Origin of the sequence: Kribbella pratensis (assembly GCF_004365355.1) — a bacterium.
Lineage (GTDB): Bacteria > Actinomycetota > Actinomycetes > Propionibacteriales > Kribbellaceae > Kribbella.
The window spans coordinates 2,999,511-3,055,602 of sequence record NZ_SODP01000001.1 but is presented as its reverse complement, the minus strand read 5'-3'; the positions used below and the strand labels follow the sequence as shown (position 1 = coordinate 3,055,602).

At 68.2% G+C, this 56,092-nt stretch carries 58 protein-coding genes (2 of these 58 only partly in view); 43 read left to right on the top strand and 15 right to left on the bottom strand.

Translation table 11 applies throughout. The features are described 5' to 3' along the window. Positions 1–788, bottom strand: partial view of an NAD-dependent epimerase/dehydratase family protein gene (locus EV653_RS14440; protein WP_134102839.1) — the 5' portion only. Its footprint begins 250 nt before the window's first position; only the first 788 of its 1,038 coding nucleotides appear in the window; the start codon lies at positions 786–788; its stop codon lies beyond the left edge, outside the window. Beyond that, the gene (locus tag EV653_RS14435; protein WP_134102836.1) at positions 785–1,561 is read right to left on the bottom strand and encodes an S-methyl-5'-thioadenosine phosphorylase; all 777 of its coding nucleotides are present in this window, start codon (positions 1,559–1,561) and stop codon (positions 785–787) included. Before EV653_RS14435 ends, EV653_RS14440 begins: the two co-directional genes overlap by 4 nt. Before the next feature lie 86 nt (positions 1,562–1,647). Between EV653_RS14435 and EV653_RS42085 the strand changes: the two genes are divergently transcribed. Together EV653_RS42085 and EV653_RS14430 are read left to right on the top strand one after the other, a co-directional pair. Further along, on the top strand, positions 1,648–2,142 hold the full coding sequence (locus EV653_RS42085; RefSeq protein WP_238159733.1) for a hypothetical protein: 495 nt from the start codon (positions 1,648–1,650) through the stop codon (positions 2,140–2,142). Continuing rightward, positions 2,139–3,089: an RNA polymerase subunit sigma-70 gene (locus EV653_RS14430; RefSeq protein ID WP_238159732.1), complete on the top strand. Its 951-nt coding sequence runs from the start codon at positions 2,139–2,141 to the stop codon at positions 3,087–3,089. The genes EV653_RS42085 and EV653_RS14430 overlap by 4 nt, the downstream gene beginning before the upstream one ends. On the opposite strand, the gene EV653_RS14425 is transcribed toward EV653_RS14430, so the two are convergent. Then, entirely contained in the window at positions 3,090–3,302 is a 213-nt protein-coding gene (locus tag EV653_RS14425; RefSeq protein ID WP_134102829.1) for a hypothetical protein, read from the bottom strand. It abuts the gene before it with no gap. Positions 3,303–3,368: 66 nt separating this feature from the next. Beyond that, positions 3,369–5,024 (bottom strand): bifunctional 3'-5' exonuclease/DNA polymerase, encoded by a 1,656-nt coding sequence (locus EV653_RS14420; RefSeq protein ID WP_134102826.1) that lies wholly within the window; start codon positions 5,022–5,024, stop codon positions 3,369–3,371. Between the two features lie 123 nt (positions 5,025–5,147). On the opposite strand from EV653_RS14420, the gene EV653_RS14415 reads away from it, so the two are divergent. The 9 genes from EV653_RS14415 (at position 5,148) to EV653_RS14375 (ending at position 15,738) form a co-directional block, all read left to right on the top strand. Beyond that, a complete protein-coding gene (locus EV653_RS14415; protein ID WP_134102823.1) occupies positions 5,148–6,503 on the top strand; it encodes an aminotransferase-like domain-containing protein in 1,356 nt (451 codons plus the stop codon). A 72-nt stretch (positions 6,504–6,575) separates the two neighbouring features. Continuing rightward, a complete protein-coding gene (gene pdxS, locus EV653_RS14410) occupies positions 6,576–7,475 on the top strand; it encodes a pyridoxal 5'-phosphate synthase lyase subunit PdxS (protein ID WP_134102820.1) in 900 nt (299 codons plus the stop codon). A 44-nt stretch (positions 7,476–7,519) separates the two neighbouring features. Then, a complete protein-coding gene (gene hrpB, locus EV653_RS14405; RefSeq protein ID WP_134102818.1) occupies positions 7,520–10,069 on the top strand; it encodes an ATP-dependent helicase HrpB in 2,550 nt (849 codons plus the stop codon). Positions 10,070–10,470: 401 nt separating this feature from the next. Beyond that, positions 10,471–11,883, top strand: coding sequence for an N-acetylglucosamine/diacetylchitobiose ABC transporter substrate-binding protein (gene ngcE / locus EV653_RS14400; RefSeq protein ID WP_134102814.1), 1,413 nt, complete (start codon positions 10,471–10,473; stop codon positions 11,881–11,883). Continuing rightward, positions 11,880–12,875: a carbohydrate ABC transporter permease gene (locus tag EV653_RS14395; protein WP_238159731.1), complete on the top strand. Its 996-nt coding sequence runs from the start codon at positions 11,880–11,882 to the stop codon at positions 12,873–12,875. The genes ngcE and EV653_RS14395 overlap by 4 nt, the downstream gene beginning before the upstream one ends. Further along, on the top strand, positions 12,872–13,765 hold the full coding sequence (locus EV653_RS14390) for a carbohydrate ABC transporter permease (RefSeq protein ID WP_134102811.1): 894 nt from the start codon (positions 12,872–12,874) through the stop codon (positions 13,763–13,765). Before EV653_RS14395 ends, EV653_RS14390 begins: the two co-directional genes overlap by 4 nt. A gap of 21 nt (positions 13,766–13,786) precedes the next feature. After that, a complete protein-coding gene (locus tag EV653_RS14385) occupies positions 13,787–14,353 on the top strand; it encodes a DUF6891 domain-containing protein (protein ID WP_238159730.1) in 567 nt (188 codons plus the stop codon). After that, positions 14,350–14,943, top strand: coding sequence for a pyridoxal 5'-phosphate synthase glutaminase subunit PdxT (pdxT, locus tag EV653_RS14380; protein ID WP_134102808.1), 594 nt, complete (start codon positions 14,350–14,352; stop codon positions 14,941–14,943). Before EV653_RS14385 ends, pdxT begins: the two co-directional genes overlap by 4 nt. A 33-nt stretch (positions 14,944–14,976) precedes the next feature. Then, complete coding sequence (locus EV653_RS14375) at positions 14,977–15,738, top strand: YebC/PmpR family DNA-binding transcriptional regulator (RefSeq protein ID WP_134102805.1); 762 nt, start codon at positions 14,977–14,979, stop codon at positions 15,736–15,738. 27 nt (positions 15,739–15,765) lie between these two features. Here EV653_RS14375 and EV653_RS14370 read toward each other — a convergent pair whose 3' ends face one another. Continuing rightward, the gene (locus EV653_RS14370; protein WP_134102802.1) at positions 15,766–16,569 is read right to left on the bottom strand and encodes a hypothetical protein; all 804 of its coding nucleotides are present in this window, start codon (positions 16,567–16,569) and stop codon (positions 15,766–15,768) included. 133 nt (positions 16,570–16,702) lie between these two features. Here EV653_RS14370 and EV653_RS14365 point away from each other — a divergent pair, with 133 nt between their 5' ends. From EV653_RS14365 to EV653_RS14310, 12 genes are all read left to right on the top strand, one after another. Then, positions 16,703–17,305: a mycothiol transferase gene (locus EV653_RS14365; protein WP_134102799.1), complete on the top strand. Its 603-nt coding sequence runs from the start codon at positions 16,703–16,705 to the stop codon at positions 17,303–17,305. A 48-nt stretch (positions 17,306–17,353) separates the two neighbouring features. Beyond that, positions 17,354–17,845, top strand: a complete 492-nt coding sequence (locus EV653_RS14360; protein WP_134102795.1) for a hotdog fold domain-containing protein — start codon at positions 17,354–17,356, stop codon at positions 17,843–17,845. Positions 17,846–17,915: 70 nt separating this feature from the next. Next, positions 17,916–19,073, top strand: a complete 1,158-nt coding sequence (locus tag EV653_RS14355; RefSeq protein WP_134102792.1) for a GNAT family N-acetyltransferase — start codon at positions 17,916–17,918, stop codon at positions 19,071–19,073. A 72-nt stretch (positions 19,074–19,145) separates the two neighbouring features. Continuing rightward, positions 19,146–19,742, top strand: a complete 597-nt coding sequence (ruvC, locus tag EV653_RS14350; RefSeq protein WP_134102788.1) for a crossover junction endodeoxyribonuclease RuvC — start codon at positions 19,146–19,148, stop codon at positions 19,740–19,742. A gap of 22 nt (positions 19,743–19,764) precedes the next feature. Beyond that, the gene (gene ruvA / locus EV653_RS14345) at positions 19,765–20,367 is read left to right on the top strand and encodes a Holliday junction branch migration protein RuvA (protein WP_134102785.1); all 603 of its coding nucleotides are present in this window, start codon (positions 19,765–19,767) and stop codon (positions 20,365–20,367) included. Between the two features lie 13 nt (positions 20,368–20,380). Then, on the top strand, positions 20,381–21,433 hold the full coding sequence (gene ruvB, locus EV653_RS14340; RefSeq protein WP_134102782.1) for a Holliday junction branch migration DNA helicase RuvB: 1,053 nt from the start codon (positions 20,381–20,383) through the stop codon (positions 21,431–21,433). A gap of 234 nt (positions 21,434–21,667) precedes the next feature. After that, on the top strand, positions 21,668–22,153 hold the full coding sequence (gene yajC, locus EV653_RS14335) for a preprotein translocase subunit YajC (protein ID WP_134102779.1): 486 nt from the start codon (positions 21,668–21,670) through the stop codon (positions 22,151–22,153). Between the two features lie 84 nt (positions 22,154–22,237). Continuing rightward, positions 22,238–23,992 (top strand): protein translocase subunit SecD, encoded by a 1,755-nt coding sequence (secD, locus tag EV653_RS14330; protein WP_370357800.1) that lies wholly within the window; start codon positions 22,238–22,240, stop codon positions 23,990–23,992. After that, positions 23,992–25,215: a protein translocase subunit SecF gene (secF, locus tag EV653_RS14325; RefSeq protein ID WP_134102776.1), complete on the top strand. Its 1,224-nt coding sequence runs from the start codon at positions 23,992–23,994 to the stop codon at positions 25,213–25,215. Before secD ends, secF begins: the two co-directional genes overlap by 1 nt. Continuing rightward, positions 25,215–25,754 carry an adenine phosphoribosyltransferase gene (locus EV653_RS14320; RefSeq protein WP_134102773.1) on the top strand — a complete coding sequence of 180 codons (540 nt, stop codon included), beginning with the start codon at positions 25,215–25,217 and terminating at the stop codon, positions 25,752–25,754. Before secF ends, EV653_RS14320 begins: the two co-directional genes overlap by 1 nt. A 459-nt stretch (positions 25,755–26,213) precedes the next feature. Continuing rightward, the gene (locus EV653_RS14315; protein WP_134104255.1) at positions 26,214–28,403 is read left to right on the top strand and encodes a RelA/SpoT family protein; all 2,190 of its coding nucleotides are present in this window, start codon (positions 26,214–26,216) and stop codon (positions 28,401–28,403) included. A 280-nt stretch (positions 28,404–28,683) separates the two neighbouring features. Beyond that, positions 28,684–29,400 (top strand): hypothetical protein, encoded by a 717-nt coding sequence (locus EV653_RS14310; RefSeq protein ID WP_238159729.1) that lies wholly within the window; start codon positions 28,684–28,686, stop codon positions 29,398–29,400. On the opposite strand, the gene EV653_RS14305 is transcribed toward EV653_RS14310, so the two are convergent. Then, on the bottom strand, positions 29,397–30,302 hold the full coding sequence (locus EV653_RS14305; RefSeq protein ID WP_134102770.1) for a hypothetical protein: 906 nt from the start codon (positions 30,300–30,302) through the stop codon (positions 29,397–29,399). The genes EV653_RS14310 and EV653_RS14305 overlap by 4 nt on opposite strands. A gap of 180 nt (positions 30,303–30,482) precedes the next feature. On the opposite strand from EV653_RS14305, the gene EV653_RS14300 reads away from it, so the two are divergent. From EV653_RS14300 to EV653_RS14290, 3 genes are all read left to right on the top strand, one after another. Beyond that, the gene (locus tag EV653_RS14300; protein WP_134102767.1) at positions 30,483–31,064 is read left to right on the top strand and encodes a papain-like cysteine protease family protein; all 582 of its coding nucleotides are present in this window, start codon (positions 30,483–30,485) and stop codon (positions 31,062–31,064) included. A 1-nt stretch (position 31,065) separates the two neighbouring features. Continuing rightward, positions 31,066–31,812, top strand: a complete 747-nt coding sequence (locus EV653_RS14295) for a hypothetical protein (protein WP_134102764.1) — start codon at positions 31,066–31,068, stop codon at positions 31,810–31,812. A gap of 73 nt (positions 31,813–31,885) precedes the next feature. Beyond that, positions 31,886–32,455, top strand: a complete 570-nt coding sequence (locus tag EV653_RS14290) for a GrpB family protein (RefSeq protein ID WP_134102761.1) — start codon at positions 31,886–31,888, stop codon at positions 32,453–32,455. A gap of 1 nt (position 32,456) precedes the next feature. Here EV653_RS14290 and EV653_RS14285 read toward each other — a convergent pair whose 3' ends face one another. Both EV653_RS14285 and EV653_RS14280 read right to left on the bottom strand, forming a co-directional pair. Further along, a complete protein-coding gene (locus EV653_RS14285; RefSeq protein ID WP_134102758.1) occupies positions 32,457–33,326 on the bottom strand; it encodes a hypothetical protein in 870 nt (289 codons plus the stop codon). A 213-nt stretch (positions 33,327–33,539) separates the two neighbouring features. Next, the gene (locus EV653_RS14280; protein ID WP_134102755.1) at positions 33,540–34,766 is read right to left on the bottom strand and encodes a DUF349 domain-containing protein; all 1,227 of its coding nucleotides are present in this window, start codon (positions 34,764–34,766) and stop codon (positions 33,540–33,542) included. A 237-nt stretch (positions 34,767–35,003) separates the two neighbouring features. On the opposite strand from EV653_RS14280, the gene EV653_RS14275 reads away from it, so the two are divergent. From EV653_RS14275 to EV653_RS14260, 4 genes are all read left to right on the top strand, one after another. Next, on the top strand, positions 35,004–35,693 hold the full coding sequence (locus tag EV653_RS14275; protein ID WP_134102752.1) for an MBL fold metallo-hydrolase: 690 nt from the start codon (positions 35,004–35,006) through the stop codon (positions 35,691–35,693). A 10-nt stretch (positions 35,694–35,703) separates the two neighbouring features. After that, positions 35,704–37,050: a histidine--tRNA ligase gene (gene hisS, locus EV653_RS14270; RefSeq protein ID WP_134102749.1), complete on the top strand. Its 1,347-nt coding sequence runs from the start codon at positions 35,704–35,706 to the stop codon at positions 37,048–37,050. Then, complete coding sequence (aspS, locus tag EV653_RS14265; RefSeq protein WP_134102746.1) at positions 37,047–38,840, top strand: aspartate--tRNA ligase; 1,794 nt, start codon at positions 37,047–37,049, stop codon at positions 38,838–38,840. Before hisS ends, aspS begins: the two co-directional genes overlap by 4 nt. 137 nt (positions 38,841–38,977) lie before the next feature. Beyond that, complete coding sequence (locus EV653_RS14260) at positions 38,978–39,712, top strand: ion channel (protein WP_166679390.1); 735 nt, start codon at positions 38,978–38,980, stop codon at positions 39,710–39,712. A gap of 5 nt (positions 39,713–39,717) precedes the next feature. On the opposite strand, the gene EV653_RS14255 is transcribed toward EV653_RS14260, so the two are convergent. Continuing rightward, positions 39,718–40,389, bottom strand: coding sequence for a class I SAM-dependent methyltransferase (locus EV653_RS14255; protein WP_166679389.1), 672 nt, complete (start codon positions 40,387–40,389; stop codon positions 39,718–39,720). 84 nt (positions 40,390–40,473) lie between these two features. Between EV653_RS14255 and EV653_RS14250 the strand changes: the two genes are divergently transcribed. From EV653_RS14250 to EV653_RS14195, 12 genes are all read left to right on the top strand, one after another. Then, on the top strand, positions 40,474–41,166 hold the full coding sequence (locus EV653_RS14250; RefSeq protein ID WP_166679388.1) for a GntR family transcriptional regulator: 693 nt from the start codon (positions 40,474–40,476) through the stop codon (positions 41,164–41,166). 270 nt (positions 41,167–41,436) lie between these two features. After that, a complete protein-coding gene (locus EV653_RS14245) occupies positions 41,437–43,083 on the top strand; it encodes an ABC transporter substrate-binding protein (protein ID WP_134102734.1) in 1,647 nt (548 codons plus the stop codon). Continuing rightward, on the top strand, positions 43,083–44,015 hold the full coding sequence (locus EV653_RS14240) for an ABC transporter permease (RefSeq protein ID WP_134102731.1): 933 nt from the start codon (positions 43,083–43,085) through the stop codon (positions 44,013–44,015). Before EV653_RS14245 ends, EV653_RS14240 begins: the two co-directional genes overlap by 1 nt. Beyond that, entirely contained in the window at positions 44,012–44,890 is an 879-nt protein-coding gene (locus tag EV653_RS14235; RefSeq protein WP_134102728.1) for an ABC transporter permease, read from the top strand. Before EV653_RS14240 ends, EV653_RS14235 begins: the two co-directional genes overlap by 4 nt. Beyond that, positions 44,877–46,898, top strand: coding sequence for a dipeptide ABC transporter ATP-binding protein (locus EV653_RS14230; RefSeq protein ID WP_134102726.1), 2,022 nt, complete (start codon positions 44,877–44,879; stop codon positions 46,896–46,898). The genes EV653_RS14235 and EV653_RS14230 overlap by 14 nt, the downstream gene beginning before the upstream one ends. A 3-nt stretch (positions 46,899–46,901) precedes the next feature. Beyond that, positions 46,902–47,822 carry an acetamidase/formamidase family protein gene (locus tag EV653_RS14225; protein ID WP_134102723.1) on the top strand — a complete coding sequence of 307 codons (921 nt, stop codon included), beginning with the start codon at positions 46,902–46,904 and terminating at the stop codon, positions 47,820–47,822. After that, the gene (locus tag EV653_RS14220; RefSeq protein ID WP_134102720.1) at positions 47,819–48,832 is read left to right on the top strand and encodes an alpha/beta fold hydrolase; all 1,014 of its coding nucleotides are present in this window, start codon (positions 47,819–47,821) and stop codon (positions 48,830–48,832) included. The genes EV653_RS14225 and EV653_RS14220 overlap by 4 nt, the downstream gene beginning before the upstream one ends. A gap of 12 nt (positions 48,833–48,844) precedes the next feature. Continuing rightward, positions 48,845–49,759, top strand: coding sequence for a proline iminopeptidase-family hydrolase (locus EV653_RS14215; protein ID WP_134102716.1), 915 nt, complete (start codon positions 48,845–48,847; stop codon positions 49,757–49,759). A gap of 9 nt (positions 49,760–49,768) precedes the next feature. Next, a complete protein-coding gene (locus EV653_RS14210) occupies positions 49,769–50,197 on the top strand; it encodes a helix-turn-helix domain-containing protein (RefSeq protein WP_134102713.1) in 429 nt (142 codons plus the stop codon). Between the two features lie 30 nt (positions 50,198–50,227). Then, positions 50,228–50,656 (top strand): VOC family protein, encoded by a 429-nt coding sequence (locus EV653_RS14205; RefSeq protein ID WP_134102710.1) that lies wholly within the window; start codon positions 50,228–50,230, stop codon positions 50,654–50,656. Positions 50,657–50,724: 68 nt separating this feature from the next. After that, on the top strand, positions 50,725–51,603 hold the full coding sequence (locus EV653_RS14200; protein ID WP_134102707.1) for a hypothetical protein: 879 nt from the start codon (positions 50,725–50,727) through the stop codon (positions 51,601–51,603). Next, positions 51,600–51,953, top strand: a complete 354-nt coding sequence (locus tag EV653_RS14195) for a GntR family transcriptional regulator (RefSeq protein WP_130449679.1) — start codon at positions 51,600–51,602, stop codon at positions 51,951–51,953. The genes EV653_RS14200 and EV653_RS14195 overlap by 4 nt, the downstream gene beginning before the upstream one ends. A 5-nt stretch (positions 51,954–51,958) precedes the next feature. On the opposite strand, the gene EV653_RS14190 is transcribed toward EV653_RS14195, so the two are convergent. Genes EV653_RS14190 through EV653_RS14180 form a run of 3 tightly spaced genes read right to left on the bottom strand, consistent with a single transcriptional unit; the run spans position 51,959 to position 54,216 of the window. After that, a complete protein-coding gene (locus EV653_RS14190; RefSeq protein WP_134102704.1) occupies positions 51,959–53,113 on the bottom strand; it encodes a PrsW family intramembrane metalloprotease in 1,155 nt (384 codons plus the stop codon). Then, positions 53,110–53,727: a hypothetical protein gene (locus EV653_RS14185; RefSeq protein ID WP_202871595.1), complete on the bottom strand. Its 618-nt coding sequence runs from the start codon at positions 53,725–53,727 to the stop codon at positions 53,110–53,112. The genes EV653_RS14190 and EV653_RS14185 overlap by 4 nt, the downstream gene beginning before the upstream one ends. Positions 53,728–53,769: 42 nt before the next feature. Beyond that, on the bottom strand, positions 53,770–54,216 hold the full coding sequence (locus EV653_RS14180) for a class I SAM-dependent methyltransferase (protein ID WP_134102698.1): 447 nt from the start codon (positions 54,214–54,216) through the stop codon (positions 53,770–53,772). Between the two features lie 216 nt (positions 54,217–54,432). Here EV653_RS14180 and EV653_RS14175 point away from each other — a divergent pair, with 216 nt between their 5' ends. Continuing rightward, positions 54,433–54,933 carry a hypothetical protein gene (locus tag EV653_RS14175; RefSeq protein WP_134102695.1) on the top strand — a complete coding sequence of 167 codons (501 nt, stop codon included), beginning with the start codon at positions 54,433–54,435 and terminating at the stop codon, positions 54,931–54,933. 5 nt (positions 54,934–54,938) lie between these two features. On the opposite strand, the gene EV653_RS14170 is transcribed toward EV653_RS14175, so the two are convergent. The 3 genes in view from EV653_RS14170 to EV653_RS14160 are tightly spaced (at most 38 nt apart) and all read right to left on the bottom strand, a layout consistent with a single transcriptional unit that may run on beyond the window. Beyond that, positions 54,939–55,517, bottom strand: coding sequence for a dihydrofolate reductase family protein (locus EV653_RS14170; RefSeq protein ID WP_134102694.1), 579 nt, complete (start codon positions 55,515–55,517; stop codon positions 54,939–54,941). Positions 55,518–55,555: 38 nt separating this feature from the next. Continuing rightward, positions 55,556–55,948 (bottom strand): prolyl oligopeptidase family serine peptidase, encoded by a 393-nt coding sequence (locus tag EV653_RS14165; protein ID WP_370357960.1) that lies wholly within the window; start codon positions 55,946–55,948, stop codon positions 55,556–55,558. A 21-nt stretch (positions 55,949–55,969) separates the two neighbouring features. Continuing rightward, positions 55,970–56,092 carry the 3' end of an alpha/beta hydrolase gene (locus EV653_RS14160; RefSeq protein ID WP_166679387.1) on the bottom strand. Its footprint extends 159 nt past the window's final position, so 123 of the gene's 282 nt are visible here — the last part of the coding sequence; its start codon lies off the right edge, out of view; it ends in the stop codon at positions 55,970–55,972.

Genomic DNA, 56,092 nt, shown 5'->3' with positions numbered 1-56,092 from the left:
AGCGCGGAGGCTGACATGGTGACGGCCGTCGCGATGTCGCGGACCTGCACGAAGTCGCGGCGCTGCCGGCCGTCCTCGAAGACCCGCGGTGCTTCACCTCGCTCGAGCGCCGAGCGGAAGATCGCGGCGACTCCGGCGTACGGCGTGTTGCGAGGCATGCCGGGGCCGTAGACGTTATGGAAGCGGAGGGCGGTGACGCGGCCATCCGTTTCGCGAGCCCACGTTGCGGCGAGGTGTTCGCCGCTGAGCTTGCTCGTCGCGTAGGCGTTCCGCGGATCGAGTGCGGCGTCCTCGCTCACGAGGCCGGGCTGGAGCGGCGCGCCGCAGTACGGGCAGGGCGGCTCGAAGCGGCCGGCTTCCAGGTCCTCGGTACGGCGTGGTCCCGGCGCGACCTGACCGTGCTGGGCGCAGTCGTAGCGGCCTTCGCCGTACACGACCATCGAGCTGGCGTAGACGAGGTGGCGGATCTTGGCGTGGGCCAGAGCTTTGAGGACGATCGCCGTACCCAGGCTGTTGGTGGAGACGTAGTCGTCGATGTCGTCGAGATGTACGCCGAGGCCGACCTTGGCGGCGAGGTGGATGACGGTGTCGATGCCCTCCAGAGCCTGGGCGACGCAGTCGGCGTCGCGGATGTCGCCCACGATCAGGCCGGGACGAGGCGTGGGTTTCTGGGCGTGGACGTCCGGGCGGAACGAGTCCAGGATCGTGACCTCGTGGCCCTCGGCAACGAGTTGGTGGTGGACGTGCTGGCCGATGAATCCGGCGCCGCCGGTGAGCAGGACTCTCATCGGGCTGCCGCCGTACCGTCGAGGGCGTGCCGGCAGCTGCAGTCCGCGTCGGGTTTCGGCAGCTGGCTGATCACGTCCTTGAGCAGGTCCTGCAGGCGCTCGATGCTGTGCTTGAACGCTTCGAAGACCTCGGCCTGCGTGACGCCGGCGCCGGTCTCGACGCCCGCGTCGTGGTCGGTGACGACGGCGATCGACGTGTAGCAGAGGGCGAGCTCGCGTGCGATCGCGGCCTCCGGCGCGCCGGTCATGCCGACGACCGACCAGCCCTGCGCCGCGTGCCATTGCGATTCGGCCCGGGTCGAGAACCGCGGGCCGTTGATCACCACCATCGTGCCATCGGGTACGACGTTGCCGGCGGCAATCACCGTGGCGCGGCCGGCCGGGCAGTACGGGTCGGCGGCGGAGGTGTGGACGACCGGGGCTTCGTCGTACACGGTGTGATTCCGACCCCAGGTGCGGTCGACGTACTGGTCCGGGACGACGAACGTGCCCGGGGTGAGCTCGGGTTTCAGCGAGCCGACGGCGCACGGGCCGAGGACTTGACGGACGCCGAGTTCGCGCAGTGCCCAGAGGTTCGCGCGGTAGTTGACGCGATGCGGCGGGAACCTGTGGTCGGCGCCGTGCCGGGGGATGAACGCGACCTGGCGGCCGTCGAGGTCCCCGACCACCGGCGGCTCACTGGGCGCGCCGAACGGGGTGTCGAGCTCGATGGTTTCCGCGTCGGTGAGGAACGAGTAGAACCCGGAACCACCGATCACGCCGATATCAGCCATGGCTCCGACGCTAACGGCGGCAGCGGCGGCGACTACCGGATCCGGCCGGACCGTCAGCGCTCCGTAATCGATGGTCGAATATGCGCGTGGAGATCTCCGGGGTGCTGCTCGCGGTCGGCGCGCTGCTGCTGCTGATCGGCGCCTACGCGACCTGGACGGCCGGTCGGCTGGACCGCCTGCACCACCGGGTGGATCTCGCCCGCGCCTCGCTGGAGACCGAGCTGGCGCGCCGGTCCGCGCTGGTCGCGGAGCTGGCCGGCAGCGAGATTCTCGATCCTGCTTCTGCGTTGTTGTTGCTCGACGCGGCGCACCGGGCGCGCGCGGCGTCGCTCGACGTACTGGAGGTGCGCGAGCAGGCGGAGTCCGCGCTGACCCGGGCGATCCATGCCACCGGCACCGATATCGAGCCGTGGGCGGGGGAGCTGACGCTCGCGATGCGCCGGGTGCAGTTGGCGCGACGGTTCCACAACGACGTCGTAGTGTCTACGCGGGACCTGAGGCAGCGGCGGCTGGTGACCTGGTTCCGGTTGGCCGGTCATGCGCCGATGCCGGCCACGATCGAGCTCGAGGACGGGGAATGAGCAGCTTCGAGGAGCACGTCGAGCGCTATCGGCACGAGCTGCGCGTGCACTGCTACCGGATGCTCGGGTCGTACGACGAGGCCGAGGACCTGGTCCAGGAGACGTTCCTGCGGGCGTGGCGAAGGCTGGACGATTTCGAGGGCCGGTCGTCGGTTCGGGCGTGGCTGTACCGGATCGCGACCAACGCGTGCATCGACGTACGGCGGCCACGTCGCGTTCTCCCGTACCAGCTCGAGCCTGCCTCCTTTCCGTCGACGGCCCTTCCGGCGCGGGAGGACGTGCCGTGGTTGCAGCCGTTTCCCGACGTACTGCTGGATCGGGCGGAGGAGCCGGACGCGGTCGCGATCCGGCGGGAGACGATCGAGTTGGCGTTCCTGATCGCGATCCAGCATCTTCCGGCGCGCCAACGCGCCGTACTGATCTTCCGCGACGTGCTGGGCTGGCCGGCCCGGGAAACCGCTGATGCCGTGGACCTGTCGGTGGCCGCCGTGAACTCAGCCCTTCAGCGAGCTCGACCTGTCCTTCGCGAACACCTTCCGTCGCACCGCTCGGAGTGGTCGGCTCCCGATGTCTCTGCCGACGAACGCAAGCTCCTGCGGAGCTACATGACCGCGTGGGACAACGCCGACCCCGACGCGCTCGCAGCTCTTATGCACGAAGACATCCGGATCACGATGCCGCCGTACCCGTTCTGGTTCGAGGGCCGCGAGGATGCGGTGGGCTCGTTGATCCCGAACCTCACGCCGGAGTATCGCGGTCATTGGCGTTTCCTGCCGACCACGATCAACCGCCAACCCACCCTCGCGGCCTATCTCTTACCCCCGCATATGACGTCCTATCAGCTGTTCGCACTCGATATCTTCCGCATCGAGGACCGTCGAATAGCCGAAATTACCGCCTTCGAAACCACGGACCACAAACTTTACGGATTACCTGCGACGGTGTGATCAGGCGCCGTGCTCGTTGGGCTGCCTGCGGGTGCGGTTCGAGAAGTCGCCGGTGACCTTACCGCGGTGGTAGACCCGGTTGTCGTCGCCGAGATGCCCGGCCTGGGTCGCCTTCTTGGCCTGCTTGCCGCTGGTCGTGCCACCGTTCGCCACCGCCTGCGCGCCGGTGATCTTCTTCCCGAACCTCGTCTTCGGCTCTTCCTTTTTCGCCATGCCACTCTCCCATCAGTCGGAATGCGGAGACGTCAGCGGCCCGGTGGCGTAAAAACTCGTTTGAAACTATTTGGCGTCCGCGTAGCTTTCCACGGTTGCCGTGGTGAAGGCGAAATTGGTGGGGGTCGGGCCGAAAGTCAGCGTGCCGGCCAGATTGCCGGCCTGCTGGATTGCGTCGGCGACCTGCTCGGCCTCGTCGGCTGGGCAGTGGACGATGACCTCGTCGTGCTGGAAGAAGACGAGCTCCGCCTTCAGCGGCGTGAGGGCTTGCCGGAGCGCGGCGAGGAGCAGGAGAGCCCAATCGGCCGCACTGCCTTGGACGACGAAGTTCCGGGTGAAGCGACCGCGGGCTCTGGCGTGGCGTGGGTCGGTCGTGGGGACGTCCGCGGGCGGGCCTTCGAGAAGGGCCGCGTCGAGCGGATGGCCGGTGGGCGGGCAGGTGCGGCCCAGGTACGTGCGAACCAGGCGGCCCTCTTCGCCTGCTCTGGCGGCGTCGTCGACGTACGCGACGGCTTGGGGGAATCGCTTGCGGAGCATGGCCAGGTTCTTCAGGCCGTCCCCAGAGGTCTGGCCGTAGATGGCGCCGAGGACGGCGAGCTTCGCCTGCGCCCGGTCGCCGGAGAACGCCTGGTCCGACACGGCTTTGTAGAGGTCACCGGAATCACTGGAGACCTCCATCAGCGCGCGATCGCGGGAGATCGCGGCGAGGACGCGTGGTTCGAGTTGGGAGGCGTCGGCGACGACGAGACGCCAGCCGGGATCGGCGACGACCGCGCGGCGGATGACCTTCGGGATCTGCAGACCGCCGCCGCCGTTGGTGATCCAGCGACCGGAGACCGTGCCGCCGGGGACGAAGCCGGGGCGGAAGCGGCCGTCGTGGACCCAGTCGTTCAACCAGGACCAGCCGTTGGCGGTGTAGATCCGATACAGCTTCTTGTACTCCACGAGGGGCGCCACGGCCGGATGGTCGATCGTCTCGAGCTCCCACCGCCGGGTCGACTTCAGTTGATACCCGGCCTGCTTGAACGCCTTCAGTACGTCGGCCGGCAGCTCGGGCCGGACCCGATGACCGAACGCGGCCGAGATCTCGTCCGCCAGCTCGGTCAACCGGCGTGGTTCGCCCGTACCCCCGAAGCGCTCGCCGAGCAGCTCGCTCAGGACGTTGCGATGGGCCTGCGCGCTCCACGGCAGACCGGCGCGATCCATCTCGGCGGCGATCAGCATCGCGGACGATTCCGATGCCGTGAGCAACCGCATCCGGTCCGGGTGCTCCGCGAGGTCATGCCGCCGGAGCTGGTCGGCGTACACCCTGAGCAGGGCCTCGAAGGCGATCGGCTCGGCAGGAATGTCGAACAGCGACGACTGCTCGCCCGGCACGACGGCGCGCATCGGCGGATCTGGCGGGACCGGCGCCCCGCTCAGCCGCGCCCAGGCGGCGGCCGCGGAGCGTGGCTCGCCGAGGCGGCCCTCGTGCCCGAGCAGCAGGCCTTCGGTGTTCTCGAGGTCGTAGCAACGCTCGACCCGGACCCCGGCCGCGAGCAGGCGTGGATAGATCTCGGCCGACGATCGCCACACCCATCGGGTGACCTGCGGCCGCGACGCCACGGCCGCGACGAGGTCGGGCTCGTGCCGGATCTCGCCGGCGGGCTGCCCGTCCGGATGCAGCGCGACAAGCGTCGCCCCGCCGCCGTCCTCAGGCGCGATCGCCCACCGTTCGTCCATACGCGAATCCTCACACCCCGCACCGACATCCGCGGACTTTGAGCACCCGTCAACCATCGCGGGCGGCTGGGAATGGTTGGTGGGTGCTCAAAGAGATGAGGCCAGTGGTGGGATAGTGGACTTATGTGGCGTGCGGGGGATCTGGAAGCGGCCGACGGGACGAAGACCGAGCAGGTCGAAGGTCTCGTACTGCGGCGGATCGAGCGCGGCGACCTGTCCATCGGATCGCGACTGCCCTCGGAGCGGGTCCTCGCGGAGCGGCTCGGGGTGAGCCGGGTGACCGTCGTACGCGCCTTGGAGAACCTGCGGCGGGACGGCGTACTGGAGACCAAGCGGGGATCTGGGACCGTGGTGCGGCCATTGGACCGGCTGCTGGACCCGGTCGCGCCGGCGTCGACGGTCACGGCGGGGGACCAGCCCGTACTGGACCTGCGGTTCGCGACCACAGCCGCGCCACATGACGTGGCCGAGGCCGCTGCCCAGATCGTCGAGGACGGATTGCCCCAGGCGATGGGTGGCGATGGACCGCCGCCAGGTGGGTCGATCGAGCTCAGAGCAGCGCTGGCGGAGCGGTTGACCGTCGAGGGCGTGCCGACAGAGCCGGAGCAGCTCACGCTCACCGTGGGCGCAGCGGCCGGACTGAACGCCGCGTTGGCCGGACTGGACCTAGGGCCGGGTGTGGCGATCACCGAGACCCCGACGTACCCGGCTGCGTTCGATCTGCTCCGCAAACACCGCCTGGACGTAGCAGGCTGGCCCGCTGGCGTCTGGGACACCGATCAGCTCGCCCACCTCTGCCGGCGCCACCGCCCGAAGGTCATCTACCTGCAGGCCGACAACCACAACCCAACCGGACTGAGCCTCCCGGCGGACCGGCGCCAGGCGGTCGTCGAGATAGCACGGCGGTACGGCGCTGCGCTGATCAGTGACGAGACCATGCGGCCGCTGTGGTTGGCCAGTGGGGAGCAGGCCGAGCCGCTCAGCCGGTATCCCAGGACTGTGAGTGTGGGATCGCTCTCTAAGACGGTGTGGGGTGGGCTGCGGGTGGGGTGGGTCCGGACCGGAAAGCAGTTGCGACGGCGGATCAACACAGCCGCACAGCTCAGCGTGGCTTCTCCGAGTGCGCTGGACGACCTCCTGGCGCGGGCGATCGTCCAGAAGCTCGACAAGGTGATCGGCCGCCGCCGTACCCGGCTCCGCACCAACCTGGCCGCACTGGAAACTGGACTGAGGACGCTGAACGGTGTGGCCTGGCCCACGCCGACCGGCGGTATGACGCTGTGGCTGGAGCTGACCGAGACCAGAGCACGCAGAGTGCTCGAGGCTGCACGCGAACAGAACCTTCTGCTTGGCTCGGGCGACCTGTTCACGCCGGACGGCACCGACCGGCGGCACATCCGGATTCCGTTCACTGCCCCGCCGGCGACGCTGCGGCTGGTCGTCGCCCGGCTCGGCGATGCGCTGGCTCAGTCCACTTGATATGAGGTGGACTGAAGATCCATGCCGGAAACCTCCTAATCTGAAGAGGAGCCCCACGACCAGGAGGAAGCAGTGAGCGAGAACGTGACCCCGCAGACCGGTACCGCGAAGGTGAAGCGCGGGATGGCCGAGATGCTCAAGGGCGGCGTGATCATGGACGTCGTCACCGCCGAGCAGGCCAAGATCGCCGAGGACGCCGGTGCGGTCGCGGTGATGGCGCTGGAGCGGGTCCCGGCCGACATCCGTGCGCAGGGCGGCGTGTCCCGGATGAGCGACCCGGACATGATCGACTCGATCATCGGCGCGGTCTCGATCCCGGTGATGGCCAAGGCCCGGATCGGTCACTTCGTCGAGGCTCAGGTCCTGCAGAGCCTCGGAGTGGACTACATCGACGAGTCCGAGGTGCTCACCCCGGCCGACTACGCCAACCACATCGACAAGTGGCAGTTCACCGTGCCGTTCGTCTGCGGAGCGACCAACCTGGGCGAGGCGCTGCGGCGGATCACCGAGGGTGCGGCGATGATCCGCTCGAAGGGCGAGGCCGGCACCGGTGACGTGTCCAACGCGACCACCCACATGCGCCAGATCCGCCAGGAGATCCGCAAGCTCACCAGCCTCCCTGAGGACGAGTTGTACGTCGCCGCCAAGGAGCTGCAGGCGCCGTACGAGCTGGTCAAGGAGGTCGCCACGCTCGGCAAGCTGCCCGTCGTACTGTTCACCGCCGGCGGTATCGCCACCCCGGCCGACGCCGCGATGATGATGCAGCTCGGCGCCGAGGGCGTGTTCGTCGGCTCCGGCATCTTCAAGTCCGGCAACCCGGCCCAGCGCGCCGAGGCGATCGTCAAGGCCACCACGTTCCACGACGACCCCGACGTGATCGCCAAGGTCTCCCGAGGCCTGGGCGAGGCCATGGTCGGCATCAACGTCGACGACATCCCGCAGCCGCACCGCCTCGCCGAGCGCGGCTGGTAGCAGGTCGGACCTGGCGCTGGCTGCTGGTCGGCTAGCGTCGGGGTGTGTTGCTGCCTGAATCGTCCGTGCAGGGGGCGGAGCTGCCTGTGCGGGCGGTTCTGCCCGCTGTAGTCGATGCGGTGCGTGGGCGCGGTACGGCGGTGCTGGTCGCGCCGCCGGGATCCGGGAAGACCTCGCTGTTGCCGCTCGCGCTGGCTGACGCGCTCGAGGGCACGGTCATCGTCGCCGAGCCGCGCAGGATGGCAACCCGCGCGGCCGCGACCCGGCTGGCGATGCTGGTCGGCGAACCGCTCGGGCAGCGAGTCGGCTACGCGATGCGCGGTGAACGCAGCGGCGGCAAGGGGCTTCGCGTCGAGGTGGTGACGACAGGGCTCCTGGTACGGCGTCTGCAGCAGGACCCGGAGCTGCCGGGCGTCGCCGCGATCGTGATCGACGAGTGCCACGAGCGGCACCTCGATGCCGACCTGCTACTCGCGTTCTGCATCGACATCCGGGCGAATCTTCGGGAGGACCTGGCCCTAGTCGCCACCTCGGCCACGGCTGACACGACCAGGCTGAGTCGGGTCCTGGGTACTGACGTTCCGGCGCCCGTCGTCACCGCGTCTGCCGCGCTGTTCGACGTGGCGATCGAGTGGGTGCCACCACCGATCCCCGTGCCGCTGCTTCCCGGCGGACGGGTCGACCCGCGGTTGCTGGATCACGTCGCGGACGTCGTACGGCGTGCGCTGACCGAGAACGACGGCGACATCCTCGTGTTCGTCCCGGGAGAGGCCGAGATCAACGGTGTGACGCGGAGGTTGGCCGGACTGAATGTCCTCCCGTTGTTCAGTCGCCAGTCGAGGGCTGAACAGGAGCGTGCGTTGACGTCGGCCGGCACTCGCCGGATCGTGGTCACGACGTCGGTCGCGGAGAGTTCGCTGACCGTGCCGGGGGTCAGGGTTGTGGTCGACTCGGGTCTTGCCCGGGAGCCGCGGACCGATCAGTCCCGCGGTCTCGGTGCCTTGGTCACCTGCCGGGTCTCGAGATCGTCGGCCGACCAGCGAGCGGGTCGTGCCGGGCGGGAGGCGCCTGGCCGGGTCTACCGGTGCTGGTCTGCCGCCGACCACTCGCATCTCGACGATCATCCGGCGCCGGAGATCGCGATCGCCGATCTGGCCTCCTTCGCGCTCGACCTCGCGGCGTGGGGTGCGCCCGCCGGCGACGGTCTGACCTTGCTCGACGCGCCGCCCGCACCGGCGATGACCGCCGCCACCGAATTGCTGCGCCGCCTCGATGCCATTGACGACGGCGGCCGGATCACCGCGCGGGGACGGCAGATGGTGGCGGTCGGGGCGCATCCTCGGCTGGCTCGCGCGCTGCTGGACGGGACGCCGCGGGTCGGCGCCGACCGGGCCCGCGAGGTCGTCGCGATGCTCTCCGACGACTCCGGCCGCGACTTCGGCGATGATCTGCCCGCCCGCTGGCGAGCCCTCCGCCGCGGCGAGGACCGCAGCGCCACGGCCCGCTGGCGAGAAGAAACAAAGCGCCTTGGCCGAGGCGGGGCGGCCGGTGAGGAGCTGGGCGGCGATCGAGTGCGGCCGGCGGTCGGTGGGCCGGCTGGCCGGGGGAGCGGAGTACCAGACGATCTTGCCGTGGGAGTTGTGGTGGGGTTGGCGTATCCGGATCGGATCGCGCGGCTCCGGCGGGCCGACTCCACGACGTACCAGATGTCTGGCGGAACGGGTGCAGCGCTGGATCCGCAATCGCCTTTGCGGACCACTCCTTGGCTGGCGATCGCGGTTGCCGATCGGGCACCTGGTCGCGCCGACGCCAGGATTCGCTCCGCGGCGCCGATCGACGAGCAGACCGCGCGCGATATCGCCGGCGATCTCGTCTCGACCACCGACCAGATCCGCTGGGACGACGGCCGGATCGTGACGCGGCGCGTCGAGGCATTCGGTGCGATCGTGCTCAACGACGTACCGCTGGCAAAGCCCGACCCGCTGCTCGTCCAAGCGGCCGTCCGCGACGGCATCCGGCGCAGCGGTCTGTCCGTACTGCGCTGGACGGAGCCCGCACTCGCCCTGCGGGAGCGGCTCGCGTTCTGCCACGCCCACCTCGGCGCTCCGTGGCCTGCGGTCGACGATGCGTCACTGCTGGCCGATCTCGACGAATGGCTCGGTACCGAGCTCGCCTCGGTCCGCGGTTCGCGAGACCTTGCCCACATCGACGTGGCCTCCGCGCTCCGGCGACTACTGCCGTGGCCCGCGGCAACCAGGTTCGGCGAACTCGCGCCGGAGCGGCTCCAGGTCCCCTGCGGTTCCGAAGTACGACTCACGTACGACGGCGCCGAGCCGCCCGTCCTCGCGGTGAAGCTGCAGGAGGTCTTCGGCTGGACCGACACTCCGGCCGTCGCGGACGGTCGTGTCCCGGTCGTCCTGCACCTCCTGTCGCCCGCACGGCGCCCGGTCGCGATCACGAGCGATCTCGCCTCGTTCTGGAAACAGGGATATCCGCAGGTCCGAGCCGACCTGCGGGCCCGCTACCCCCGCCATCCGTGGCCGGAAGATCCCCTCACCGCCCTCCCGACCAAGCGAGTGAAACCTCGCCGCTGAACCGGATCAGCCTGGTTCGGTTGCCCGCGGCCCACAATGTAAGGACAAGTTCCGAGGTCACGAAATGGGATCGGATCCGGCGCGTCGGTCGCGGTCGCGGTGCAGGACGGCAAGCGTGGGGACGTGTGCTGCACAAGGGGTTTCGGGCTCGGGGGCCGTCAATTGCGGGGTCCGGGACCCGCCGTCGCGAGGCTTGACGCCGGGCGACTTTGGCAAAGACAATGCGTAATCACTTCGGGCGGCAGCGCGTCGGAGTGCGCCCTGCCGCCATTATCGTGCGGCTGGACCGTGGGCAACGAGCAGCGACGAGCGCTCGCCGGCTACGGGACGGGGGGATGTTCACCACAAGGGGCAGGTGTGTTCAGCACCGTCGGGAATCTAGCGAGAAGAGGCAGGACCAAATGAGCGAGACCAGCAAGATCGGACGGCGGAGTCTCCTGCGAGGGAGCCTGGCGGCGGCCGCGGTGCTTCCCCTCAGTGGCGTGATCGCCAGCTGCGCCGGCAGCGGCAGCGACAACAACAGCTCTCAGCAGGGCGGGGCCAAGAGCACGGACAACCCGTTCGGCATGGCGGACAAGTCCACCGTCGACGCGGTCATCTTCAACGGCGGCTACGGCTACGACTACGTGCAGTTCGCGGCCGACTTCGCGCAGAAGAAGCAGGCGGGCTCGACGTTCAAGGTCTCCCCGTCCACCCAGATCGCCCAGCAGTTGCAGCCGCGCTTCGTCGGCGGCAACCCGCCGGACCTGATCGACAACTCCGGCGCGAACCAGATCGGCTTCAACACGATCCTGGACCAGCTGTCGACGCTGGACGACGTCTTCGAGGCCAACAACTACGAAGGCAAGAAGATCGCCGACACCCTGTACCCGGGAGCCAAGAACCCCGGTACCTTCGACGGCAAGTTCGTCGCGATGAACTACGTGCTCACGCTGTACGGCATCTGGTACTCCGACAGCCTGTTCAAGGCCAACGGCTGGGAGCCGCCGAAGACGTACGACGGGCTGCTCGACCTCGGCGCCAAGGCCAAGGCCAAGGGCAAGTACCTGTTCGTCTGGGGCAAGGAAGCCGCCACCTACTACCACACGATGGCCGTCGACGGCGCCATCAAGGAAGGTGGCGACGAGGTCCGGCTGGCGCTGGAGAACCTCAAGGAGAACTGCTGGTCGATGCCGCAGTTCCAGGGCATCTTCAAGGCCATGGAGACCATGGTCAAGAACGGGTACTTCGTGCCCGGCGGCGCCGGTACCCAGTTCACCGCCGCGCAGGCGAAGTGGAGCAACGACCAGCAGGCCATCCTCTACCCCTCGGGCTCGTGGATCGAGAACGAGATGAAGAAGGCCACCAAGGCGGGCTTCGACATGAAGGGCGTCCCGGAGCCGACCCTGACCGAGAGCCCGAAGCTGCCGTACGAGTCGCTGCGCAGCGCGGCCGGCGAGCCGTTCATCGTCCCGGCCAAGGGCAAGAACGTTGCCGGCGGCAAGGAGCTGCTGCGGGCCATGCTGTCCAAGGACGCGGCGACCAACTTCGCCAAGACCCGGCTCGCGCCGACGATCGTCAAGGGCCTGGTGCCCGCCGACGGGTTCGGCTCGACCGCGCTGCAGTCGCAGACCGCGATGCTGGACGCCGCCGGTACGAACGTCTTCGACTACCAGGTGTTCGGCCTGTACGGCATGAACACCGACCAGCTGGTGGTCTGGAACTCGTTCCTGTCCGGCCAGCTGGACGCCGCGGGCCTGACCAAGGGCCTGCAGCAGATCACCGACAAGGTGCGCAACGACAGCTCCGTCAAGAAGATCCCGGTCACCAAGTGACCACGACGCAAGAGGCTGTGCCGGGAGGCGGACCCAAGCGGTCCGCCACCCGGCGCCGCCGGCCGCTGACCTTCGACCGTGTCAGCTTCATGGTCGTGTTCCTCGGCCTGCCGCTGGTCGTGTTCGTGGTCTTCGTGGTCTCGCCGTTCGTGCAGGCGCTGTACTACTCGCTGACCGACTGGTCCGGTTTCAGCGCGGGGCAGAACTTCGTCGGCTTCGACAACTACGTCCGGCTGTTCCACGACGACATCTTCCTGAAGGCCGTCCGCAACAACATCGAGCTCGCGATCGTCGTGCCGATCGTGACGATCGTGCTGGCGCTGACCCTGGCCACGCTGGTGACGATCGGCGGCTCGGGCACCGGTACCGTCCGCGGGCTGCGCAACTCCGGCTTCTACCGGATCGTCTCGTTCTTCCCGTACGTGATTCCCGCGATCGTGATCGGCCTGATCTGGGCCCAGGTGTTCACGCCGGGCTCGGGCATCCTGGACGCCGTACTGTCGAAGATCGGGCTGCACCAGTTCGAGAACTACGCCTGGCTCGGCGACGCGCGGACCGCGATGCCGGCCTCGATGTTCGTGATGATCTGGGGCTTCGTCGGCTTCTACATGGTGCTGTTCATCGCCGCCATCCGGGGTATCGACCCCGAGGTGTTCGAGGCGGCCCGCATCGACGGCGCCGGCCGGTTCCGGACGGCGATCTCCATCACGGTGCCGCTGATCCGCGACAACGTGCAGACGGCCTACATCTACCTCGGGATCGCCGCCCTCGACGCCTTCGTCTACATGCAGGCGCTGAACCCCGGCGGCGGGCCGCAGAACTCGACCCTGGTGATGCCCCAGCAGCTGTTCACCACTGCCTTCACCAAGGGGCAGTTCGGCTACTCGACGGCCATGGGCGTGGTCCTGGCCGCGGTGACGATGCTGTTCGCGCTCCTGGTCTTCGTGGTGAACGCCCTGACCGGCGGACGTGAGCGGAAGGTACGCCGATGACAACCACTACCGCCGACCGGGCCGACCTGGTCGCCGACTCCCGCGCACCCGGCACGGGGTCCCGGGAGGGCAGGGGCGTCGCCACGACCGCCCACATCGCGCTGATCCTGTGGTCGCTGCTGGTGATCCTCCCGCTGCTGTGGACGCTGGTGTCCTCGTTCAAGTCGACGCAGGAGGTCCTGGGCAATCCGCTGACGCTGCCGCACAAGCTGCGGTTCGAGAACTACGCCAACGCCTGGACGACGGCCGGCATCGGTCGCTACTTCGCGAACACCGTGATCGTCGTGGGCTCCGCGCTGGTGCTGGTGATGATCCTCGGCGCCATGTGTGCGTACGTGCTGGCCAGGTTCACGTTCCCCGGCAACCGGCTGATCTACTACTCCATGCTGGCCGGACTGACGTTCCCGGTCTTCCTGGCGATCGTGCCGCTGTTCTTCGTCCTGAAGAACCTCTCCCTGCTGAACACCCTGCCAGGGCTGATCATCACCTACGTCGCGTTCGCGCTGCCGTTCACCGTCTTCTTCCTGCACAGCTTCTTCAAGGCGCTGCCGGGCGAGGTCTACGAGGCGGCGCAGATCGACGGGGCAGGTGAGTGGCGAACGTTCTTCTCGGTGATGCTGCCGATGGCGAGGCCGGGGATGGCGTCGGTTGCCATCTTCAACTTCCTCGGGTTGTGGAACCAGTTCCTGCTCCCGGTCGCGCTGAACACCGACTCGAAGAACTATGTCCTCTCGCAGGGCATGGCCTCGTTCGCGTCGCAGGCCGGTTATGCGGTGGACTTCGGTGCCCTGTTCGCGGCCGTGGTGATCACGGTGGCGCCGGTTCTGGTCGTCTACATCATCTTCCAGCGTCAGCTGCAGGTGTCTGTTACCGCCGGAGGCGTGAAGTAGCGCCTGAACTACCCTTGAGCAGTGACAAGCAACCTGCAGTCGGTGGACGAACGGACCGCCCGGGAACTGCGTGGCCTCGCCCGCGTCCTGGTGCGGTCCGGGTACGCCGATCACGCCGCCATCACGGCCGCGCTGACCGAGGCGGTCCGTGAGGACGCACCCTCGATGGACGCCGGCGCATTGGTCCCGCTGCTGATCGGTGAGGCGGTGATGGACCTCAACGCCGACGCCGCGACCTGGCCGGAGAGCACCGACCCGGACAGATTGGACGCCGTACTCGCGGAGCTCGAAGAGCTGGGCGTGGTGGTGGTCCGGTACACGTCGGACCATCACGAAGCCCGGAAGGTGCTGGAGGCCGCGGACAGTCCGCAGGGTCTGGTGTTCTTCACCGACACCGACGTCTGGCACGCGGTCGACTTCGGCATGCTCGAGTTGAAGCTCTGGCACCCCGACACCGCCAACGTCGCGCCCGGCGAGCCGCTGCTGGACGACGTACTCGAGCTGCTGCACCGCCACGACCTGCCCGCCGCCTTCGACGAGGGCCGGATCGAGGTCACGCTCAACTGGCAACGGAGGGTGACGCTATGACGGTGATCGGAGTGTTCGCCCTGCAGGGCAATGTCCGCGAGCACCTGGCGATGCTGACCGAGGTCGGTGTCGAGGCGCGGCCGGTGCGGCGTCCGTCCGAGCTGGAGCAGGTCGACGGGCTGGTGCTGCCCGGCGGGGAGTCGACCACCATGTACAAGCTGGCGCGGACGTTCGAGCTGTTCGAGCCGTTGCAGAAGCGGATCGCGGACGGGATGCCGGTGTTCGGCACCTGTGCCGGGATGATCATGCTCGCGGACACGATCACCGGCGGGACCGCCGACCAGGAGACGCTCGGCGGCCTCGACGTGACGGTGCGGCGGAACGCCTTCGGTCGGCAGGTCGACTCGTTCGAGGCCGACCTCGAGTTCGCCGCTTTCGACGCGCCGTACCACGCGGTGTTCATCCGGGCACCGTGGGTGGAGCGGGTCGGACCGGACGTAGAGGTACTCTCGACGGTGAGGTCGGGCCCCGCCGCGGGTAGGATCGTCGCGGTCCGCCACGACCGGCTGCTCGCCACGTCGTTCCATCCGGAGATGACCGGGGACGCGCGGCTGCACGGCTACTTCGCCGAGCTGGTCCGGGCCCACTGAGTCGTTGTTGTAGGTAGAAGGGTTGGGTTCGCCATGTCAGGCCACTCCAAGTGGGCCACCACGAAGCACAAGAAGGCCGTCATCGACGCGAAGCGCGGCAAGCTCTTCGCGAAGTTGATCAAGAACATCGAGGTGGCCGCCCGGATGGGCGGTGGCGACCCTGGCGGGAACCCGACCCTGTACGACGCCATCCAGAAGGCGAAGAAGTCCTCGGTCCCGAACGACAACATCGACCGCGCGGTCAAGCGCGGCTCCGGTGCGGAAGCGGGCGGCGCGGAGTACCAGACGATCATGTACGAGGGGTACGGCCCGAACGGCGTGGCGATGCTGGTCGAGTGTCTGACCGACAACCGGAACCGCGCGGCCGCGGACGTCCGGACCGCGATGACGCGCAACGGCGGCTCGCTCGCCGACCCGAACTCGGTCGCGTACCTGTTCAACCGCAAGGGCGTCATCGTCGTCGCCAAGGAGCAGGACGGGAAGTCGCTGTCCGAGGACGACGTGATGGAGGCCGTGCTCGAGGCCGGCGCCGAGGAGGTCAACGACCTCGGCGAGTCCTGGGAGGTCGTCACCGAGGCCACCGACCTGGTCGCCGCCCGGACCGCGCTGCAGGACGCCGGCATCGACTACGACTCCGCCGACGTCCAGTTCGTCCCGTCGATGACGGTCGAGCTCGACGCCGACGGCGCCGCGAAGATCTTCCGCCTGATCGACGCCCTCGAGGACAGCGACGACGTACAGAACGTCTACGCGAACTTCGACGTCTCGGACGAGATCATGGCCGAGGTCGGCTGACCGACCTGGGCACAGTTCCCATTCCGGTCACATCCCGAGGGCCTTTCCGTCGATCACCTGACTCGACGGAGGGGCCTTCGGCGTTGTGACCTGGTTGTACTGGCTGAAGCTCAGCGCGTCGGCGCCGGACTCCAGCCGGACCGGGCGTGCGGTCGCGGTGTCGACCCAGAGCGTGCCGTCACCGTCCCCGAGGCCGATCGCGGGGACGCCGTCGACGGTCTTGGGTGCGGTCTTCCTGACCGAGCCGCTGGGCTCGAACAGCGTGTCGAAGAATTCGGCCTTGCTGGCGAACAGCGCGAAGTTGCCGAGGTCCTTGTCGCTCATCGTCGTCCGGATCCAGCGGCCGGCGATCAGACCGACGATGGCGTCCGCCTCGGCCTTGGACTTGGTCTGCGACCGCCAGAACTTGTTGCTCATCTTCAGGTACGCCGTCTTGCCGATCACCATGACCGACATACCGCCGTCGCTGGTGGTGATCGACCCGTGGCCACCGTTCTTGGTGACCCGCACGTCGAGAACCATCCGCTCTTTGCCGTCGGAGACAGCGCCCTTCATCCGGACGCTGGTGGCGGCCTTCGCGGCGGCCTGCGTCTTGGTGAGGATCTTGGCTGCCGACAGGCCGGCGATACTGCTCGCCGCCGGCGGCGCGATGGACGGCTTCTCCAGGACTGCTGTCGGTGTGTCTGATGGTGTCGCTGTGGGGGTGGTGGCTACTGGCGTAGGTGTCGGTGTGGTCTCCACGGCATCGTCACTCGCGGCCTTGGGCCCGCCGCATCCCGCGACGAACGCCATCAGCGCGATTGCGCCCACAGCCGATCGATTCCTCAGCATCCTGCTCTCCCCCCAACGACGGCACGGATATCAGGAAGATGCGCAGCGGACCGGAAAAGTTGCTCAAAGCGGCGTTCCGGCATCAATCGAATTCCGGAAGTAGATCGTCCGGTTGCGGTTCTACGCTGCCAGCATGGACACGCACACCGCTCGGCCTTCAGCGTTGACGAGCGCGCCCGGGTTCACGCCCGGACGTCCTCCGGAATGGGATCTCACCATCTTCCTGCACGGCGATGAACTCCAGACCGCACTCATCACCTTGGAGCGCAACCGACGTACGTTCGCCTGGAAGTGCTGGGATGTGGACTCGGACGGCCTTCAGTTGCGCCTCGGTCCGTCCGCGATCACTCTCGGCGGACTTCTCAAGCACTTGGCGCTGTGTGAGGAGATGAAGTTCCAGAGCGACCTGACCGGCGCGCCTCTGCTGCCCGAGTTCCGCGACATCGACCACGAAACCACCTGGGACACGTGGGCTTGGGAATCAGCCAAGGACGACGATCCTGAGGCGCTCCGCGATCTGTGGGTCCGCGCGGTACACCGCTCGCGCGACACCCTCGCCGCCATTCTCGCCGAGTCGGGCCTCGACCACGCCCCCGCAGGCGGAATGAGCCTGCGCCGCCTCATCAGCGACCTCATCGAGGAATACGCCCGCCACACCGGCCACGCCGACTTCCTCCGCGAAGCCGTCGACGGGGCCACCGGCGAGGGCCCGCCAAGGAACTTCCCCGTTCCCTAGCCGCGAGGATCTCTTCACGCGCATGTGACTCGTGGGTAACATGCGGGTATGGCGAGTCAGGTGTTGGGGTTGTGGGAGCGGTTGCGTGGGGTGCCGGGTGGGGAGGTTCTGTTTTCCTGGGGGTTTACCTGGAAGGCGCCTTATTTCCGGTCGGTGCGACCTCGGTTCTTGCAGGTGGAGCGGGACTTTGCGGCGTTGCGGTTGCCGAAGCGACGGGCGGTGCTGAACCACATCGGGACCGTGCATGCGATTGCCGTGTGCAACGGGTTGGAGGCCGCGATGGGGGCGTTGGCGGAGGCAACGGTGCCGACGGGGAAGCGGTGGTTGCCCAAGGGGATGGAGGTTTCGTACCTCGCCAAGGCGACGTCCGACCTGGTCTGTTCGGCCGAGACCGATCCGGACAGCTGGACCTCGGGGCCCGATGTGCCCGTGCGGGTGAAGGCGACTCGCGACGACGGCACAGTCGTCGTCGAGGGCGTCATCCACCTCTGGGTCACCGACAAGAAGACGTCCGCGGACCGGGTGGCGAGCGGGAAATAGGTCTGAACACGTCGGCAACAGGTGGGAAATGGGGCCGCATCGATCGGCGCGTGGGACGTAGGGTCGGCGGGTGACCGAGTTGCGGGTGGTGGATGTTGTCGAGGAACAGCTCGATGCGGTCTGGGAGGTGCGGATTCGGTCGTTCGGGCCTGGAGGGGACCGGGACGAGTGGAAGAAGAATGCGCTCACCTTCATGGACGGCCGGTTCCTCGGTGTCGTCGATGGTGACCAGCTTGTCGCCGCGGCGCGGATCTGGCCGTTCGAGCAGTGGTGGGGTGGGCGTCGGGTCCCGATGGGCGGAGTGGCCGGCGTAGTCGTCGCCCCGGAGTACCGCGGTCGTGGTGTCGGCAGCCTGATGATGCGTGCGGTGCTGCAGCGATGCGCCGACAAGGGATACCCGCTGACGGCGCTGTATCCCGCGACGACTGTTCTCTACCGGCACCTGGGGTATGAGTTCGCGGGTAACAGGTACAAGTTCTCGTTCCAGGCCGCTGATCTCCGGACGCTGGGCGGCAAGGGTACGGCGGTGCGGAAGGCGGGCCCGGCCGACGCGGATCTGTTCCTGGAGCTCGCCGGGAAGAATCACGCGGTAAGGCGTTCGAGCGGTCCGCTGATCTGGCCGCGCACTGAGGTCGAGTCCTGGCTGGAAGACGAGAACAACTTCGCGTACGTCGCCGACGACGGCTTCGTGGTCTACAACTGGTCCGACGGCGACCTGGCTGTCGACGAGCTCATGGCCGGCTCCGAGGAGACCGCACGGGCCCTGTGGGCGACCGTCGGCTCGGGCGCGTCGATCGCGAAGTCGGTGCAGGCGTACTGCCCGCCGTTCGACCCGATCCATCTGCTCGCCGAGCACGAGGCGGCCGGCGACACGCGGATCAACCGCTGGATGCTCCGCCTCATCGACGCTCCAGCCGCCATTGCATCGCGAGGCTTCCCGGAAGGCGTCGTACTCGAGGCCGACCTGCGGATCGACGACCCCGAGCTGCCTGCGAACACGGGCGACTGGCACCTGTCGGTCGCTGACGGATCGGGCAGCCTCACACCCACGGACAGCCCGACCGACGCCCTCCGCTGCGGCCCGCGTGGACTAGCTGCGCTGTATGCCGGTACGCCGCTTGCGGCCCTGCGCGGAGCCGGACTGGTCACCGGGGGAGCGCCGGCAACGGACGCCGGGCTGGATGCGGTCTTCAGCGGACCGACGCCGTACATGCTCGACTACTTCTGAGTTCGGCGCGTCGATTTCGTCAGTCGCGAGACCGCCGTCTAGGGTTATCGAACAAACGTTCGGAGGTGGTCCATGCGGGTGCTCGGCGTCGACCCGGGACTGACCCGGTGCGGCCTCGGCGTCGTCGAGGGCACGCCGGGGAAGCCCCCTGCACTGGTCGCCGTCGGAGTGATCCGCACGCCGGCCGACCTGGACGTGTCAAAGCGGCTCGTCCGGATCGAGGCGGAGTTGGAGGAGTGGATCGCCAAGCACCAGCCGGACGCGGTCGCCGTCGAGCGAGTGTTCGCGCAGCACAACGTCCGGACCGTGATGGGGACGGCGCAGGCCTCGGGAGTGGCGATGGTCGTCGCGGCGCGTCGCGGACTGCCCGTCGCGCTGCACACGCCGAGCGAGGTGAAAGCCGCGGTCACCGGATCGGGCCGGGCGGACAAGGAGCAGGTGACCACGATGGTCACCCGCATCCTCAAGCTGAGCGAGCGTCCGACACCCGCCGACGCCGCGGACGCGCTGGCGTTGGCGATCTGTCAGGTCTGGCGTGGTGGCGTGGCGAGCAAGCTGCAGGAGGCGGCCTCCAGCCGGTCGAACCTCGAGGCTCTGGCGCAGGCGCAGTCCCGGCTGCAGGTGGCAAGATTGCGGGCCGCGGTGGCGGCTCAGCAGGGCAAGCGGTGAGCACGGAAACGGGAGGTTGGCGATGATCGCCTTTGTGCGTGGACCGGTGGCGGCCATCGGAGTGGACAGCGCCGTGGTCGAGGTCGGGGGAGTGGGCCTGCAGGTGTACTGCGACCCGGGCACGCTGGCCGGTCTCCGGCCGGGTCAAGAGGCCCGGATCTCCACGTCGATGGTGGTTCGCGAGGACTCGCTGACGTTGTACGGGTTCGCCGACGACGATGCGAAGAACCTGTTCGAGCTGCTGCAGACCGCGTCCGGGGTCGGCCCGAAGCTGGCCCAGGCGGCGCTCGCGGTGCTCAGCCCCGACCAGTTGCGGCAGGCGGTCGCGACCGAGGATCTCGTCGTACTGGTGAAGGTGCCGGGCATCGGGAAAAAGGGCGCCCAGCGGATCGTGCTGGAGCTCAAGGACAAGATCGGTGCGCCGTCGAAGACGGTGACCGGGCGGCCCCTGCAGACGCAGGAGGCGTGGCGGGAGCAGGTGGCGGCCGGTCTGGTCGGTCTGGGCTACTCGGCCCGCGACGCCGAGGACGCGGTCACCGCAGTGTCGCCGCTCGCCGCCGACAGCCCGAGTCCGGCCGTTCCCGACCTGCTGCGTGCCGCGTTGCGCGTGCTCTCGAAGGCCTGAGAGGGCGTAGGCGATGGAAGACAACGTCCGGCCGCTGGTGTCCGCCGACGCGGTGGATCTCGAGGAACGCAAGATCGAGTCCGCGCTCCGGCCCCGCACGCTGGCCGAGTTCGGCGGTCAGCGCCGGGTCAGTGAGCAGCTCGAGCTGGTGCTGCACGCCGCCCGCGGGCGCAATCGCGCGCCGGACCACGTGTTGCTGTCCGGTCCGCCCGGCCTCGGCAAGACCACGTTGGCCATGATCATCGCGAGTGAGCTGTCCGCGCCGCTGCGTGTGACGAGCGGGCCGGCGATCCAGCACGCCGGCGACCTCGCCGCGATCCTGTCCGGGCTGAGCGAGGGCGAAGTACTGTTCCTCGACGAGATCCACCGGATGTCGCGGCCGGCCGAAGAGCTGCTGTACATGGCGATGGAGGACTTCCGCGTCGACGTGATCGTCGGCAAGGGGCCCGGCGCGACCGCGATCCCGCTCGAGATCCCGCCGTTCACGCTGGTCGGGGCGACCACGCGGGCCGGTCTGCTGCCGGGGCCGCTTCGTGACCGGTTCGGGTTCACCGGTCACCTGGAGTTCTACGAGTCCGCCGAACTGGAGAAGATCGTCAACCGCTCGGCAGCCTTGCTCGAGGTCGACATCACCCCGGAGGGCGCGGCAGAGATCGCCTCGCGCTCACGCGGTACGCCGCGTATCGCGAACCGGCTGCTCCGCCGGGTCCGCGACTACGCAGAGGTGCGGGCGGACGGCATCATCACCCTCGCGCTCGCCAAGTCGGCCCTCGAGCTGTACGAGGTGGACAAGATGGGTCTCGACCGGCTCGACAGGTCCGTTCTGGACGCGTTGTGCCGCCGTTTCGGGGGCGGACCGGTCGGTCTCTCCACGCTGGCGGTTGCGGTGGGCGAAGAACGTGAGACTGTTGAAGAAGTGGCCGAACCGTTCCTGGTCCGGTCGGGCTACTTGGCCCGTACGCCGCGTGGTCGTGTCGCCACCCCCGCGGCCTGGCGGCATATCGGGCTGAAGGTCCCGAAGGGCGCGACGTTCGCCGACACGCTCTTCGACACCGACGAAGACTGAAGGAGCTCGACCCAACTGAACAGCGGACGTCGGGGAACGTCCGCGGACGCCGGAGCGTAGTTACTGCAGGAGCGAGTAACGCAAACGTGACCCGGTGTCATGAGGTACTTGTTGCCGCTCAGGGTTAGACTCCCCGGTGGCCTGACCTCCAGGTTATTCCGCTGCGACCTGCGCGCTTCGAGCAGAGCGTGCCGGACGCCCGTATTTCCGATCGACAAAGGATTCTGAGACCCGATGCAACTCCTCGCCGTACCGATGGCCTCCTCCGGGGGCGGCGGCATCACGCTGCTGCTACCGCTGATCCTGATCGTCGGAATGATCTGGTTCATGAGCCGCACGCAGAAGAAGCAGCGCCAGCGCCAGGCTGACACCGTGGCCGCGCTCGCCCCGGGTAGCAAGGTGATCACCACCAGCGGCCTGGTCGGCATCGTCGAAGAGACCGACGACGAGTACGTGACGCTGGAGATCTCCGAGGGCGTGCTGGTTCAGGTCGTGAAGGCCGCGATCGGCCGGGTCGTCCCGGAAGAGGACGCCGCCGACGAGGCCACCGTCACCGCGGACGAGTCCGCCGACTCCACTGTTGCCGCTGACTCGACCGATTCCACCACTGTGGTCTCGACCGACGAGTCGAAGGTCGACGTTCCGGACACGGGCCGTGACAAGGCCGACGGCAAGGTCCAGGACGCGCCGAAGCTGCCGCCGACGCACACCGAGAACTGAATTCCGTCCCACCAGCCTGCGGCGCGGCGTTCGGCGTCCACCTGACGGTGCGGCGCGCCCAGAAGTACGAAGGTTGAATCTGACGTGGCAACGAGTTCGTCGACATCCCGCCCCGGGCGGAACCTGATCGCCTTGCTGGTGATCATGGTCCTGCTGCTCGGCATCATGGCGCTGACCAAGACCTGGAAGCCCAAGCTGGGACTGGACCTGCGCGGTGGCACCACCATCACGCTGACCGCCAGCACGTTCGACGGTAAGGGCAAGGTGACTGCCGACCAGTTGAACGAGGCGAAGAACATCATCGGCCAGCGCGTCAACGGCGCCGGTGTGGCCGAGGCCGACATCACCACCTCCGGGTCGAACCACATCAACGTGGCCGTCCCGGGCGCCACGAAGGAATCCCTGGTGTCGCAGGTCGGTCAGACCGCCTTGCTGTACTTCCGGATCGTGCTGGGTGCGCAGGCGACCGCGCCGGCGCCCGCACCGACCCCGACTCCGGGCGCCAGCACGACGCCGAAGCCGAGTACGACGCCGAAGCCGAGCGCGACCGTGAAGCCGAGCGCCACGGTCAAGCCGACCACGAGCAGTACTCCGAAGGGCCGGGCCTGGACCAGCGCGCTCGCCGATGCGACGCCGACGCCCACCCCGAAGGCGAGCACGACGCCGAAGCCGAGCACTCCGGCTGCGACCCCGTCGACGCCGGCCACCGCAACGGGCGACCCGCTGAACTACACGCCGGATGCGGCCACGCAGGCGGCGTTCGCGACGTTCAAGTGCGGTGACAAGCAGCTCGACGACCCGAAGACGGCGATCTTCTCCTGCGACCAGAACGGGCAGTACAAGTACCTGCTCGGTCCGGCGATCCTGGCGGGTACCGACCTGTCGGACGCCAGCGCGGGCATCCCGCAGAACGGTCTGCAGTGGCAGGTCAACCTGAAGTTCACCTCGGCCGGCGGCGAGAAGTTCCTCAAGGCCACCCAGAACATCTCCCAGCGGGGCCAGGGTCAGAACCTGTTCGCGATCGTGCTGGACGGCAAGACCATCTCGACGCCGAGCGTCGACAACCCGATCCCGGGCGGTCAGGCGCAGATCACCGGTACCTTCACCGAGGCCGAGGCCCGCGACCTGGCGAACGTGCTGAAGTACGGCTCGCTGCCGGTCAAGTTCGACATCTCCTCGGTCGAGACCGTGTCGCCGCAGCTCGGCGGGGACCAGCTCTCCGCGGGCATCTGGGCCGGCATCATCGGCCTCGCCCTGGTCGTGATCTTCTGCTTCCTGTACTACCGCGGTCTCGGCATCGTCGTGGTGCTGTCACTCCTCGTGGCCGGCATCCTGACCGGATCTCTGGTGATCCTGCTCGGCAAGGCGATCGGCTTCACGCTGACGCTGGCCGGTATCGCCGGTTTGATCGTCGCGGTCGGTATCACCGCGGACTCGTTCATCATCTACTTCGAACGACTCCGGGACGAGGTGCGTGAAGGCCGTAGCCTGCGCTCCTCGGTCGAGACCGGCTGGGCCCGCGCCAAGCACACGATCATCGCCGCCGACTCGATCTCGCTGCTCGCCGCGATCGTGCTGTACGTGCTGGCGATCGGCAGCGTCCGCGGCTTCGCGTTCACCCTCGGCCTGACCACGTTGATCGACCTGGTCGTGGTCTTCCTGTTCACCAAGCCGGTGGTCACGCTGCTGGCCCGCACCGACTTCTTCGGCCACGGGCACAAGCTGTCCGGCCTGGATCCTGAGCATCTCGGCGTCGAACGACTACCCGGACAGACGAAACCGGCAGCCCGGCCGCGGAAGACGCCGTCGACGCGCAAGCCGCTGGGAGGGCAGGTCTGATGTCGAAGCTCGGACAGATCGGTGCGAAGCTGCACCGCGGTGAGGTCTCCTACGACTTCATCGGCCACCGCAAGTTCTGGTTCAGCCTCTCAGCAGTCCTGGTCATCATCTCGCTGGCCGGCCTGTTCGCCCGCGGCCTGGCGCTCGGCATCGAGTTCCGGGGTGGCGTCGAGTACGACGCCGCCGTCAAGGTCACTGACAGCACGGTGGACGACTTCACCAACGCCGTGAAGGCGACCAACGCCAAGGGCCTCGGCGACCCGGTCGTCACCACGATCAACGGCAACAAGGTCCGGGTCCAGACCAAGCCGCTGGCGCAGGCCGACGTCGGCAACGTGCGGGCAGCGATCGCCAAGGAAGCCGGCATTCCTGCCGAGCAGGTCACGTCGCAGCAGATCGGCGCGTCCTGGGGTAGGCAGATCGCCGACAAGGCGATCCTGGCGCTGATCGTCTTCCTGGTCGCGGTGTTCGCGGTGATCTGGCTCTACTTCCGAGAAGCCAAGGCCTCCATGGCCGCAATCATCGCCCTGATCCACGACGTCACGATCACCGTCGGTGTGTACGCACTGGTCGGCTTCGACGTGACGCCGGCGACCGTGATCGGCGTACTGACGATCCTCGGCTACTCGCTGTACGACACCGTCGTGGTGTTCGACAAGGTCCGGGAGAACACCCGGGGCATCACCGGTTCGAACCGGTTGACGTACTCCGACGCGACCAACCTCGCGGTCAACCAGACCGTGGTCCGGTCGATCAACACCACGGTCACCGCTCTGCTCCCGGTCGGCGCGATCCTGGTCGTCGGCACGGTCGTGCTCGGCACCGGCCCGCTGAAGGACCTGTCGCTGGCGCTCTTCGTCGGTATCGCCGTCGGTGCGTACTCGTCGATCTTCATCGCCCCGTCGCTGCTCGCGACCTTCAAGGAGCGCGAGCCGGGCATGAAGGCGCTGAACAAGCGTGTGATGGCGAAGAGGGCTCAGGCGGCCGCTGCTGCGACCGCGGAGCCGGTCGCGGTGGCCACGGCTGGCGCCGCCGCACGGACCGCCGTACAGGACACGCCGCGCCAGGACTCACCGCGACCGGACTCGCCGCGACCGGACTCGCCGCGGAAGGCGGATCGGGCCACCGGTACGGCGCCGACGCCGTCGACCCGGCCGATGAAGGCGACGGCGGCCGGGCGTCCGCAGCCGACGCGCAAGCCGCGGTCCAAGCGCGGTAAGTGATGCGGTCGCTCGAGCAGGTCCTCGCCGACGGCATTCGCGATATTCCGGACTACCCGCAGCCGGGGGTGGTGTTCAAGGACATCACCCCGCTGCTGGCCGATCACACCGGCTTCACGCAGGTGGTGGAGGCGCTGGCGGCGGCCGGGACCGACGACGACGGGAACCCGGTGGTCGACAAGGTGGTCGGGATCGAGGCGCGCGGGTTCATCCTGGCCGCCCCGGTCGCGCTCGCCCTCGGCGCCGGGTTCGTGCCGGTGCGCAAGAAGGGAAAGCTGCCGGCGGCGACGTACGAGGAGTCGTACGCGTTGGAGTACGGCGAGGCGACCATCGAGGTGCACCAGGACGCGTTCGCTCCGGGGGACCGGGTCCTGGTCATCGACGACGTCCTCGCCACCGGCGGCACCGTCGAGGCCTGTCTGCGGCTGATCCGCCGCTGCGGGGCCGAGGTCGCCGGTACCGCGGTCCTGCTCGAGCTCTCGTTCCTCCCGGGCCGCAAACGCCTCGAAGGCGAAACCCTCACGTCCCTCCTCACTGTCTGAAACCTCCACGGTTTGGTGGGTACACCCACCAGACCGTGGGTTGGCCAACCGGAATGCGGTTGGCCAACCCACTCGCGGGTGGGTGTACCCACCAGACGGGGACGGTCGGCGGTCTGAATTCGGGCAAACTCTCCGCGGTCGGGCGCTGACCCGGCGTGTTGTCCACAGGCGGGTCTGCCTGGTTGGTCAACGGCCTCTAGACTGGTGGTCTGTCGGCGGAGGGACACAAACGTGGGCGAAGACCCGGCGATGACATCTGCGGTGCCGAACGCCGTACCGCAAGAGCCCCCGCGCGCGCCGTCACCGGTGCGCCCGGTCTCGCCGACGCCTGCGTCCCAACCGCCTGCCCAGGCTGCCCAGGCTGCTCAGCCGCCGGTCCAGCCGCCGCGGATCGCGCCGGCCCGGGTCCGGGCCCGGCTCGCCCGCCTCGGCGGCACCCGGCACCCGAACCGTGCGCCGATGCTCGAGCCGCTGTTCCGGGTCGTCCGCGCGACGCACCCCAAGGCTGACCTCGGGCTGATCGAGCGTGCGTACCGGACCGCGGAGAAGTACCACACCGGTCAGTTGCGCAAGAGCGGCGACGCGTACATCACGCATCCGCTCGCCGTCGCCACGATCCTCGCCGAGCTCGGTATGACCGCGCCGACGCTGTGCGCCGCCGTGCTGCACGACACCGTCGAGGACACGCCGTACACGGTCGACGAGCTGACCCGCGACTTCGGCGAAGAGATCGCGATGCTCGTCGACGGCGTGACCAAGCTGGACAAGGTCAAGTACGGCGAGTCCGCGCAGGCCGAGACGATCCGCAAGATGGTCGTCGCGATGTCGAAGGACATCCGGGTCCTGGTGATCAAGCTCGCCGACCGGCTGCACAACATGCGCACGCTCGGGTTCCTGCGGCAGGAGAAGCAGGAGCGGATCGCCCGCGAGACGCTGGAGATCTACGCCCCGCTGGCCCACCGGCTCGGTATGAACACGATCAAGTGGGAGCTCGAGGACCTTGCGTTCTCGACCCTGCACCCGAAGGTGTACGACGAGATCGTGCGGCTGGTCGCGGAGCGCGCGCCGTCCCGGGACGAGTATCTGGCCTCGGTGATCGACCAGGTCCACGAGGACCTGCGGGCCGCGAAGGTGAAGGCGACGGTCACCGGCCGGCCGAAGCACTACTACTCGATCTACCAGAAGATGATCGTCCGCGGGCGCGAGTTCGGTGACATCTACGACCTGGTCGGCATCCGGGTCCTGGTCGAGTCGGTCCGCGACTGTTATGCGGCGCTGGGCATCCTGCACGCGCGGTGGAATCCGGTCCCCGGCCGGTTCAAGGACTACATCGCGATGCCGAAGTTCAACATGTACCAGTCGCTGCACACGACGGTGATCGGCCCGCAGGGCAAGCCGGTGGAGCTGCAGATCCGGTCGTTCGCGATGCACCGCCGCGCGGAGTACGGCATCGCCGCGCACTGGAAGTACAAGGAAGACCCGAGCTCCGTCGCGCCCGCCACGCCGACCACCGACGTCGGCGGTCCGAACGACATGCCCTGGGTGCGGCAGCTCGTCGACTGGCAGCGGGAGACGTCCGACCCGTCGGAGTTCCTCGACTCGCTGCGGTTCGAGATCAACAACTCCGAGGTCTACGTCTTCACGCCGCGCGGCGATGTGATGTCGCTGCCGACCGGTTCGTCGCCGGTCGACTTCGCGTACGCGATCCACACCGAGGTCGGTCACCGCTGTATCGGCGCCCGCGTCAACGGGCGCTTGGTGCCGCTGGAGAGCACGCTCGAGAACGGTGACGTCGTCGAGGTCTTCACCTCGAAGGCGCAGGGCGCGGGTCCGTCACGCGACTGGCTGACGTTCGTCAAGAGCCCTCGCGCGCGGAACAAGATCAAGCACTGGTTCTCCAAGGAGCGCCGCGACGAGGCGATCGAGCACGGCAAGGACGCGATCGCGAAGCAGCTCCGCAAGGAGGGCCTGCCGCTGCAGCGTCTGCTGTCGCACGAGACTCTCACCGCGGTCGCCAACTCGCTGCGGTATCCGGACGTCACGGGTCTGTACGCCGCTGTCGGCGAGCAGCACGTCAGCGCGCAGGCCGTCGTACGGCGTCTCATCGAGACGTACGGCGGCGAGGAGGGTGCCGCCGAGGACCTGTCCGAGGGCGTGCGCCTGCCCGCGAGTCGTGAGCGCCGCAAGCGCACGGCCCGGGGCGATGCCGGCGTCATCGTCAAGGGTGCGACGGACGTGCTGTCGAAGCTGGCTCGGTGCTGTACGCCGGTTCCGGGCGACGAGATCATCGGCTGGATCACGCGCGGGGCGGGCGTCTCGGTGCACCGCGCCGACTGCGCCAACGTGGAGAACCTGAAGACCCAGCCGGAGCGCATCGTCGAGGTGGAGTGGGCGCCGACCGCCCAGTCCGTCTTCCTGGTCGCCATCCAGGTCGAGGCGCTCGACCGGGCGCGGTTGCTGTCAGACATCACCCGCGTGCTTTCGGACTATCACGTGAACATCCTGTCCGCAGCGCTGACGACAACCCGGGACCGCATCGCCAAGTCCCGTTTCACCTTCGAAATGGGCGACCCGACTCATCTGGGCCACGTGCTCAAGGCGGTTCGCTCGGTCGAGGGCGTCTTCGATGTGTACCGGGTGACGCAGTAGTTCGGTTTGTGGGGCCGGGGACACTGCGACTATGAGTGGTCTCGGCCGGCGGGCGTTCCTGGTTGCGGGTGCCGGGGTGTTGGCGGGGTGCAGCGATTCGTCGGCCCAGGACCAGCCGTCGCCGAGCTCTCCGTCCAGCCGCACGCCCAGCCCGACGGCCAGCTCCACGCCTGGCCCTACGCCGAGTTCTCCGCCGAGTTCTCCACCGACTCCATCGGTGACGCCTGGTTCGCCGCCGGCGACGACCCCGACTCCCACGCCTGCGGTCACCCTTCCTGCTGTGCGGGCTTGGGTGCCAGGCCCGGGGGAGATCCAGCCGCAGGTGAAGCGGCTGGCGGTCGCGGCGGTGATGAAGCTGCTGCAGCCGACCGATACGCCGGTGGCGATCGACGTGATCGATGCGCAGTACGGCGGGATCCTGAGTTCTTCGGCCAGCGTGCTCGTGCCGTGCCGGGTGTACTCGATCCGGGGGAATCGGGTGATCAGCGGTGGTTCGACAGTCGACGTACGGCTGAGCAAGTCGTCGCAGGCCACCTGGCGCGTCACGGCGACCCATCCGGCTCAGCCCGGTGCACCAGCTGCGACCCTGTCGGCCGCCGCGCGGAAGGTGCTGGCGGACGAGCAGATCTCGTTGCCGCCGGCATCTGCCGCGGACATCAGGTCGGGCCAGGTCCATGACAGCGTGCTGAATGCGATGCTCGAGCTCGCGAAGACCTACCGGATCGGCGTGAGCGTCATCCGCTCCGGCCACCCGCTCGATGTCTTCGGCACCGACCGTCCGAGCGACCACCCCCGCGGCCGCGCGTTCGACACCTGGCAGATCAACGGCCACGCGGTGGTCTCACCGGATACGTCGCGCTCGCTCATCACGTCGTACATGCATGCCGCTGCGTCAGCCGGCTCGTACAACGTCGGCGGTCCGTTCCAGCTCTCGGGTACGGCGTACTTCTCCGACCAGACACACCACGACCACGTGCACGCAGGCTTCCGGAGCTAATCCCACTCCCACGCGATGCCGACCGTCCCAGGGTCCGCGGACGGTTCGATCACGTGGACCCGGCCGTCGGGCGTCAGCATCAGCTCGCGCTGCACCAAGTTCGGACCTGAGGTGTGGCGGCGGCGCAGCTCGTGGACGCGGACCGGCAACGCGGCGCGGTCGAACTGGACCTCGAGCACGTAGTGCATCCCGCCCCACTCGCTGAAGCGCTGGTAGTCCGTTGTCGGCAAACCGCTCGGGTCATCGATCTCGTAGTGCACGACGGCGGTCTCCCCGACGGCGAGCACCCGATCGAGCAGCAACTCGCCGAGCAGCGCTCCGGCCTCGGGGGAGCGGGCAATCCGGCCGGTCCGGCAGCCGCTCAGTGCGCGGAGCGTGACCTGCTCCGCGTCGCAGCCCGTCTCGCCCTGGTGCGCGATGATCAACCGATCCACCGGCTGTACGGCGACCACGCTCTGGATCACGCTCCGGCGCTGGGCACTGCGGTCGGCGCCGATCCTGACCTCCTCGAGCACCGTCACATTGCGAAGCCGCCCGTGGGCATCCCGGCGGAGCCGATCGAGCAGCCGGGTGAGCGCCTCGGCGTAGTCGACAACGGCGTACGGCTGGGGCGAGGTGCCCGGCTCGCGCGCCGGCGGGATCCGGACGGTCAACCACCCGGCCGGCACCTGCAGAAGCTCCTCGAGGGCCGTGATGACGGCCAGTGAGTCTTCGCGCGGGATCCGTCGGCCGCTCTGCCACGTGCTGAGGGTCGCGACGCCGACATGCAGTCCACGGTCGGCGAGATGGGTCCTGATCCGGTTAAGCGCCAGCCCGCGGCGCGAGATCGCCTGCCGCAGCGCGTCCGCGAACGACGCCTCCGGCGTCACCGCAGGGACCGACGCTTCGACCGATTTGACCATGGGCCCACGCTCCTTCGGAGCAGTGTAAACATTCACAGCACGGTCCGACAGCGGTTCGTCACCCGCTGTTCACGGCGCAGGCGCGTTCACAACCCGTCGTACGGCGGGATCCGACGACTTGTCGCGCCGTCCCGGTGTCCCGACGATGGTCTCCGCCCAACTCCGTTCGAAGGAGGACCCATGCGCAGGCTCCGCCCCAGCCGCTCCTGGTCGTTGCTCTTGGCCACGATCCTCGGGCTCGCGACACTGGCCCCGCTCGCGCCGCCCGCCTCGGCCGCGCCCAGCAGCTACTACCTGAACGTCTCCGGCCAGGCCCAGCAGAAGTCGAACTGGTGCTGGGCCGCGAGCGGCAACAGCATCGCCGCGTTCTACGGCCGCTCGTACTCGCAGAACCAGTTCTGCAACCTGGCCTTCGGCAACAACGCAAATGCGACCTGTCCCAACAACCAGGCGACGCTGGCCAACGACCAGCAGGCGTTCCGCACGATCGGGATCAGCGCCGGCAGCTACATCTCCGGCACGCTCAGCTTCAACACGCTCGTCACCGAGATCGCCGCCGGCCGCCCGGTGATGACGCGGATCGGGTGGACCTCGGGCGGCGGTCACATGATGGACATCATCGGGTACGACGCGTCCGACTCGACGCTCGAGTACTACAACCCGTGGCCGGACGACCCGCGCTACAACTACTCGACGTACAGCTGGTACCGGTCCAACTCGCAGTTCACGTGGACCCACTCCCTGTACCGGATCGGAGCCTGACATGCGCCGTCTGCTTCGCTGTGCCGCCGTACTCGCGGCCGGCCTCGGCTTCGGACTCGCCTTCGCCGCCCCGGCCAGTGCCGCCGCACCTCAGCCGATCGCCCCGAATGAGTTGTCCAAGGCAACTAACGCTGCTCACTCGTCGTCCGCTGTCCAGCTGCTCGCGAAGGTCCCGGGTGCTGCCGGCAAGGCTGCGGCGAGCGTCGGCTCGGACAGTCACGCTGTCTACGCACTCAATCCGGCCTTCGTCCGCGACGCGTCCGCGCCGGTCGCCACCTTCTGGTACGCCGCAACCGGTGCCAGCAAGGGCGGACAGGCATTGACCGTCTTCACCGCTCCGGACTCGCGCGGCGTCTGGCAGCCGGTGAATGTGGCCTCCGGCAACACCGAGGCCCGGATGGCGACTGCCGCCGGCGGTGCTCTGCTCTTCACAGAACCCCAGATCGGCGCCTGGTATGCCCTGACCGCCGACCAGGTCCGGCCGCTCAACCCGTCCGCTGTGAAGTCGATCGGCTCCAAGCCGATCGCCGTCACGGCGTACCAGAAGCTCGTCTCCCAGCGCTACGCCGACAAGCTTCCCGGCAGCACCTACAACGAATCCGGCATGGCAGGAGGCTACGACACAGCGGCAGTAGTCAAGGCGCCAACTTCCCACTCCGCCTACCTCGTCCCCGGCGTCGCGGCGTCCGGCGTACTCATGCTCGGACTCCTACTCACAGTGAGGCGCAAAATGACCTACAACGACTGACCCTCGCCCGCCCGGTTCGCCGTATCAGCCAGTCCCTCGGTACGACGAACCGGGCGCTTGCGATCATGACCCAATGCCCTTCCCGGATGAAGTTGGCCGCGGCGTCACAGTCGTCGACTATCAGCCTGACTGGCCGGCTGAGTTCACGCACCTCGCCGACAGACTGCGCGCGGCGGTGGGGGATCGGGCCGTTGTCATCGACCATGTCGGCTCCACTTCAGTCCCCGGTCTGGCCGCGAAGGACTGCATCGACGCCCAGATCCGGGTCGACGCCCTCTCCCCGGACCTCGTCGAACTCCTCGAGAACGCCGGCTTCCGCTGCCGCCCGGAACCCTGGAACCGCGTAGAAATCTCCAGCGGCCAACGCTGCGACAAGCTCGTCTTCGCCCCACCCATCGGTGAGCGCGCCACCAACGTCCACATCCGCCTGACCACCGGGCCCAACACCCGCTACGCCTTACTCTTCCGCGACTACCTCCGCGCCGACGCCAAGGCCCGCGCTTCCTGGGGCGCCTTCAAACAACGCCTGTCCCAATCGGTCCACGCCCTCGCCGACTACGGCCAAATCAAAGCCCCCGCCACCGAAATCCTCATGCTCTCCGCCGAACACTGGGCCGCAGACACCAACTGGACCCTCTCCTGACTCACCACCGCCGCGGCAACCGAGGCTCCTGACAGAGAAACCCACCAACGGCAAGCTCCAGCGCCGGATAAGACCCCCACAAATCCGTCCGCCGCACCGAGATGATGTGCCACCCCAACCCATCCAGTTCCGCACGCCGGGTCTCGTCGCGTGACTGTTGTCTGGTCGATGAGTGCCACTGGTCGCTGTCGTATTCCAGGCCGAGCTTGCGGCCGTCGATCGGGCGGTCTGGGTAGCCGACGTCGAGCCGGTAGAGCCGGCTCGGGCCGTCGACGCGGATCTGCAGGTCAGGCCGGCCGAAGCCGGCGTCGAGCAGGCGGAGGCGGAGCCAGGATTCCGCGGGGGATTCGGCCCGCCGGTCCGCGTGGCGGAGGATGTCTTGGCTCTGGCTGTATCCGCGGCGGCCCTCGCAGGCAGCCGACGCGGCGCGGAGCGCCCACAGATCTGCCTTACCCGAGCGGAGGATGGCGTCCACGGCGGAAAGGGCGAACGGCCGCGGCAGCGTCATCGCGAGTGCGAGTGCAGTGGACGCGGGGCTGGTGACCCTCAGGCCATCGAGCTCGACCACGTCCGCGTCGGGAACGTCCCGAGTCCATTGGGCTTGCACCAGGTCCACAGGTCCGAGCGCGGTTGTCGCGATGCCGTGGAGCCAGGCGGCCGCTCGCCCACACACCACGGCATCCGCCGGCACGACCAGGCGCAGCGCGTCAGCTCGTAGCGCGGGTGAGTCGGGCATCCGGACGTCGACATAGACACCCTTGAGAAACTGACGAATCTCGCCTCGCGCCAACAGCCACGCAAGCTTGCGCGGCACCTGCCGAGCCGTGAACGGCAGGCCGGCGAAGTAGTACGGCTGGTCGTACTCGAACATCCCAGCAGAATGCCGGATTCTCCGCCCGCATGCTCAAAGTTGTCCACAGGCCCCTGCTCGGGTTGCCCGGATCGCCAGGCCATCACAACGTGCAGAGCGCGGCCACGCACCGCCCGCGGCCGCGCCGACCGCGCGATGGTGATGGCGTGGACATCCGCACATCACGAGCCGACGGGAGGCTCGGCCACCCGCCGTCAGATGATCTCAGCTGGTTTAGCTGAAGTCGGTGAGGGCGTTTTGGGCTTGGGTTAGCCATTCGCGGCGGGCGGCTATGGCTTCGCGGGCCTCGGTGGCCTTGCGGGTGTTGCCCTGGGACTCGAACTTGGCGGCCTGCTTCTCCAGGTCGGCGATCAGGGATTGGAGCTGCTTGACCGTCGCCTCGGCGCGGGCTCGGGCCTCGGGGTTCGAGCGGTTCCAGACCTCGTCCTCGGCCGCCTTCACGGCCTGCTCGACCGCGCGCAGCCGGCCGTCGATCGCGCGCATCGAGTCGCGCGGGACCTTGCCGATCTGGTCCCAGCGGTCCAGGTACTCGCGGAGCTGCTCGCGGGCGGTGCGAGCGTCGGTGACCGGCACGATCGTCTCGATCTCGACGAGGAGCGCTTCCTTGGCCGCGAGGTTCTCGACCTGTTCGGCGTTCTCCTCGGCCTGTACGGCGTCCCGTGCGCCGAAGAACAGGTCCTGCGCGGCCCGGAAGCGCGCCCACAGCTTGTCGTCCACCTCGCGCGGCGCGGGGCCCGCGGCCTTCCACTGCCGCATCAGGTCGCGGAACCGGCCGGACGTCGGACCCCAGTCGGTCGAGGCCGCGAGCGACTCCGCCTCGGCAGCGAGCCGCTCCTTCACGACCGCGGCCTCTTCGCGCTTGGAGGACAGCTCGGCGAAGTGCTGCTTGCGATGCCGCGTGTACGTCGTACGCGCGGACGAGAATCGGTGCCACAACTCGTCGTCCGACGACTTGTCGAGCCGGGGGAGTGCCTTCCACTCGTCCAGCAGCTCGCGCAGGCGGGTGACGCCGTGGCGCCAATCGGTGCCGGCGGCGATCGTCTCGGCCTCGGTGGCGATCTTGGTCTTGGCGGACCGCGCTTCCTCGACCTTCGCGGCGCGTTCGGCCTTGCGGCGTTCACGCTGCTGCGCGACGAGCGGGGTGAGCGCGTCGAGCCGGGCGCGCAGCCCGTCGAGGTCGCCGACCGCCTGTGCCTCCTCGATCGAGCCGGTGACCTTCTTCACCGCGGCCCGGGCGTCGTCCGGTGACACTGTGCCCGCCTGGACCCGCTGCTCCAGCAGTTCGACCTCGAACGCGAGCGCGTCGTACCGGCGGGTGTAGAACGCGAGCGCTTCCTCAGGGTTGGCGTCCGGCCACTGACCGACCGCGCGTTCACCGTCCTTCGTACGTACGAAGACAGTTCCGTCCTCGGCTACCCGGCCCCAGTTCTCTCCGGCCACAACTCGCCCCTTCCGGCGGTATGCACTGCGCTCGTGCCCATTCTGGTCAGTCCCCGGTCCAACCGTGCGAACAAGGGCCTGCCCGGGCGCGTCGAGCTGCCTTCTCGACGCTTATCCCTGAACAATCACAAACTCCCAGCTCACGCGCAACGGTGTTGCGTCACAATCCGGTGCGAAGTACGGCGATCCGCCCGGGTAACCTTGGTGAGTCCGGAAACCGTTCCAGGAAGGTGCGTCGTGCTCATCGCCGGGTTCCCCGCGGGTGCGTGGGGTACGAACTGCTACGTCGTCGCCACCGGCCAGGGCGCGGAATGCATCGTTGTCGATCCGGGCATGGACGCGACCGCCGGCGTCGAGCAGGTGGTCGAGGAGAACAAGCTCAAGCCCGTCGCCGTGCTGCTCACACACGGTCACATCGACCACATGTTCTCCGTACTCCCGGTCTGTGGGACATACGACGCGACCGCCTGGATCCACCCGGACGACCGGCACCTGCTCGCCGACCCGATGGCCGGGATCAGCCCGGAGACGGCGCGGATGCTGCTCGGCGGCAAGCACGAGTTCGCCGAGCCGGACGATGTCGCCGAGCTCAAGGACGGTCTGAGCCTGGAGCTGGCCGGCCTCACCTTCACCGTCGACCACACCCCGGGCCACACGCGGGGGTCGGTCACGTTCACCACGCCGTACGACGGGCCGGAAGAGGTGCCCGCGGTGCTGTTCTCCGGTGACGTGTTGTTCGCCGGGTCGATCGGCCGGACGGATCTGCCTGGCGGCGATCATCCGGCGATGCTGCATACGTTGGCCACCAAGATCCTGCCGATGCGCGACGAGATCGTCGTCCTGCCGGGTCATGGTGGCCAGACCACGATCGGCCGGGAGAAGGCGACCAACCCCTACTTGCAGGACCTGGAGATACCAACACTATGAGCAAGGCCAAATGAGTAAAATCAGCCCGCTTAGCGGGTTCCCAGAATTTCTACCGTCGGATCGAATCGTGGAGCTGCAGTTCCTCGACACCATCCGGGAGACGTTCGAGCTGCACGGTTTCGCGTCGATCGAGACCCGTGCGGTCGAGCCGGTCGAGCGTCTGTCCAACCAGGGCGAGGACGCCGACAAGGAGATCTACGGTGTACGACGACTTGCCGCCGGTGCCGACGAGGACGCGGCCCTCGGACTGCACTTCGACCTGACCGTGCCGTTCGCGCGGTACGTGCTGGAGCACAGCGGCAAGCTGACCTTCCCGTTCCGTCGCTACCAGATCCAGAAGGTCTGGCGCGGCGAACGCCCGCAGGAGGGCCGGTACCGCGAGTTCACGCAGGCGGATATCGACATCATCGACAGCGGCGAGCTGCCGTTCCACTACGAGGTCGAGCTGCCGCTGGTGATCGCGGATGCGTTCCGCAAGCTGCCGATCCCGCCGTTCCGGATCCAGGTGAACACCCGCCAGATCCCGGAGGGCTTCTACCGCGGTCTCGGCATCGAGGACATCACCGGCGCGCTCCGGATCGTCGACAAGCTGGACAAGATCGGCCCGGACAAGGTCACCGACCTGCTGACCGCCGCCGGTCTGTCCGCGGAGACGGCCAAGCAGGTGCTGCGGCTCGCGGAGATCTCGTCGACCGACGCGTCGTTCGCGGATCAGGTGCGTGCGCTCGGCGTACAGCACGAGATCCTCGACGAAGGGCTCGAGCGGCTGTCGCAGATCATGACGGCTGCGAACGAGCACGCTCCCGGCCTGCTGGTGGCCGATCTGAAGGTCGCGCGCGGGCTGGATTACTACACCGGCACGGTCTACGAGACGCAGTTGATCGGCGACGAGGGATACGGGTCGATCTGCTCCGGCGGGCGGTACGACTCGCTCGCGTCGGACGGCAAGACGACGTACCCGGGCGTCGGCATCTCGATCGGGGTGTCGCGGCTGGTGCACCGGTTGATCAGCAAGGGATTGCTGAAGGCGAGCCGGAGTACGCCGACGGCCGTGGTGATCGCCCTGAACTCCGAGGACGATCGAGCCGAAGCGATGCGTACTGCGATCCAGCTGCGGAGTCGCGGGATTCCGGTCGAGGTCGCCCCGGCGGCGGCGAAGTTCGGGAAGCAGATCCGGTTCGCGGATCGGCGCGGGATCCCGTTCGTCTGGTTCAGCACCGAGAACGGGCCCGAGGTGAAGGACATCCGCAGCGGCGAGCAGGTGCCCGCGGACGCTGCCACCTGGGCCCCGCCGGTCGAAGACTTACGTCCAAGTATCGAAACGCACAGTATTGAATCGCACAGGGAGAACTCGTGATCCGTAACCGTTCCGCAGGTTCGCTGCGCGCATCCGACGCCGGCGAGACCGTGATCCTGGCGGGCTGGGTGGCGCGGCGGCGCGATCACGGCGGCGTGGCGTTCATCGACCTGCGCGACTCGTCCGGCACCGTCCAGGTCGTCATCCGGGACGAGGACGCCGCGCACGGCCTGCGGTCGGAGTACTGCCTGAAGGTCGTCGGCGAGGTGTCGCCGCGGCCGGAGGGCAACGCCAACCCGAACCTCCCGACCGGCGAGATCGAGGTCATCGCCACCGAGGTCGAGGTGCTCAACGAGGCCGCTCCGCTGCCGTTCCCGGTCGAGGAGCACCACGCGACCCCGGTGAACGAGGAGATCCGCCTCAAGTACCGGTACCTCGACCTGCGTCGCCAGGGTCCCGGCGCGGCGATCCGTCTGCGGAGCAAGGTGAACCAGGCCGCCCGTACGGTCCTGGCCGAGCACGACTTCGTCGAGATCGAGACGCCGACGCTGACCAAGTCGACGCCGGAAGGTGCTCGCGACTTCCTGGTGCCGGCCCGTCTGCAGCCGGGCAGCTGGTACGCGCTGCCGCAGTCGCCGCAGCTGTTCAAGCAGCTGCTGATGGTGGCCGGCATGGAGCGGTACTTCCAGATCGCCCGCTGCTACCGCGACGAGGACTTCCGCGCCGACCGGCAGCCGGAGTTCACCCAGCTCGACATCGAGATGAGCTTCGTCGACCAGGACGACATCATCGCGCTGTCCGAGGAGATCCTCACCGCGCTCTGGAAGCTCGTCGGGTACGACGTGCAGACGCCGATCCCGCGGATGACGTACGGCGAGGCGATGGCGCGCTTCGGCTCCGACAAGCCGGATCTGCGGATGGGCCTCGAGCTGGTCGAGTGCACGGAGTACTTCAAGAACACCCCGTTCCGGGTCTTCCAGGCGCCGTACGTCGGCGCCGTGGTGATGCCCGGTGGCGCCGACCAGCCGCGGAAGCAGCTGGACGCCTGGCAGGAGTGGGCCAAGCAGCGTGGCGCTCGCGGGCTGGCTTATGTCCTCGTCGGCCAGGATGGCGAGCTGGCCGGGCCGGTCGCGAAGAACCTGTCCGAGGAGGAGCGCGCGGGTATCGCCGATCACGTCGGCGCGAAGCCGGGCGACTGCATCTTCTTCGCCGCGGGTCCGGTGAAGTCGTCGCGGGCACTGCTCGGTGCGGCCCGGCTGGAGATCGGCCGTCGTGGCGGCCTGATCGACGAGTCGGCGTGGTCGTTCGTGTGGGTCGTCGACGCGCCGCTGTTCGAGCCGGCCGACGACGCGACGGCCGCCGGTGATGTCGCGGTCGGGTCCGGCGCGTGGACCGCCGTACACCACGCCTTCACGTCGCCGAAGCCGGACTCGATGGACACGTTCGACACCGACCCGGGATCGGCGCTGGCGTACGCGTACGACATCGTCTGCAACGGCAACGAGATCGGTGGTGGCTCGATCCGTATCCACCGCGAGGACGTGCAGAAACGCGTGTTCAAGGTGATGGGGCTGAGCGACGAGGAGGCCTCGGAGAAGTTCGGGTTCCTGCTCGACGCGTTCAAGTTCGGCGCGCCGCCGCACGGCGGGATCGCGTTCGGCTGGGACCGGATCACCGCACTGCTGGCCGGCACCGAGTCGATCCGCGACGTGATCGCGTTCCCGAAGTCCGGCGGCGGCTTCGACCCGCTGACCTCCGCGCCGGCGCCGATCACGCCGGAGCAGCGCAAGGAGGCCGGCGTCGACGCCAAGCCGGAGAAGGCTGAGCCCAAGGAGAAGAAGGCGGAGTAGGCCGCCGCTGGGCCGGGTCGGCCGGACCGCGCGCGTCCGGCCGACCCGGCATCAGCCTCGCCGGAGCCACCGAGTTCTTCCCATGTCACCCGGGCGGGGTGATGCCACGGCGACCCGCGTCAGGTGTCCTCGAAAGCGTGGTGGACTACCCCGACGAGCACGTGCAGCGACCACGGCGCCGCCGCACCAGACGGCTGCGCGACGTCTTCGGCTCGCCCGACAGCTATGGCCTGGTGCTGGTGCTCATTCTGGTCACCTACGCCGTGTCGGCGACGGTCACGGCGACGTGGGCGTTGTCATTGGTGCTGTTCGTGCAGATCGGCACCATCTGGACGACGCTTCACGCCTCGCAGGCCCGCCGCCGTCTCCGCGCCGTCGCCAGCGCGGTCCTGGTCGCCTCGGCCGCGGTGGCGATCCTGCAGTTGTTCGTCCCCGGCGAGCCCCCCGGAGGCGGACTCATCGCGGTGACCTGCGGCCTGCTTTACCTGATCGCACCAGGCGTCATCGTCCGCCATCTGGTACTCCGACCGGCCGTGGACATCGAGACCTTGCTGGGTGCGATCGCCGCGTACCTGATGCTCGGTATGGCGTTCGCGTTCGCCTACCAAGCGGTGGGGGCGTTGCAGCACGGTCCGTTCTTCGGGACTCAGGGGGAGGGCAACATCTCCCAGGACCTGTTCTTCTCGTTCACGACGCTGACCACGACCGGGTACGGCAACCTCGTCCCGGCGAAGAACCCGGGGCAGAGCCTCGCCGTCACCGAGATGCTGTTCGGCCAGTTGTTCCTGGTGACGGCGGTGGCCAAGGTCGTGAACGCCGTCCGCCCCACCCGGGTTCGCGGCCGCCCACCCACCGACGACGACAGCCGGTGACTGTGTCAGGTGGGTTGTGCGCGGAGCCAGGTCTTGTCCGGGGTGAGGTAGTCGGTGCGTTGCAGGCCGACTTCGGCGAGCTGGGCCGCGAGGTCGTCCTCGGAGAGGTTCTGGGTGAGGATCCGCTGCGACCAGGTCTTGCCGTCGATGGTGTACGTCAGCGTCGCGGCCTGGCGGTTGCCGGGGAGTTCCTCGACGTCGGAGATTTCCATCCTGCGTTGCTCGTTCACCATCACGGCCGGGCCGCGCAGCATGCCCGGAGTCTGCTGCTGGAGGATCACCGAGCCGCCGGGGCGGACGTGGTGGGCGCAGGTTTGTAGCAAGCGCAGGCGTTCCGCGTCGTCGGCGACGTTGATCAGGAACGACATCATCAGTACGACGTCGAACTGCCTGTCCAGCCTCAGCTCGTCGATCGTCGAGCAGATCGTCTCGGTTTCGGTGACTCGGGCGATCATGTCCGCCGACTCGTCGACGGCGAGCACCCGGTGCCCGAGGGCGAGCAGCGGCCGGGTGATCCGCCCAGTCCCGCAGCCGAGCTCGAGAATGCTGCTGCCCGGGTCGATCGCGGCGTTGATCAGCTCGTCCTCGCCGTGCACCTGCGTGATTTCGTAGAGTTCGACCGCGCTGCCGTCCGGTGTGAGCGGTCCCGGTCCGTTGCCACCTTGTCCGACTCTCATGCGAGCCAGCCTCGCCCGGCCCGCGGGCGATCGCCAAACCTTCGGCCCAGACCGAAAGACCCTCGTTCGTATACGATGAACCGGGTGAGTACGAACCCGGTTCTGGTCGGCGAGGGGCATCGGCCGTTGCGCGACGTTGTCGCTGCGGAGTTGCGGCGCCTCATCCTGGACGGCTCGTTGCCGCCTGGAGAGCGCCTGGTCGAAGACCGGCTCGCCCAGCAGTTGGGGGTGTCCCGCAACCCGATCCGGGAGGCGATGCGGGTCCTGGAGGCCGAGGGATTCCTGGACGTCGCGGCCCGGCGGGGTGCCTTCGTGGCGAAGCTGTCGGCCCAGCAAGCCGAGGACCTCTTCCAGGTCCGGCTCGCGCTGGAGCCGCTCGGCGCCCGGCTGGCTGCGTCCGTCGGTGATCCCGAAACCGACTTGATCGCAAGGGCCTGGGCCATTCTCGACCTGGTTCGCGAGTCCGGACCGGAGCAAGACCTCGACGTCTTGTCCACCCTGCACACAGAGCTGCACTCGCTCGTCTTCGAACTGACAAGGAACGACTACCTGATCGCGCTCGCGATCCCGATGGTGAAGCGAGGTCAGTGGTTGCTGCGGCAGAGTGCCCCGTTGCAGAACCCGGCCGCGTGGGACGAGCACCACGGCCTGATCGCGGCGATCGCGGCGGGCGATCCCGACCTGGCCGAGGCGGCTGCGCGTCACCACGTGCTCAGCGTCCGCAACGCGCTCCGTCCGCACCTGGAGCCGCCTGAGCCGCTCCACGACCTCAGCTGACCGAGACTCCGTATACAGCGCTGACCTCAGCTGACCAAGACACCGTATACAGCGCTCGACCGCAGTCCTTCCCGCTCCGGCGCGTCGGTTCCTCCGGATCTCCTGCGCCGAGCAGCACATTCCCGTTGTTTTACAGGCGAACGGCGACAGTCGCCACGGGCTTGAAGCGCCGAGACGAAACCACCCCGTGCCCGCGGCGAAACATGGACGTAGCAGAGACCGTATACAACATACGGAACAGCTCTTCGTTCCTGCCCAAGGAGCCCGTCCATGAACCACACACTTCCAGGTCAGATCACCCGCCGGAGGTTGCTCGGCTGGGGCGGCGGCCTTGCCGCCGGGGTCGGCCTCGCCCCGATGGTCACAGCCTGCGGCGACGACACCTCGTCCGCGGCCACCTCCGCCGGCGGAGGCACGTTGACGATGGGGATCAACGCCGCCCCCGACACGCTCGACCCGGGCGCCACCGGGCTCGCGCTCACCCTGCTGATCTCGTTCGCGCTGTTCGACCCGCTGGTCTACTGGCTGCCTGACGGCAACGGCGGGGCCGCGTTCCACCCGGGGCTGGCCGAGTCGTGGACGATCTCGCCCGACGCGTCGAAGTACACCTTCAAGCTGCGCAAGGGCGTCACGTTCCACGACGGGACGCCGTTCGACGCGAAGGCGGTCAAGGCGACGTACGACCACGTGGTCGACCCGAAGACCAAGTCCAAGAGTGGTCTCGGCGCGCTCGGGCCGTACAAGGAGACCAAGATCCTCGACGACTACACCGTGCAGATCGTCTTCACCGCGCCGAACGCGTCCTTCCTGCATCAGCAGGCGGCCGGCAACTTCGGGATCTCCTCACCCGCCGCGCTGGCGAAGTACGGGCCGATCGGATTCGGGAACAACCCGGTCGGGACCGGCCCGTTCACCTTCCAGAGCTACCAGCCCGGTAGCCAGCTGACGCTGCTGAAGAATCCGAAGTACACCTGGGGGCCGAAGGCCCTGGGCGACGGCCCGGCGAAGCTGGACAAGCTGGTCTTCCGCATCGTCACCGACGACAGCGGCCGCTACAACGCGCTGCAGAGCGGGCAGTTGCAGATCGCGATGAACCTGCCGCCGAACAACATCTCCGCGGCCCAGAAGTCGGGCAAGTACCAGCAGCTGCTGGTGCCCTCGATCGGAACCCCGCTGGGCATGCCCATCAACGTGACGAAACCGCCGACCGACGACCCGATGGTGCGGCAGGCGATCATGTACGCCGTCGATCAGGACGCGCTCGTGAAGAACGTCCTGTACGACGTGTACAAGCCCGCGCACAACGTGCTGACCCCGATCACGCCGGGCTTCAGCGCAGCGGCCTCCAAGACCTACTCCTACGATCCGGACAAGGCCGGCAAGCTGCTCGACCAGGCCGGCTGGAAAGCGGGTGACGGTGGCACCCGGACCAAGAACGGCCAGAAGCTGAACCTCGAGATCATCCTGTTCAGCGGCGGCGGACTGGAGCTGCCGACCCAGTTCGTGGTGTCGGAGTTGCAGAAGGTCGGGTTCAGCTCGAACACCAGCGTGCAGCCGTTCGCCACCGCGCAGGCCAGCTTCAACTCCGGCGTACACAATCTCGGTTCGTTCGGCTACTACGGCGCGGACCCGTACCTGCTCAACATCTGGGTCAACTCGAACGCGATCCAGTCCGGCTTCAACTGGTCGCACTACGCCAACCCCGCGGTGGACAAGCTGATCGCCAAGGCGAACTCGACCGCCGCCGACGCGACCCGCAACGGCCTGTACGAACAGGTCGGCCAGAAGCTGATGCAGGACTCGATGTATCTCCCGCTGTGGGATGTGGCCGGAGCGTTCACGCTCTCGCCCAAGGTGCGGAACCTGCACCAAACCCTGAACGGCTACCTGGCGTTCCACAGCGCCACGCTCGGCTGATGACGCTGTTCGTGGTGCGCCGGCTGGGCGCCGCGATCCCGGTCGTCATCGGTATCACGCTGATCGCCTTCGTCCTGGTGCACGTCGTACCGGGTGATCCGGCCAAGGTGATCCTGTACGGCGCGAACGCGTCACCGGAGCAGATCGCGACGCTGCGACAGCAGCTCGGGCTGGACGAGCCGCTGTGGCGGCAGTACGCGGACTTCGCGGTCAACCTGCTGCACGGCAACCTCGGTACCTCGTTCCTGACGCAGAACTCGGTGGCCTACGAGTTACTGTCCCGGGCCCCGAGCACGCTGATCCTGACCGCGAGTTCGATGCTGGTAGCGGTGCTGGTCGGCATACCACTGGGACTGGTCGCGGGGATGCGGCCCGGCTCGATCCTGGACACTGTGGCGCGGTGGATCTCGTTCGTCGGCGTCGCGGTTCCGTACTTCTTCCTGGCGCTGCTGCTCGTGCTGGTGTTCAGCGTCCGGCTGCACCTGCTGTCCGCGATCGACGACGGTACGGCGAAGAGCCTGGTGCTGCCGGCGGTTTCGCTGGGCTGGGGCTACGCGGCGATCCTGACCAGGCTCGTCCGCGGCCGGGTGATCGACGAGATGCGCAGCGACTACGTGAAGTCCGCCCGGGCGCGCGGCAGCGGCGAGGTGCGGGTGCTCCTGCGGCAGGTACTGCGGAACTCCTCGGTGCCGGCGGTCACCACGATCGGGCTGCAGTTCGGCAACATCCTGACCGGTGCCGCGATCACCGAGGTGATCTTCGGCCGGGCCGGGCTGGGGAGCTTCCTGGCCACCTCGATCACGAGCAAGAACATCCCGGTCGTCCAGGGTGCCGTGGTCGTGATCGGGATCGCCTACGTGGTGATCAATCTCGGCGTCGACCTGATCGTCGGTGCGATCGACCCACGCACCCGGCAGGAGGCCGCCGCGTGAGCCGGGTGAGATGGGCGGCTCTGGGTCTCGCGATCCTGCTGGTGCTCCTGCTGCTGATCGCGCCCGACGTACTCACCCACACCGACCCGGTCGCGACGAGCGACGCGCACCTCGAGGGACCCAGCGGGAGCCATCTGTTCGGCACCGATCTGCTCGGCCGGGATGTCTACAGCCGCACCGTGTACGGCGCGCGTCCGGTCCTGATTGCGAGCTTCCTGGGGGTTTTGCTTGCCACCGCCGCGGGCGTCGCGATCGGCGTCCTGGGCGGGGTGGCTCCGCGTTGGCTCAATGCCGCGGTGATGCGTCTGGTGGACGTGTTCCTCGCCCTGCCGGTGCTGCTGATCGCGCTGATCCTGATCGCCACCGCCGGCTCCGGCGTGCGTAGCATCGTGCTGGCGATCGGGATCGCGTTCACTCCCGGCTTCGCCCGGGTGGTGGAGTCGTCGGTCCGCCGGCTGCGGACGGCGGAGTACGTCGAGGCGGCCAAGGTATTCGGTTCCACCACGCTGCGGACCTCGTGGCGGCACCTGCTGCCCAACCTGCTGACCGAGGTTGTCGTGCTCGGCAGCAGCGCGATCGGCTGGGGCGTTCTGACGGCGACCACGTTGAGCTTCCTCGGCCTCGGTGTCCGGCTGCCGGCGCCGGACTGGGGCAGTGACTTGGCGGCCGGCGCGACCAACCTGGCCGACGCCTGGTGGCTGTCGACCTTTCCCGGGCTGGCGATCATGGCGACGATCCTGCTGGCGAACTTCTCCGGCGACCACCTGATGCGAGTGCTCGATCCACGAGCCGGTGTCAGATTCGGGCGCTCCTTCCGCCGGCTCGCCGTCCGGCTGTCCCGTCACGGAGGTGACATCGCACATGAGTCTGCTTGAGGTGAACGGGCTGCGGACCGAGATCGCTACCGCACAGGGCAGGATCCGGCCGGTCGACGGGGTGAGCTTCGCCGTCGAGGCCGGGCAGACCCTCGGAGTGGTCGGCGAGTCCGGGTCCGGCAAGACGATGACCGGGATGTCGATCATGCGGCTGCTGCCGCCTGGTGGGTCGATCACCGCCGGCTCGATCCGGCTGGACGGCCGGGAGCTGACCGAACTGGACGAGCCGGCCATGCGCCGGGTGCGCGGCAGCGAGCTGGCCATGATCTTCCAGGACCCGATGACCTCGCTGAACCCGGTCCGGACGATCGGCAGCCAGCTGCGCGAGACGTACCGGATCCATGTCGACAGCAGCCGGGCGGCGGCAACGGCGCGAGCCATGGAGGTGCTCGGACTGGTAGGGATGCCGCGTCCCCGCGAGCGCCTCGACGACTATCCGCATCAGCTGTCCGGTGGGATGCGGCAGCGGGTGATGATCGCGCTCGGCCTGATGTGCGATCCGAAGCTGCTGATCGCCGACGAGCCGACGACCGCGCTGGACGTGTCGATCCAGGCCCAGATCCTGACCTTGATCGACGAGCTCAAGTCGCAGTTGTCGATGGGTGTCCTGCTGATCACCCACGACATGGGCGTGATCGCGGAGTACGCCGACCGGGTCGCCGTCATGTACGGCGGACAGGTGGTCGAGCAGAGCGGCGTACGGGAGTTGTTCGAGGCGCCGCGGCATCGATATACCGAGGCGTTGCTGGCGGCGATGCCCACACTGGAACTCGACCGGAACGCCGCCCTGGCGACGATTCCCGGCAGTCCGCCGGCGTTGCTGGACCTGGCACCAGGCTGCCGGTTCGCTCCGCGGTGTGCCTTCGCGCAGGACGACTGCCGCAGTGCTGATCCGGCGCTGGTCGGCGCGGATCACCTTCACGCCTGCCTTCATCCGGCCGACGGCCGTACTGCGGTCGTGGGAGCGGCGGCCGTCGACCGAAGGCCGGCGGAGCCGAGTGGGAACGACTCGCTCGTGCAGCTTTTCGACGTCCACAAGAGGTTCCGGGTACGGTCGAAGCGACCGTTCGACGCGCAGCGGGCCGTGCAAGCCGTCTCGGGGGTGACGTTGACCATCGGGGCAGGCGAGACCTTGGGCATCGTCGGGGAATCCGGCTGCGGCAAGACCACCCTCGGGCGGATGCTGGTCGGGCTGGAACAGCCGACCAGCGGCTCGGTCAGCTTCGACGGCCGGGATCTGTCCGCGCAGAGCCGGAACGGATTCCGCAAGCGCCGCCGCGATCTCCAGATGATGTTCCAGGATTCGGCCGCCGCGCTCGACCCCCGAATGACCGTGGCCGGCCTGATCGCGGAACCGCTGGCGGCCCAGGGCATCGGCACCCGGCGCGAACGACGCCGGACCGTGAGCGAGCTGCTGGACGCGGTTGGACTGCCGCCCGAGGCGGCTGCGCGCTACCCGCACGAGTTCTCCGGCGGTCAGCGGCAGCGGATCGCGATGGCCCGGGCGCTGGCACTCCGGCCGAAGGTGATCGTCGCGGACGAACCGGTGTCCGCGCTGGATGTCTCGGTCCAGGCGCAGATCCTCAACCTGATGCGGTCGCTGCAGGAGCGGTACGGCCAGACGTACGTCGTGATCTCGCACGACTTGTCTCTGCTGAAGTACCTGGCCGACCGGATCGGGGTGATGTACCTCGGCCGGTTGGTCGAGCTCGGCGCGGGGGAGGACGTCTACAACACACCGCGTCACCCCTACACGGCCGGCCTGATCCAGGCCATCCCCGTCCCGGGGGCGGCGAAGAACCGGGACGCGGTCGGGCGTTCGACAGGCCTCGGCGGAGAGTTGCCGTCGGCAATCGATCCGCCGAGCGGCTGCCGGTTCCGGACCCGATGCCCGCTGGCGACGGAGCGCTGCGCGACGGAGGTTCCGGTGCTGAAACCTTCGGACGGCCTGCACGCGGTCGCCTGCCACCACCCCCTGACCACTCACGTCCTGACGCCTGCGAGGTAGACGATGGACCACAAGCTTGACGCCACCCCGGAGACCACCGTCGACGTGTTCGGCGCCGGGCTGCCGACGGTGCTGACGATCGACCCCGGTGACACGCTGACCGTCCATTCACTGGATGCTTCGGGCTACCTGGCACCGCAGCGGACCCCCGGTGAGCAGCAGCCGAAGATGTTTGCCGAGGCGCGCGGTCACTGCCTGACCGGACCGATCGCGATCCGGGGAGCACAACCCGGTGACCTGCTCGCGGTTCACCTGGTCTCCCTCACTCCCGACCCGTGGGGCTGGACCGTCGCCGGCGCCCTGAAGTCGCCGATCACCGAGCGGCTGGGAGTCACCGAGCAACCGTCGTGGCTGCTCTGGGAGCTCGACCCCGACGCCGGCACCGGCCGCTGCAACGGCGGTTTCACGCGTGAGCTCGCACCGTTCCTCGGCGTGATCGGGGTGGTTCCCGAGGACACCGGCGAGCATTCCACGATCCCGCCCCGTGCCCTCGGCGGTGGCAACATCGACTGTAAGTCTCTGGTTGCGGGCTCGACGCTCTACCTGCCGGTCGCGGTCGCGGACGCGATGCTGAGCCTCGGCGACGGTCATGCCGCGCAAGGCGACGGTGAGGTGGGCGGTACGGCGATCGAGTGCCCGATGACGACGACGCTGACGGTCGACCTGGTCCGGGAGCCGCGTCCGGTCGAGTCGATCCACGCGGAGACTCCGGACGGCCGGATCACCTTCGGGTTCGACGCCGACCTCAACGTCGCGACCGGCGACGCCCTGGACGCGATGGTGCGCTGGATGCAGGCCATTCTCGACGTCGACAAGAGCACCGCCCTGGCTCTTGCCAGTACTGCGGTCGACCTCCGCATCACCCAGGTCGCCAACCAGACCTGGGGAGTCCACGCCCTGCTGCCGAGCGGCGTGCTGGCATGAGCACCGTGCCGACCGTGCGGACCGGGATCTTCAAGCTCGGGGATCTCGAGACGGAGCGGGGCGGCGTCATCCGCGACGCCCAACTGTCCTGGCAGACCCACGGCACGCTGTCGCCGACCCGTGACAACGTCATCGTCTACCCCTGCAGCTACGGCGCGACCCACGAAACGCAGGAGTGGCTGATCGGGCCCGACGGCGTACTGGACCCCGAGCGGTGGTTCATCGTGATACCGGACATGTTCAGCAACGGGCTCTCCTCCAGCGCGTCGACGGACCCGGACTTCCCGTCGCTCGTGACGATGGCGGACAACGTGCACGCGCAGTACCGGTTGCTCACCGAGGAGTTCGGGATCGACCGGCTCGCCGCGGCCTACGGGTTCTCGATGGGCGCCGGCCAGGCGTACCACTGGGCGGCTCTCTACCCCGGCTTCGTCGAGCGGGCGATCGTCGTCTGCGGGAGCGCACGGACCTCGCTGCACAACCGGGTCTTCCTGTCCGGCCTGCTGCGGATCCTCGAAGCCGCTCCCGAGTACTGCGGCAACGGGCGGTTCACGGCCGAGCCGATCGCCGCCAAGCGCGCGTTCGCGCACGTGTACGCCGGGTGGGGGCTGAGTCAGGACTTCTACCGGGCCCGGCTGTTCGAGTCGGTGCTGGGGGCGCCGGATCTGGACTCGTTCCTGCAGACCGACTGGGTGGATCGCTTCGCCGAGAGCGCCGCCGCCGACCTGTACGCGCAGGCGCTCACCTGGTTGGAGGCCGACATCAGTACGCCGTTCGACGACGATCTGGTCGCTGCGCTCGGGGCGATCACCGCCCGGGTGCTGCTGATGCCCTCGGCCACCGACCTCTACTTCCGGACCGCGGACAACGAGCTGGAGCTGGCCTCGTTGCGGGCGGCTGAACTCGTGGAGATCCCCAGCATCTGGGGACATCGTGCCGGCTCGCCTCGCGACATCCCGGCCGACCTCGACTTCCTGCGCCGGCACGTGCGGGACTGGCTCGATGCCTGAAAGGACACTGTGATGAGCAGCGCCGAGACGTACGAGATTCTGCCGCCGACACGTGAAGGCCGGGTGCCGTTGTCCGGCGGCGAGACCTGGTACCGGATCACTGGGGACCTGGGCAGTGGAGTCACGCCGTTGGTGATCGCCCACGGTGGGCCGGGCGCGACGCATCAGTACCTGCTGTCGTTGACTGCGCTCGCGGCAGGCAGGCCCGTGATTCACTACGACCAGTTGGGATGTGGGAACTCGACTCATCTGCCGGACGCGGATCCGTCGTACTGGACTGTCGAGCTGTTCCTGGACGAGCTGGACAACCTGCTGGAGCACCTGGGGATTGCGGACGACTACCACCTGCTGGGGCAGTCGTGGGGCGGGATGTTGTCGGCGGAGCACGCCGTGCGGCGTCCAGCGGGGTTGAGACGACTGGTGATCTCCAACTCGCCGGCGTCGATGCCGCTGTGGCTCGAAGCGGCGGCGTTGTTGCGTGCGGGGTTGCCGGCCGAGGTGGAGAAGACGCTGCGCGAACACGAGGAGGCGGAGACGACGAACTCTGCGGAGTACGCGGGCGCGATGAAGGTGTTCTACGACCGGCACGTCTGCCGCGTAGTGCCCAATCCGCCGGAGGTCGCGGCGGCGTTCGCGTCCATCGAGGAGGATCCGACCGTCTATCACACGATGAACGGGCCGAGTGAGTTCCACGTCGTCGGGAGCCTGATGGACTGGACGATCGTCGACCGGTTGCCGCGGATCGCCGTACCGACGCTGGTTGTCTCCGGTGCGTACGACGAGGCGCAGCCCGTGTGCGTGTCGCCGTACGCGGAGCTGATCCCGGATGCGCGCTGGCAGGTGTTCGCGGAGTCTAGTCACCTGCCGAACGTCGAGGAGCCGGAACGGTACGCCGCGGTCGTGGAGTCGTTCCTCCGCGGGGGCTAGGCTCGAACGGTGACGATCGTCGTACCGATGGAGTTGCTGCCGCATCTGCGACGGGCCCGGGATGTTGCCGACCGCAACTACGCGGAGCCGCTCGACCTCGTCGCGCTGGCGACCGCGGCGGGCGTCTCGAAGTACCACTTCCTGCGCTGCTTCGCGGCGGCGTACGGCGAGACGCCGATGCAGTACGTGACCCGGCGGCGGATCGAGCGGGCGACCGATCTGCTGCGGGCGACGAACCTGACGGTGACCGAGGTGTGCGGGCTGGTCGGGTACAGCAGTCTCGGCTCGTTCTCGCAGCGGTTCACCGAGTTGGTGGGGATGACCCCGACGACGTACCAGCGGACCCAGACCGGGGCGCGGATCCCGGGATGCTTCGTGTTCATGCTCGGATTGAACTCCGCAATTCCGGAGAAGCCGGCGGGGGAGTCCGGGGCTTAGCGTCGTAGTCACGACCTTGGAGGAGGAACTGTGATCACGAACGTGAGCCTGGTGACGGTCTACGTCAACGACATCGACGAGGCGAAGGCGTTCTACACCGAGAAGCTCGGATTCGAGCTCGGTGAGGACATCACGCTCAGCGAGGACTTCCGCTGGTGCACTGTGCATCAGGCCGACCATCCCGAGCTCGAACTTGCGCTGATGCTGCCCGGGCCGCCGATGGACGAGGAGTCCGCTGGGTGGATCCGGCGGATCATGGCCAAGGGCTCGATGCATGGCGTGGGGCTGGCCACGGACGACTGCCGGAAGACCTTTGCCGAGTTGACGGCGCGCGGCGTCGAGTACATCCAGGAGCCCGCGGATCGGCCGTACGGCGTGGAGGCGGTCCTGCGGGACAACTCGGGCAACTGGCTCGTGCTGGTGGAGCAGAAGGCGTACACGGCATCCGACTTCGCGTGACCCTCGGTTGACCTAGGCTCTTTGTATCAATACATTTGGTACAAAGATCTCGAGGGAGCGTGGTTTCGGTGGAGGTGCTGTGGGTGGTCGGGCTGATGGTGGTGTCGTCGGGGATCCTGTGGACGCAGCGCCGGAGGGCGGCACAGCGGGAGGTCGATCGGCGCATCGAGCGCGGCGGGCTGCCGGGGGAGCGTGATCTCGTCGAGGCGGCGCTCGAGTGGTACCGGCGCCGTCAGGAGATCCTGATCCTCGGCGTACTGGCCGGCGTGCTGATTGCCGGTGCCGCCGTCGTACTCGTGCATCTCGGGATGGATCTCGGCTTCGTGCCCGGCGCCGTGCTGGACATCCGGCTGGTCAGTTGGCTGCTGGCGGCGACGGCTGCGTTCGGTGGGTTCGCGACGCTGATCAACGGCTATCGGACCGTTCGGGCCTCGCGCGCCGACGGACCGCGGCTTGCGGCGCTGCGGCCGCGGAGGTTGAGCGACTACCTGAGCCCGATCGAGATCGCGATCTACCAGGGGTGCGTCGTCGTGCCGTTGGTCGGCGCCGCCCTCGGTCTGGTGGTGCTTGGTACGAACGACCACCCGGCGCGGGGCTGGATCCTGATCGCCAGCGGTCTGGCCGGTGTGGTGGTGTGCGCGATCGGGCTGCTCCTGACGCGTACGGTGTTGCGTGTGAACCAATCGTCCGGACGCGAGGCCGAGCTGCGGTGGCAGGAGGCGCTGCGGGCGACGACGCTGCGGGACATCGGGTCGGCGGTGCTGACCGTCGCGTGGCTGCTCGGTGCGGCGATGCCGACGTCGTTCGATTGGCCGTCCGACGTACCGGGGTATGTGGAGCCGCTCGCTACGGCGCTGTTCCTGGTGTCGGTGGGGTTGTGGTGTACGGCGCTCATGGTCGCTGCCAGCCGCCGCGGGCTGCAGCGGGTGCAGCGAGTTGCCGGATGATCATCTCGGTCGACCCGGCGGCAGCGAAACCGCCGTACGAACAGGTGAAGGACCAGATCTCCGGGCTGATCCGGACCGGCGAACTGGCGCAGGGGACCCGGTTGCCTACTGTTCGGCAGTTGGCGGGGGACCTCGGGCTTGCGGTCAACACTGTCGCTCGTGCCTACAAGGAGCTGGAGGCGGAGCGATTAGTGGAGACGCGAGGGCGGAACGGGACGTTCGTCCTCGCGTCGCGCAGTCGGGTGGATGACGAAGAGACTCGCGCTGCAGCGACCGTCTTCGCGCGGGCTGCTCGGCGGGCGAACTTGTCCCTTCCGGAAGCCACCGAACTGCTGCACCGAGCGTGGTGACCCTTCTAGCGCTTGTTGTGGAGGCGGAGCAGCTCCGCGCGGGTGTGGACGACGCCGGGCGACTCCGCACCGTTGGCGCGGGCGATCTCCTGGGCCAGGTCGCTGGCGGCCTCTAGACGGTGATTGGCTTTGCGCCGGCTGTGGAGGTGTTTGCGGTACTTCTTGCGGTCCTTGTGTAAACCGCTGACGGCGTCGAGGAGGGGTGGATCGACGGCGCCGGTCGCCAGTTCCGGGGTGAGGAGTTCCCGGATCCAGGTGCGTTCGTGTTGTGCGGCGTGGCGGAGTACGGAGAAGAGGGCGGTCAGTTCCACCGCTGCGATCAGGAACGGGAGGATGCCGGCCCACACGCCGCCGTTGCTGACGACGCCCATGTCGTCCCAGGCGAAGTGGAAGAACATCGCCATCAGCATCGTCAGGACGCCCCGTACTACGTTGCGCTCGCCGCGGGTGCGGCCCAGCACCCACATCAGGCCGGCGCAGAAGATCGCGCTGAACAGGGCGTGCGAGACGATTCCGGCGGCGCCGCGGACGATGAAGACGCGGAGGGACGACCCGAGCTGGTCGACGCCGTACTGCTGGGTGGCGCCGTTGTACACGTACAGGATGTCCTCGAAGACCTGGAAGCCCAGGCCGATGAACGCGCCGATGATGAAGCCGTCGTACGCGCTGCGGACAAGTCGTGGCGCCAGGCCGATGAGCAGGATGAGGCCGATTGCCTTGGCGAATTCCTCGTTGATCGGGGCGGTCAGGCCGGCGCCCCAGGCCTGCGCGAACGACGTACCGCCGATCTTGGCCCAGATCGCCAGCAGAGCCGCGTTGGCGGGCAGTGCGATCCAGAACGTCGCGGCGACGCCACCCCAGACGAAGCCGGTCGCGAGTAGTCCGGCGGGCTGGGCCGTGAAGCGGTTGTGGTGGCGCAGGAGGAGCAGCCAGGGGACGAGGTAGAGCCCGAACAGTACGACGCCTCCAGCGAGGGCCGGTGTGTAGAACTGAGCTCCGGGGCCGAAGACTCGCAGCATGGTGATCGCACCGGCGCCGACGCCGAGCACGTAGACCCAGAACGCGACGTTGTGTGGCTGCAGGAACCGGTACGGCTGGCCCCAGCCTGACTCTTCGATCGCGTCGAGCTGCGCGGCCTTCTCCTGCGGTACGGCGGTCATCGCGCCGCTCCCGGGGTGATGCTGCGCAACATCGCGCCGACCTGGTCCTCGTAGTGCTCAAACTGCCCGGACGCCGTACGGACCCGGACCAGAAGCGCCGGCGCACTGTCGGCGGCATCGCCCGTCCCCATCTTGAACGCCACGTCGACGCCGTCGCCGCTCGGTCCGCTCCCGCTCTCGACCACGCCGACCAGCCCGGAGTCGGTGGTCAGTGTGCCGCGTGCTGCCGTCACGCCTGGCGGGCTGCCTTGCGATCGGTGCACTTGGTCGAGGAACGCAGCCGCGCTGCCGTCGAACGTCGTACCGATCAACTCGATCGTCGCGCCGCCCTGCGCGAGCAATACCTCCAGGCTCGTCGCGCTCGCTCCCGCGCCGCCGACGAGCGTCCCCTGCTCCAGCTGCCACCCGACCGGCGGCACCGCTGTCGCCCCATTGCCGAGGTCGAGCACCTGACCGGCGCGGATCTCGTTGTGCCACGGAATCGCCGCGTTCAGCCCCTGCCACCCGTAGATCAGCAACAGCGCGATCGCGAGCGCCGAGAACCCCGCCTTGAACGTCCGCCGATCCAGCCCGAACCACCGCTGCTCAACCGGCACCCATTCCCGCGTACTCACGACCAGCCCCTCTCGTGGGTTGCAATCACTGTAGAGGGCGGCTCAGGTTCCGTGACTCCTGACGCAGATGACATCGCCGCCTTCTTGGGAGACCACTCGGAGGCCGGCGGTTTCCAGCTCGACTCGTAGGGCGGCGGCCTGTAGGTGGCGCCGGTGGGGGAGGTACCAGGTGCCGTCGAGCTGGATCGCGTCTTCTGCCGGGCCTGCAGCCTGGTAGCAGATGCCGCTGGTGGCGTCATACCGGAAGTCGTTGTCGTAGACGCGGTCCGGCTCATATATCGCGGTGGAGAGGACGTAGTACCCGGTGCTCTTGATGCGATCGCGTACGGCGCCGAGCAGCTTGGCGCGATCGGTGTCGGTCACGATGGACTGAAGGCAGTAGCTGTCCAGAACCACGTCGTACTGCTTGCCACCGGCCCCCATTGCACAGACGTCCTGCACGCTGAAGCTGACGTCGACACCACGCTGCCGAGCGAATCGCCGAGCCATCGCGATCGCCTTACGTCGTACTCGTCGGTCTCCCCGAAGAGGTCGCTCCACTGCGTCAGGCCCTGCTGCTCGAGCCGCTGATACGCCGCCTGATGCTCGGCGTAGTAGTACCTCACGCGAACCTCCCCCGTCGTCGAGCGCTTACTATGTCTCGCTGTCGTCCGCCCCGACCACCCAATTCCGGCGACGACAGAGAGACTGACGGGAGGATGGCCGATGGACGAGGCGGAGAAAACGCACCGTGCGGACGCCGAGGCCGAAGCCGAGCGCATCCAGCAGGAGGTCGAGGAGGCCACGGCCGACCCGGCCGCCCAGGAGGAGTGGATCCGGCAGTCCAACCTCATCTACGGCGGACTGGCCGCGGCCGGACTCGTCGTGGTGCAGCCGTTCCTGACCTCGTCCCCGCTCGACCTGTCGGCGAAGATCTGCGTGATCGCCTTCGCTGTCTCGATCCCGCTACTCGCCGCACTCCTCGTGCTGAACCGCCAGGAGGCATTCCGCCACCGGGTGACCAGCTCCCGCCTCGTCGCGGTAGCCAAGGCGATCGCACAAGGCTCCGCCTTCGCCGGCATCGCAGCCGCCTTCTGGCACATCTCCCTGATCGCCGGCATCGTCTTCGTAGCCGTCGCGATCTTCGCCGTCGGCGTCCATTCCTCGGGCTACATGCAACTCGAGTACGACGGCAAGTTCCGCTCGAGATTCCGCCGCCGTACCTGATGCCGTCAGGCGTGCAGTGTCGGGCGGTAGGTGAGTTCCTGGGTGTGATCGTCAAACGTTCGGGTTTCGAGTAGCTCGAGGTCGAAGTCGGAGTAGCCGTGGAAGATCGGTGTTGTTCCGGTCTGACCGCAGATGACGGGGAAGAGAGTCACCTGGACGCGGTCGACCAGGCCCGCATTCAGCAGCGCCCGGTTCAGGGACAGGCTGCCGTGTGAGCGCAGCGGTACGTCGGAATCCTGCTTGAGCCGGGCGACGATGTCGACTGCGTCGCCCGTGGCGATGGTCGCGTCGGGCCACTCAACCGGTTCGTGCAGGGTGCTCGACACGATCGTTGCCGGCAGGCTCCGCATCCGGGTGACCCATTCGTCGTACACCTCGGCATCCGTCGGGCTTGTCGCCAGGATCTCCGCGAACGTCCGGAAGGTGTCGGCCCCGAAGACCATCCGCGCCGGCTCGCCGTACACGGCGGCGCGGTGCTTGAGCAGCTCGGGGCCTTGCTTGCCCCAGTACCCGCCCCAGTCGCCGGAGTGGGAGCCGAAGCCGTCGAGGGTGGAGAAGATGTCGAAGGTGTAGGTCGCGGTCATGAGGTTCTCCTCGGTCGTTTACCCCTGCGACGAACACCTCACGGCCGATCCGACATCAGTTGACGCTGGAAGAATCGGGCGGCTTCGTCTGCGACGTCGTACCAGACCTGCCCGTCGTAGGGCGCGTCCGGATCGTCGAGGAGGTTGTGGTGTCCGCCTGCGATGGGGACCAGCCGACTGTCCGCGCCCACCGCACGCAACGCGCCATGCAGCAGTTCGGCATGCTCGTAAGGGACTGTCTCGTCCGCGGTCCCATGGATGATCAGGTACGGCGGGGCGCCGGCCTTCACGTGGGCCACCGGGCCGGCTGCGCGCAACCGGCTCACGTCGCCCCCGACCAACGCGGTAACCGGGGACGGCCGATCAATCCGCATCTCACCACCCGTCCGCGTGAGATCACTGGGCCCGCTGATCGTGACCACCGCCTGCAGCTGAGTTGCTGCGCTCTTTGTTCACGGGTCAACCGCGTTGGGCCGATCCAGATGGTTGGTGGGTGCACAGAGTCCCTCGGGGTTCACGCCGGCCATAGCGGCGAGGTGACCACCGGCGGACTGTCCCCAGATCCCGATGCGCTC

What these genes read in the sequence shown, in the direction of transcription:
- EV653_RS14435 (WP_134102836.1), bottom strand. Translation starts at nt 1,561, where the DNA reads ATGGCTGATATCGGCGTGATCGGTGGTTCCGGGTTCTACTCGTTCCTC.
- EV653_RS14430 (WP_238159732.1), top strand. Translation starts at nt 2,139, where the DNA reads ATGAGCAGCTTCGAGGAGCACGTCGAGCGCTATCGGCACGAGCTGCGC.
- EV653_RS14425 (WP_134102829.1), bottom strand. Translation starts at nt 3,302, where the DNA reads ATGGCGAAAAAGGAAGAGCCGAAGACGAGGTTCGGGAAGAAGATCACC.
- EV653_RS14420 (WP_134102826.1), bottom strand. Translation starts at nt 5,024, where the DNA reads ATGGACGAACGGTGGGCGATCGCGCCTGAGGACGGCGGCGGGGCGACG.
- EV653_RS14415 (WP_134102823.1), top strand. Translation starts at nt 5,148, where the DNA reads ATGTGGCGTGCGGGGGATCTGGAAGCGGCCGACGGGACGAAGACCGAG.
- ngcE (WP_134102814.1), top strand. Translation starts at nt 10,471, where the DNA reads ATGAGCGAGACCAGCAAGATCGGACGGCGGAGTCTCCTGCGAGGGAGC.
- EV653_RS14390 (WP_134102811.1), top strand. Translation starts at nt 12,872, where the DNA reads ATGACAACCACTACCGCCGACCGGGCCGACCTGGTCGCCGACTCCCGC.
- pdxT (WP_134102808.1), top strand. Translation starts at nt 14,350, where the DNA reads ATGACGGTGATCGGAGTGTTCGCCCTGCAGGGCAATGTCCGCGAGCAC.
- EV653_RS14375 (WP_134102805.1), top strand. Translation starts at nt 14,977, where the DNA reads ATGTCAGGCCACTCCAAGTGGGCCACCACGAAGCACAAGAAGGCCGTC.
- EV653_RS14370 (WP_134102802.1), bottom strand. Translation starts at nt 16,569, where the DNA reads ATGCTGAGGAATCGATCGGCTGTGGGCGCAATCGCGCTGATGGCGTTC.
- EV653_RS14365 (WP_134102799.1), top strand. Translation starts at nt 16,703, where the DNA reads ATGGACACGCACACCGCTCGGCCTTCAGCGTTGACGAGCGCGCCCGGG.
- EV653_RS14360 (WP_134102795.1), top strand. Translation starts at nt 17,354, where the DNA reads ATGGCGAGTCAGGTGTTGGGGTTGTGGGAGCGGTTGCGTGGGGTGCCG.
- ruvC (WP_134102788.1), top strand. Translation starts at nt 19,146, where the DNA reads ATGCGGGTGCTCGGCGTCGACCCGGGACTGACCCGGTGCGGCCTCGGC.
- ruvA (WP_134102785.1), top strand. Translation starts at nt 19,765, where the DNA reads ATGATCGCCTTTGTGCGTGGACCGGTGGCGGCCATCGGAGTGGACAGC.
- ruvB (WP_134102782.1), top strand. Translation starts at nt 20,381, where the DNA reads ATGGAAGACAACGTCCGGCCGCTGGTGTCCGCCGACGCGGTGGATCTC.
- yajC (WP_134102779.1), top strand. Translation starts at nt 21,668, where the DNA reads ATGCAACTCCTCGCCGTACCGATGGCCTCCTCCGGGGGCGGCGGCATC.
- secF (WP_134102776.1), top strand. Translation starts at nt 23,992, where the DNA reads ATGTCGAAGCTCGGACAGATCGGTGCGAAGCTGCACCGCGGTGAGGTC.
- EV653_RS14320 (WP_134102773.1), top strand. Translation starts at nt 25,215, where the DNA reads ATGCGGTCGCTCGAGCAGGTCCTCGCCGACGGCATTCGCGATATTCCG.
- EV653_RS14315 (WP_134104255.1), top strand. Translation starts at nt 26,214, where the DNA reads ATGCTCGAGCCGCTGTTCCGGGTCGTCCGCGCGACGCACCCCAAGGCT.
- EV653_RS14305 (WP_134102770.1), bottom strand. Translation starts at nt 30,302, where the DNA reads ATGGTCAAATCGGTCGAAGCGTCGGTCCCTGCGGTGACGCCGGAGGCG.
- EV653_RS14300 (WP_134102767.1), top strand. Translation starts at nt 30,483, where the DNA reads ATGCGCAGGCTCCGCCCCAGCCGCTCCTGGTCGTTGCTCTTGGCCACG.
- EV653_RS14295 (WP_134102764.1), top strand. Translation starts at nt 31,066, where the DNA reads ATGCGCCGTCTGCTTCGCTGTGCCGCCGTACTCGCGGCCGGCCTCGGC.
- EV653_RS14290 (WP_134102761.1), top strand. Translation starts at nt 31,886, where the DNA reads ATGCCCTTCCCGGATGAAGTTGGCCGCGGCGTCACAGTCGTCGACTAT.
- EV653_RS14285 (WP_134102758.1), bottom strand. Translation starts at nt 33,326, where the DNA reads ATGTTCGAGTACGACCAGCCGTACTACTTCGCCGGCCTGCCGTTCACG.
- hisS (WP_134102749.1), top strand. Translation starts at nt 35,704, where the DNA reads ATGAGTAAAATCAGCCCGCTTAGCGGGTTCCCAGAATTTCTACCGTCG.
- EV653_RS14255 (WP_166679389.1), bottom strand. Translation starts at nt 40,389, where the DNA reads ATGAGAGTCGGACAAGGTGGCAACGGACCGGGACCGCTCACACCGGAC.
- EV653_RS14245 (WP_134102734.1), top strand. Translation starts at nt 41,437, where the DNA reads ATGAACCACACACTTCCAGGTCAGATCACCCGCCGGAGGTTGCTCGGC.
- EV653_RS14240 (WP_134102731.1), top strand. Translation starts at nt 43,083, where the DNA reads ATGACGCTGTTCGTGGTGCGCCGGCTGGGCGCCGCGATCCCGGTCGTC.
- EV653_RS14230 (WP_134102726.1), top strand. Translation starts at nt 44,877, where the DNA reads ATGAGTCTGCTTGAGGTGAACGGGCTGCGGACCGAGATCGCTACCGCA.
- EV653_RS14225 (WP_134102723.1), top strand. Translation starts at nt 46,902, where the DNA reads ATGGACCACAAGCTTGACGCCACCCCGGAGACCACCGTCGACGTGTTC.
- EV653_RS14220 (WP_134102720.1), top strand. Translation starts at nt 47,819, where the DNA reads ATGAGCACCGTGCCGACCGTGCGGACCGGGATCTTCAAGCTCGGGGAT.
- EV653_RS14215 (WP_134102716.1), top strand. Translation starts at nt 48,845, where the DNA reads ATGAGCAGCGCCGAGACGTACGAGATTCTGCCGCCGACACGTGAAGGC.
- EV653_RS14195 (WP_130449679.1), top strand. Translation starts at nt 51,600, where the DNA reads ATGATCATCTCGGTCGACCCGGCGGCAGCGAAACCGCCGTACGAACAG.
- EV653_RS14190 (WP_134102704.1), bottom strand. Translation starts at nt 53,113, where the DNA reads ATGACCGCCGTACCGCAGGAGAAGGCCGCGCAGCTCGACGCGATCGAA.
- EV653_RS14180 (WP_134102698.1), bottom strand. Translation starts at nt 54,216, where the DNA reads ATGGCTCGGCGATTCGCTCGGCAGCGTGGTGTCGACGTCAGCTTCAGC.
- EV653_RS14175 (WP_134102695.1), top strand. Translation starts at nt 54,433, where the DNA reads ATGGACGAGGCGGAGAAAACGCACCGTGCGGACGCCGAGGCCGAAGCC.
- EV653_RS14170 (WP_134102694.1), bottom strand. Translation starts at nt 55,517, where the DNA reads ATGACCGCGACCTACACCTTCGACATCTTCTCCACCCTCGACGGCTTC.